Source organism: Bradyrhizobium sp. Leo114 (assembly GCF_055229415.2).
Genome location: NZ_JBUYEN020000006.1, coordinates 115344 through 173014, shown reverse-complemented (window position 1 = coordinate 173014; position 57671 = coordinate 115344). Strand labels below are relative to the sequence as shown.

The window sequence follows — 57671 nt, the reverse complement described above, 5'->3', positions numbered from 1 at the left end:
TCTGGACTCCGCGCGCAAGAGCGCGACGGGCTTCTATGTCATGCAGCAGAACTTTCGCCATTATGTTTCACTCCCACGTGGCTATCTATTTTTGTCTGGTCGGGCGGACTTGCTGACCGCTCCGGTTGTTGGCACCCGCAAGCACGAGGCGCGTCACCTCATGCAACCGCGGTGGAATGCTTCTCGGCTGGCCCGGCCGCCCGCACGGCACAGCCACTGCCGCAGCCTCCACACGGCGCCACATCGACGGCAGTCTGCCCCGCATCGCCGTCAGGCTCGCGATAGCGCGCCGCAAGAAGGCCCCTGCACAACGAGCTGTTAAACTCCATGTTGATCCGCACCCCCCGCAACCGCTGCAGATAAGAGGCAAGCTCGCGGCGCTTGATCGGATGTCCCTCGTAACTGACGAAGACCTGATCACTAGGCCGCCTGGCAAGGCGTTGTTCAACCAAAAGTTCGCGATAGCGCGGCTTCTGGCGCGCGGCCTGCTCCGAACCGAACGCGACTTCGTCATAGGTGCCTAGATTCATCTGACAAATCGCCTGGTCGTCATGACCAGCCTCTCGCAACGCCAGAATCATGACCTCCTGGCGTCGCTCGAACGCCTTGCGGCGGAACTTCTCACGCACCTCATCAAGCGAGCCTGCGGAAGCAAAGTCCCGGAGCGCGTCGCCGAACGATTTGCCCTCGCTGACGCCACGATTGATCTCTTCGGCGACCATGTGATCTCGAAGCTGCAGTCGCGTCTCGCTAACCCACGACAGCGAAGACACCGCCCGCTGCATGTCGTCGGCCATGAGGAAAGCGAAGTTCGCTGAGCACCAGTAGGTCGGCAAGCGGAAGACGATATCGACCCCGCCATCATCATCGACATTGACAAGCTCAACAAATCCAAGCTCGGTGACCGACTCGTCGAGCTCGGGATCGGTGACCAGCGCGAGGCGTTCCCATACCTCGCGGGTCCTTCGGTCATGATGCAGAAGGACAGCGTCCATCGTTGTCACTCCGCCGCGGTTGCGTGCGCGCTTCCCGCGAGCTTGCCCCTCTGCGCCTCGACATCCACCCCGTAGAGGCGCGCGGCGTTGAGACCGAGGATCTTCTTCTTTGCCTGCAGCGTCAGATCGACGCCGTGCTCCTGCTTCAGATCGTCGGGCAGCTCGAAGTTCCAGAATTTTTCGACGAGCCAGCGGGGCGTCCAGATGGCGTAATCGCTGCCGAAAAGAAGCTTGTCTTCGCCGACCCAGAACAGCAGTTCGCTGATCACTTCGGCGAAATAGCGTGGACGGCCATGGATGAACGGCAGCGCCACCGCGAGGCCGCCATAGACGTTGGTCTCCTGCACAGCGATCCAGCAGAAATCGTCCAGTCGCGGCAAGCCGCAATGCTCGATGATGAAATTAAGACCCTGGAAGTCGGTGGCTGCATGATCGACGTCGTGAACATCGAATGCATCCTTGTCCAATGGAATGATGGTCGGCCCCTTGTGGACGTGGATGTTCTTGATGCCGAGCTTTTCGCAGAGCTCGAGGCAACGATAGGCGTTTGGATCGGTCAACTTCCAGCCCCGTGACTCGCCCTTCCACTCCGCCGTATAGAGCTTCACGCCCTTTATGCCGAACGTCTCCTTCATATAATGAATGTATTCGAGCGCCCGCTCTCCATCCCGTGGATCAAAGGCGCCGTTGACAATGAAGCGATCCTTGTACCGCTTCGCCATTTCGGCGTTGCGGTCGATCGTATTGAACCCGTTCTTGTAGAATTCGGTAAGGTACGTCGACTGCACGATCGCCATATCGTCCGGGCCGTCGACGAACAGATCGTGGTACATCTGCTCGGCGCTGTACTTCTCGAACTGGTCCTTGGGCCAGAGCTTATCCGGCGGGCTGAGCGAGGTATGATAGGTGTAGAAGCAGTCAATGAACTGCTTGCCGTGAATGTTCCGCTGGTTCGCCGGACTGCCGTCCCAGAAATGGGTGTGCCCGTCGATGACGAAGACTTCCTCGCCGGTGGGGGTTATGAACATGATAATCTCCAAGGTTTTGCTAAGCGCTTTTCCATCAACGTCGGGACCGCCGACCGTGCGAGAAATTGGTGGGGCCGCAGTCACCAGGATACGACCCCACCCAGGCTCGGGAGTTGCAAGAGGTCACTCGCAAGAGGTCACTCGATGTATTCGAAGACCTCTTCCATGTTGCCGAACAGCGTCACCGTATTGTCGTCGATACGCACCATTCGGCCATAATGGGTCGAGGTGTTCACTTCGAAGATCTCGGCCGTCATGTCTTTGCCGAGAATTTCGCTGATCTCATCCATCTTGAAGACCAGCTTGCCCTCACCGTCGATGCGGATCAGGGCTGGCTGGTAGGTCACGGTCACGTTCGGCTTCTTCGCCATGAACTCGGCGATGGCACGCGCTTCCACGCTGTCATTCATCGTGACGCCGCACTGATGAGAAATCGTCTGGTCGAAGACGATGTCTCCCATCTTCTGGAAGATGTTCTGGTTGGTCGCAGTTCTGGAAGCAACGGACATTGCAATTTACTCCTTGGGAAGGACGAGACCGAGCTCGCCGAGGATCTTCTTGATGCGTTCGACCGACTGTGCGCGGGCGTCGGCGTACTGCACCGGCTTCGAATGCGGCTGCGACCAGATCGGCTGCAGGCCGGCGGCCGCCTTGTTGGCGAGCGCCACGTGCTTGTCCACCCAGCCCTGGAACAGGTTCTTGTTGTGGGCGGCATGCTGATTGTCGGTCACCAGAAGATGCAGAAGGTCGATCGTGTTCGCGAGATTGCGCTCATAGTCGGCCTCGGCCGCCGAAATGACGGACGGCGTGATGAAGTCGCCGTTCGACGAGGCCACCTGCATCAGGAAGCCGCTACGAAACAGCTCGCCGACGAGCGGCTCGAACACGATGTTGATGGCGAAGTATTGCTCGAGATAGTCGGACGAACCCATGATCGATTCGACCGCTTCCCTTGCGCCTTGCCAGCCCTTGTCTTCCAACCAGGTGCGCTTGCCCGCCGCGTCGTCGAAGCCCGGAATGTCCATTCCGATCTCGGCGAGATAGAGCGTGATGTCCTGCGCAAGGCGAAGCTTGTAGGACGAGTTGGTCAATGTCGCATTGTTGATCATCTGCGTATAGCCGTAGCGCTGAGCCTGCATCAGCGACGTGCCGAGGCCGAACTCGACATGTTTCCACGCGCCGAGGTGGTTTTGCAGAATCTTGACCCACGCTTTGTTGAAAGCCTTCGGCGCGCCGGACTTGCGGCCGTTGGCGATCACCGATTGAACCATCCCTTCGATCTTGGACTGACGCTGGTAGTGGGTGCGCTCCCACTCCTGGTCGGGCGCACGGAATGCATGCCAGTTCGAGCTCAGCGCCGCAGTGTTGTCCTTGGTGTAGGCGCCCTTCCCGTTGGGGAAGGAGATGATCCAGTCCTGCAGCAAGTAGCGTTCCGGATCCGGCTGCACATCAACGGTCACGTCCTCGTAGTGCGTCGCCCGCTTGCTGCGCGGCTCGAAATACCTGTACCTGCGGCTGTCCGAATCCGGAAACACCGCAGCGCCTGCTGCACCGGATCCCACTGAAACGCTTGGAACTGCAGTCATAGTCTCCTCCTCCCATTGGTGGCTTTGCACTTGATGGACCGGCACTCGGAAAGTCTCAGTTGGCGGCCGGCGTGAACTTGTCGAAGAAGATGCGGTCCGCTTCGACATCGTTCATCTGCAGCACCGGCGTCAGCGCCTCGATCATCGGCGATGGTCCGCAGGCATAGACATCGACGTCTTCCCCGTATCCCGAGCTGCGCAGGTGTGCCCCGACCGCTTCATGCACGAAGCCCTTTTCCCCGCGCCAGGCTGTGTCGTCGGCTGCGTGAGAGAGGACGGGCACGAACGTAAAATCCGGATGCTTTGCCGAGAGTTCTGCAAAGCGATCGAGATAGAAAAGGTCGTTCTGCGTCCGGGCTCCGTAGAAGAAGCGCACTGGACGCGCTTCCCCGGAGCTGATGTGATCGTGGAGGATTGACCAGAGCGGCGACATTCCCGATCCGCCCCCGACCAGGATCATGGCTCCGTTTCGGTTTTCTCGCCGGAAGCAGGTGCCGTAAGGTCCCCTGATCCCGACCCTGGTTCCGAGGGCAAGGTCCCCGTCGAGCCGGGAGGAGAAACGTCCGTTCGGGTACTTCTTGATGATGAATGCGAGTTTTTGGCCTTCGAGCGGCGAATTTGCCATGGAAAACGAGCGCGTAATCGTCTCTGCCCCCGCGAGCGTGATGTCGACATATTGACCCGCCCAGAACTTCAGAGGTTGCTCCAGCGAGATCTCAAGGTGCCTGATGTCGTGGGTCAGCGCGGAGACGCTCGTCACTGTGCCCGTGAAGTCCCTGACCGGTATCGATTTCGACAGCACCTCTTCGTCATAGTTGAGGAGCTCTACTTCAAGATCCGAGTAGGCCAACGTGCGGCACAACAAAATGTAATCCTGACCGCGCTCCATCTCGTTGAGCGCGAACGTCGAGTATTTCTTCAGCTCCACATCGCCCTCGGTAAGGACGCATTTGCACGCTGAACATTGTCCCTCCTTGCAACCATGCGGCAACGCGATGCCTTGGCGGAAGGCGGCATCAAGGACGGTCTCGTTCTCCTCGACCTCGAATTCTATGCCTACCGGATGCAGGCGAACGACATTAGCGGGCGCGCCCATGGGGCCTCCTCAAACCAAGGCTTGCAGAACTTTCAGGGATTGAGAGAAGGAGCCGACCGGAGCCGGCTCCTTCCGTTTGGGTCAGTTGCAGGGATTGATGGTGAATCCCTTGCGATACTCGGCGAGATGCGCCTCCCGGTCGGCCGGGCTCATTTCTCGCAGCGTCAGCAGCGGGCTCTTCAAGGTGTGGCCGCGGACATCGTCAAGCGTCCACATCTCCTTCTCGTCGAAGCGCAGGTGTGGCTGCGGCACCAGCGTCTTGCCGTCAGTGCGGACGAAGCCGAGGTCCTTGATCGCATCGGCGAGGTCCCAGCCATCGTAGCAGCTTTCCCATTCCCGCCGTCCGCTGAACCGGCCCATCGCGGGCGTCGGTCGTCCCTCGTATTCGCCGGCGAATGCCTGCACGGCAGTCCAGCGATCCAGCTCATGCGCGAAGGTATAGAGCTTGCCGTCAATCTCGTCCGTAACGATGTCCTCACGGATCAGGCAAGGCACCAGGCACGACCAGCAACGATGCGGATAGACGTAGCCAACATCGCTATTGAAGAGGATGTTGGTCTGGCCGGGATGCGACAGCTTCTCGTACCATTTCCAGAATTCGCCGAACTGGGCGTACCAGCCCGGATATTTATGCTCGAACCACTCGAAGTCCTTGTCGGTCTGAGCTTCGATCCGCCAGAAGTTCACCGACCAGCCAACCGCGAAGAATTGCGCGACCCTGTGCACGTAGTGCTTCTCGGTCAGGCGCTTCCAGGCTGTCTGGACGTCGTCATGATGGATCTTGATGCCGTATTTCTCGAGCGGCAGCATATAGGTGCGATAATAGTCCTCGAATATCCAGCGATGCCACATCTCCGCATAGGACTCCTTGGTCTTGTCGCGGTTCGTGGTTCCATACTCGATGAAGGTTCCGATCGCGGCATCGACGATCGCGTGGTTCTGCCAGAAGGCATAGCGCAGGTCCCGCTCGATCAGCAGATGGTTGTCGGGCTCCTTGAGCATGGACATCAGCATCGAATGGCCGTTGCCGATGTGCCGGCTTTCGTCCGACTGCACGGAAAGGAACACGGTCGGAAGCGCGTAGTCGCCGTTGCGAGCGGCTTCGGACGGCATCGCCACGAACAGCGTGTTCGTGAAGGCAGTCTCAGCCACGACGGTCAGATAGATGTTCGCCGAAGTGATTGCGTCACCGGTGATGAAGCCCTCACCAAACTGACGGCCGATCGTGGTGGCGTAGCACTTGCCGAACGCCTCTTCCGTGATATCGAACCCGGCCGGATCGATGTAGTTCTCCATGTACCACTTCTTGAGATTCATCTGGATCGTCGAGTGACGAAACTCGTCGACCATCTGCATCGTGAAGCCGGTGCGGAGATCCTCACCCGGAGCGAGACGGCCGACCATCGCCATCGAGCGCGCCGCCGATATCTCGGGGAACGGGATGATCGCCAGGAACAGCTTCATCCACTCGACCCATCGCGGCTCGACGTTGCGGAACATGTCGCCGCGCAGGGCCGCATCAAGCGCGCCATAGACGCGGTTGTCCTTTTCCTCCTGCATCGGGAAATAGGAGCGAAGGACCTGTTTCATCGGGTCCTTCGGCGCCTTCGTGATCTTGTAGTCCGTGGGGAAGGTCATCGCTTCCTGGACGTAGGAAGGATTCCAGCCGAGATCTGCAATCTTCTTTGCAGCGTCACCGACGGAAATGCCGCGCTGGGCGGTGATCCTGTTGAGCGTTAGCGTTCCAGACATCTAGTCTATCCTCCTGATCGAGTCAGAAACCACATCGATATTCCGCCTGCCCTGCGCCTCGACGGGCCGGGCAGTGCTTACCCGTGCGTTACGGGCCACCTCGCGGCCGTTCTCACGACCGGACGTTTGATATCGGCAAGGGTCTCAGGATGACTGTGGAGCGCTCTGCGGACGATCAGCAGCGATCATGGAACCAGCGGCCTCGATCGCAATTGCGTTGTCCCGCAGAAGATACGCCCTCAGCTCGACATCCCCTTCCCTCGTTCTTTTCGCGGCTCGCCCCAGACGATGGACCAGTCAGCGTTGTTGTGCTCAGGAGCTTTGCAATGGGCGTGCCAGCTCGTCCGAGCGCCTCGCCAGATGATTTCTGATGACGTGAGCATGAGATGAGTGACGGTCGCGCCCGCACGGCTCTCGGCTTGACGACTGATCGAGACGCAAATTGCGACAGGAATTGCAAAATGAGAATCGCTGCAACGCAGAGGCGTCAGTTTGCATCGCAATGTTTGCGCCGCAATAGCGGTCACTCGCTTGGACCAAGTCCGCCATGGCATATGACGGGCGGACGCCAAATCCATCGCGAGCAAACGGATGCCCGCGATGGATTAGAACTCTTTGTCAAGGAATCAAAACTGCGCGTCCATGGATCTTGCCGGCGTTGAGATCGTGCAGTGCCTTGTTGGCGTCCGCGAGGCGATATTCGGCGGTTGCGAGTTCGACCAAACCCCGATCCGCAAGCGCCATCAACTCCGTTAGCTCGGCCCATGTACCGACCAGGTTGCCGATAATGTTTTTCTCGGTGATCACCATATCCACGGTCGGAACGCGGATGTCTTCACCGTAGCCAACAACGTAGTAGCTGCCCATCGGGCGGGTCATCGCCAGCCCCTTGGACGTCGTGCCTTTCTCGCCAACAAAATCGATCACGGCTTCCGCGCCGTTTCCGGCAGTCAATGCCAGAACGGCTGCCACTTCGTTGCCGTCAGCTTTCACCAGATGGTCGGCGCCCGATTTTTCGGCCAGCTTCAGCGACGCTTCGGACTTGTCGACAACGATGATATCGGCCGCACACATCGCCTTGAGACACTGGATTCCGATGTGGCCCAACCCACCTGCACCGATTACGACACAGGATTCGCCCGGCAAAAGGTGACGAGAGGCCTTCTTGACCGCGCGATAGGCCGTGAGGCCCGCATCCGCATAAGGCGCCACATCCTTTGGTGCAAGAGTCCGTGGCAGCGGCACAATATTGCGTTCGGAGGTGCAAAGGAATTCTGCATAGCCGCCGTTGCAATCAAGCCCCGGAAACGTGCCGGGACCATGCATATCGAAGCCTCGGCGACAGGCGAGACAGGTGCCACCGGTGATCTTCGGGTGAACGATGACCGGGTCACCCTTCTTTACTCCCTCGACTTCCTTGCCAACCTCTTCGATCCAACCTGCATTTTCGTGTCCCATGATGATGGGTAGCAGTTTGTCGCCGGTCGGATCCATATGCGGCTTCCATACACCTTCGATGATATGAAGGTCGGTCCTGCATACGCCAGCACCACCGATGCGGACGATGACATCAGTCGATTTAGTCAACTTGGGATCAGGCGCTTTTTCTTCGCTGACCCACTGGTCGTTGGAAAGCTTCTCGTCGTACGCTCTCAATACTTGGGCTCTCATGTTGTCCTCCGTCTGCCCGGCGAGCTTTGCGCTCGCCATCGCGGAGGCGCCTCAGCATTTTTCGTGCCAGCGGAGCTGTACAGCACAAGCGCGCGCATCTAAGCACGTCAGGAACGGCGAGGTCTTTGCCGCTGGCGGCTAGCTGGTAAATAGGAGCTCGTACCCACCGGTCGCTTGTCGGGCCAAGGCTTTCGAGGGTTAGAGGTCTTTTTCGGCGAGTTTGCGAAACTCGTCGGGCACGGAACGAGAAATGCCAAGCGCTGCCGGGCCGTATCCGATCGCATCCCATCCGAAGCGATCGCGGATCTTGTCGACGGCGCAATCAGCCGCCCAACGGGCCATGCCTATCCTGGTGCCGGGGCGGCGCGCTTCATCTTGAAGTTCAAGCGGGAGTTCGAGCTCGAGATCCCAGTGCTCCTCAAGATGCGACGCGGAGATCGCCAATAGCGAGATGGTCTTCTGGTCCGGATGATCTGCAAGAATCGCTCGCACCAGTTCCTCGGCGATCTCAGCAAGAATCATGGTCGCGGAGATCGGCGCATCGAGCGTTACCGAGCGCGTCACCGAGCTCAGGTCGGCGAAGCGAACGCGGACCGTCACGGTTCGACCGGGCCTGGACTTCGCCCGGAGTCGCGTAGCGATGCGGTCCGCGAGGTGAAGCAGCGTGGGTCGAATAACCCGCTCTTCGGCCGGCTTCCTGCCAATCGCTGACTGCGCCCCTGCCGATCCGGCCCGGCAGTGAGACTTGATCTCCCGCGGATCGCGATTCCATGCCAGCGCCGCGAGTTTCTCGCCTGCAGCGGGACCGAGCAAGCGCTCGAGCGACCAACCCGGTGTCTTTGCCAGATGCCCGATGGTCAGCACGCCGATTTCGGCGAGCTGCGCCTTCGTGACGGGACCCACTCCCCACATCAGCTCGACGGGCAGGCGGTGAAGGAACTCCAGTTCGGTGTCGGGATCCACGACCACGAGCCCATCTGGCTTCGCCACTTGCGAGGCAATTTTCGCCAGATGCTTGGTGCGCGCCACACCGACCGAGATCCCAAGACCGATCTCCATCCGCACGCGTTGGCGGATTGTCTTTGCAATTTCGGCGGGCGTACCGAAGAGATGGGTGCAGCCGGCAACGTCGGCAAACGCCTCGTCGATGGAAATACGCTCCACCAGTGGCGTGAAATCGCCGATCACCTTGATGGCAGCATCACCCAGCCGTTGGTAGTCCTTGAAATGGCCGCCGACAAAAGTGAGTTGCGGACATAGCCGGCGTGCGTGCCGTCCCGGCATACCACCTCGAACCCCGAACGCCTTGGCTTCGTATGAGGCAGCAAGCACAACCCCGCCACCGACAGCGATAGGTCTGCCGCGCAGCGAAGGATCGAGCAGTTGCTCGACCGAGGCGTAAAAGGCATCAAGGTCTGCATGAAGGATGGTGGCCGCCGTTGCCATCCAGAGCGTTCACCGGTGAAATTTGACCGAAATTCATTGAGAACATAATGCGAACATGTTGGAACGCGTGTCAAGCCCCGTTTCACAAAGGCTGAGAAGCTATTGGCTGCTCAAGCCTGGGCCTGGTTGAGCGACCGTTCTCTCTTCAGCTCACGGGAACGCGATTGAGCGAAAGGCTCCTGTTGCACGGCCGTCATCAGGTCTCCGTACAGCATACCGATATCGAGACGAGACCATCATCCCCAGTGACGAGCGGACGGTACCTGATAAGGGCAGAGGTTGACATGCACCCTGCCGATAGTTGATCTTTTTGCTCGCGGAATTCAGCGGATCGAGATTGGACAGACCTAACAACCAAGGCTAGCAAACGACTACCCCGGTCACGGAAAGGGGAATCAGGCGCGGACATGCCGATCTCTGACAAGGAAATTCAAAGTACGTCCGACGCACCAAGGGACGGAGAGAAAAACACCCGCACCGCGACGCGCGCTCCTTCCATCATTGTCGGCATCGTTGCAGCTGCCGTCGTCGCGCTCTCTGTCTTCTATCTCTTGCGACCGGAACCACTGCTCGTCCAGGGCGAGGTCGATGCAACGCGGCTGGATATAGCCGCGCGTGTCGACGGGCGGGTCAAGGAAATTCCCGTCGAACGTGGCCAGAACGTTCCGGCTGGCGCTGTGCTCGTGCGGATCGACAATCCCGAAACTCTGGCCAAACACGAGCAAATGAAGGCAGCAAAGACTGTCGCCGAGGCTCAACTTGCCAACGTCCTCGTCGGAACACGGGTGGAAACCATTGCCGCACGGAAAGCGGCAATGGAGCGGGCGCAGGCTGCCCAGGTGCTTGCCCAGAAGACCTTTGACCGTACCTACACATTGACCCAGCAAGGCAATGCGCCGCAAGCCCGTCTCGACCAAGTGACCGACACGCTGCACGAAAGCGAGCGCGCAGTCGATCAGGCCAAATCGTCCTACGACCAGGCTGTCAATGGCTACACAAAGGAGGAGCGGGCGATCTCCAGGGCCAACGTCGAAAAGGCCACTGCCGATATCCAGAGCGTTCAATCGATCATCGATCAACTCGTGGTCTATGCCCCCGTCGCCTCGCAGATCTATCAGCGCAATATTGAGCCTGGCGAATACGTATCGCCGGGCGTGCCGCTGGTTACCTTGATCGATCTGGGCGACGTCTGGATTCACTTCGATCTTCGCGAGGATCTCGTCAAGGGCTTGAAGGTCGGCGATCGATTTGATGTCCGCATTCCGGCTCTCGATGACCGCCGCGTCACCGTCGAGGTCAAGCTTATTGCAACCAAGGGCGAATATGCGAGCTGGCGGGCCACGCGTGCTTCGGGCGATTTCGATTTGCGGACGTTTTCGATTCGTGCCTACCCGGTCCAGCCGGTGCCCGAGCTGCGACCGGGTATGAGTGCCTATCTCGACTGGCGGTCGCGGCAATGAGGCTGGCGTCAAGACCGGGATTTCTGCTGGTCGCACAGCGCGAGTGCCAATGGCTGTTTCACGATCGTGTGGCGCTACTTTTGATCTTTGGCGTGCCTCTCTTCGCGTTCGTGGTTCTCACAACGGTCTTCAGCCATCCGGTCATCCGGGGGCTCGGGGTGACGGTCGTCGACGAGGACAAGTCGGACGCTTCGCGTGCCCTGGTGGAATACGTCGCGGCATCTCCGAGCCTGAAAATCGTCGACCGCTCCGGTACGCTGTCCACGGCCGTGAAGGATATACGGTCCGGAAAGGCGATCTCGGCAATCTATATCCCACCGGATTTCGAGCGCGACCTGCAGGCTCAACGCCGTCCGCAGGTGGTTGGATTCTACAACCAGCAGTTCCTGACGGCGGCCGGCATTGCCTCCTCGGGGCTGAGCGATGCGCTTTCCGCCGCAGCCGCCGTGGCAGCCCCCGCGAAGCACGCAGCGCCCACACCAGCCTCGATCGGAACGATGGCCGGGGAAACCATCGCGCTTGTCAATCCGCAAAAGAACTATGCCCAGTTCCTGCTCCGTGCGCTGCTGCCGACGATCATCCATGTAGTGATCACGCTCGCGGCAGGCTATTCCGTCGGCTCCGAATTCCGCCGGCGCGACGCGCGGGCCTGGCTCGAAAGTGCCGGAGGCGATCCGGTCGTTGCGCTAGCCGGCAAGCTCGCGCCCCTCTTCGGCATCTTCCTCCTCATCATGCTTGCCGAGCCGCTCTTCCTGGAGGGCGTGCTGCAAGTCCCCTTCAGGGGAGACCTGCCGTTGATGGTGGCCGCCGGCTCGCTCCTGATTGTAGCCTACCTCTCGCTCGGTGCCCTGCTGCAGCTCCTGGTCGGCGATCTGGCGACGGGGCTGGGACTTGCGGGCCTCGTTGCCTCTCCTGCATTCGGCTACGCCGGCGTCGGCTTCCCCGCGATCGGCATGAATGCGTTTGCGCAAGTCTGGAGCGCGATACTGCCGCTGCGCTGGTACATGGCCGTGTTGTTGGGCCAAGCGGCACGCGGGTTGCCGGTGTCGGACTCCGCCATTCCGTTCGCGGCGCTCGCCGGCCTGACGATGCTCTATGCTGGCCTCGCCTTGCTGCGTATGGCGAGCCTCAAGCGCAGGGGCTGGTTTGAGACGGCGCGACCAGTCGAGCAATCAGAGATCGGCCGCGCGCCCCGCGGCGTCGGCGGCGCCTTCATAGCGGAGTGGCGGCGCGTGCTCGGCGCGCGGAGCGCCTTCACCCTCCTGTTCCTGGCTCCCTTGGTCTACGGCATTTATTATCCGCAACCCTATCTGAATCAGATCCTGCGCAAGCTTCCCATCGCGGTCGTCGACAACGATCTGAGCGATCTCAGCCGCCAGATCGTCGAGACGCTGGATGCGAGCGGAGCATTGAGCGTTGCGGTCCGCACCCGTACACTCGCCGAGGCACGCACCGCAATCGATCGTGGGAAGGCCTTTGCCGCCGTCGAAATCCCCCCAAACACTGAGCGCGACGTGCTCAAGGGCATCACCGCTCACATTCCGATCTACGCGGATGCCACCTATTTGTTCATATTCAGATCGACCGCCAGCGGGGTCGCCACCGCAATCGGGACATTGACGTCCGAGCTTGTTTCGCGAGGCGCACGCTCGGATGGAAGCCTTGTCAAGGCGAAGCTGGCGAGTTCGAGCCCGGCCGACATTCTGCTGCAGCCGATCTTCAACCCCGTGGGCGGCTATGCAAGCTACATCGTCCCAGCGGCGTTTGTGCTGATCCTGCAGCAAACCCTTCTGATCGGTGCGGCGATGTTGACCCGTACTGCGCTGGCAACCGGCGGCGGAGCGTTCGCCGGCGTGCTCGGCCGCGGCATCGCCCATCTGACGATTTACCTTCCAGCGCTCGCACTTTATCTCATCGTGCTGCCGCGCATCTATGGCTTTTCAACGCTCGGGCATCTTCCACAACTGCTCGCGCTTGCTGCCGTCTTCCTGCTTGCGACGAGCTTCATGGGGCAGGCCGTCGGCGCCTGGTTCACGCGGCCCGAAAATGCAACCATCCTGCTCCTTGCAACCAGCCTGCCCCAATTCTTCACCGCCGGCTTCGCATGGCCGCGCGAGGCGATCCCCGATGTGGCCATCGCCCTGGGCCGACTGTTCCCGGCCGACTTCGCGATTGACGGCCTCGTGCGCATCAACCAGCTCGGCGCCAGCATTTGGGAGGTCGCACACGATTGGCTTGGACTGTGGTGCTTGGCGCTCGCCTATTTCGTGCTCGCCGTGATCTCAGCGCTTGCCGTCAAGAGAGGGCAGACACGTGCGCAAAGCTAGGCGTGTCGCCATCGCCGCGATCGCACTCGCGCTCGTCGCGGGCGTTGTGATCTATTCCGTCCGTGGTTCCGGATCGCCGTCCGCAATCGTTGGCGTCGTGCGGGCGACCGAGGTCAGGGTGGAGCCGGAAGTAAACGGCCAACTCGTTTCGATTGCGGTCAAGAAGGGCGCGCAGGTACATGCCGGCGATGTCCTCGCGACGCTCTCGGCGGTGGAGTTGACCGCACAGGTGGACCAGGCGCGCGCCGCGCTCGCCTCAACAACCGCGAACCGCAACAACGTCTATGCCGGCGTCAGGCGTGAGCAGGTCGACTCTCTGAAAGCTGCAATCGCCAAGGCAAAGGCCCGCCTTGACTATGTGCAGGCCCAGCTCACAAGAACCACCACGCTGGCGCGTCAGAGCTTTGAGTCCCAGCAGGCGCTTGACCAGGCCGAAAACGACGCCGCGAGCGCACGTGCCGATGTGGCGGAGGCCCAGGCGAACTACGATGCGGCCGTGGCGGGTCCGACCCAGGAGGAACGCGCGATCGCCGATGCAGAGGTGCAGGCCGCAGCGGCTGCGGTCGCGGTGCTCGAGCGTCGCCTCGACAAGATGGTCTTGCGTGCTCCCGCCGACGGTGTGGTCAGCGTCATCGCCGCAGAAGTCGGCGAGAACGTTCGCGCGGGTCAACCGATCCTGATGGTCGAAGCGGCGGGCAAGCAGTGGCTTTCATTCAATGTGCGCGAAGACCATCTGAGCGGTCTCGCGGTCGGAGAAACAGTCGGCGTGGTGCGGAACGGCGACGACGGCGCGATCAAGAGCGCCATCACCGAACTGCGGCCGCTCGGCGTCTTTGCGACCTGGCAGGCCGAGCGCGTGATTGGCGATCACGACCGCAATACGCTACGCTTGCGCCTCGACCCACAGGGAGAGGCGGCCAGCCTCGAGCCAGGTATGACTGTTTGGATCAAGCAGTGACCACAACGCACTGCCTTCCCGTCCCGTAGCGGTCACCACCAACGACACGACATTCCCAGGCAGATCGCTCCATGCCAATTATGGAGAGTTTGGCGCGACGACCTGGCGGGTGAGCGCATCGCGCTCCAACGCCGTCAACTGCTTGGTGTCCTCCGCGGAAAATGTGCCGTTGCCAAGAACGCGGACCATGTTGTTCGGGTCATAATTGTTGCTTTGTCTGCCACGGTTCCGCTGTTGTTCGCTATTGGGGCGATCTTCCTCACTTCCTCCACCGAAGCCGAGGAACTCGACGATGATGATGGAGGGTTGCTCGCCGGCGCGCGCCTGCGGCACGGTGGCTTGCTGGGCTGCGGCGCCCGCCGTGTTCGAGGCTTCGGTCAGGCCGCCGATGTTGGGTGCCTGGACCTGCGGCACGCCGACGACGCCGCCTTGCGCCTGGATGTTGGCGGCGTTGACGATATGCAAGGCTGCGATGTTGACGAAGCTCGATGCGCGGATCCCCGCCTCGCCTGCATCGACGGTGCCGAGCGGCGCGACCAGATCGACCGTCCCGGGCGGCACCTCCGCGATCTGTCTCAGCGTCGCGATGCCGGCGCCGCTGGACGGCACGACCGGTGACACGGTGACATTGCCGTATCTGTCGTAGGCGCGTTTGGGCGGCGTGTAGATCACCGTGGTTTTGGCGCCGCGGCCGGCGTTGATGTCGCCTTCCGCCGACCAGACGATGATATTGCCGCCGAACGTGGTCATGATGCGCGACAGGCCAAGCAGCACGCTGCCCTTCGAATAGATCTGGATGTCGCCTGCCCCTTGCGTGATGAGGCCGGCATCGGCGCCCGGCGACAGCCCCTCGGTCCCGAGCGTGACCTCCCCGTTCGGCACCAGGAACTGGATGTCGCCGCCGAAATCGGTGTGCACATAACCGCTTTGAACGGTCGTCTTACCCGCGCCGGCCGCGACCGCCGCCGAGAACATCGTGATATCCCCACCATAGGCGGCATCGTTCGGCAACAACGTTGCAATCGCCTGGCGCCCGCGCAAATAAGAGCCGGCACGTGGGCCGCCATCTTCGTTGTATTCGCGCCCGCCTGCGGTCAGTTCGGCGTAATAGACCTGCCGCAGGAAGATGCGCTGCTGCGCTGCCGACAAGGTGAAGAAGTAACCGAGCGCATCGGCCTCGGCCCCGCTATAGCCGAAGCGTACCTTCAGCCAATCGTAGAGCTCGGCCTCATAGGTCTTGGCGACTTTGCCGCGCTGGTCGGCGAGTTTCCCCTCGCCCACGAGATTTTTTGGATCGAGATAGAGCTTCGCAAAGCCGGTCCAGTCGACTTGCCCAACACCAATCTCGCCCGCACCCACGCCGGCCTGCATGACGACACCGGCGCCGGGCCGGTTGTCGCCCGCGAGCAACGGCCCGATGCTTTCGACCGTCGCGATCGACCCTTGATAGATGTCCTTGGCGGCTGTGATTTCGAGCGTGCCGGGGCCGGCAATCGCCAAGCCTCCGCGCCACCCGTTGGTGGACGAGGGAGCGCCCGCATAGATGATGTTGCCGCCGGCCGCGATGGTGGACACGTCGTTCTGATCGGTGTGCAGGATCAGACCCATCGTATTGACGATATCTCCGCCTGCGAGCATCCGCAGCGGCCTTGCAGCCTGATAATAGGTGTTTGCAACGATGCTCTGATCGGGGGCGGTCCAGCTCTGGTCGACGATCCGGCCATATCTGATGCCCGTGATGTCGCCATTCACCGCATAGATGTGTGACGGCTTGCGTTGAGACGGATCGCCTTGGTCCAGCGGGGCTTTATCCTTCACCGTGCTTGAATCGAAGGCGAAGGGGTGCCCACCACTCGTGTAGGAATAGACGACAATTCCTCCACCGACTTGGTCAGCCGCATTCGCGTAATCGCCGAAATAGTTAGAGGCCGTGATGTTAAGCCCATCATTCAGGATCACCCAGGCCGGCTTGAACGGCGTCGCCAACGCCGTTGTCGGAGTCACCAAGGGACCCATCTCCTTACCGTCGCCGAAGATCGATCCTTGCGCCAGCACCTCAAGTTCGCCACTCGGTGACGGCAACATCAGCCCTCCGCCCGGGTTATAGATATTGCCGTTCGCGGCGATCGCCCGCACGATAGGGGGCAGGTATCGGGAATAGGTTGCGCCGCTGCCCGGCTGGAGCGAGCCCCCCGCGGCAAACATGTTCACGGCGGTTTGCCCCGTCCAGAGCGTGAACCAGCTCGCGCCGTCACCGTTCGTTTGACCGTTATTCGCGTCCGTCCAGGCCGTGAGGCCGACGCGGCCCGGATCGAGGATGGTTCCCACGGCCAGATCGCCGCGCGCGCGAAGATTGATCACGCTGTCGCCCGGCGCGAAATCTCCGCCATAGAGCGTGGTCATCGAATAAGGCGTCAGCGGATTGATCGGCCGCGGGTCCGTCCCGCTATCGTTACGAATGTTTGTCGCGGTGAGACTACCGAAATCTCCTGTCGCGACATCCATGGTCCCGCGCAGACTGACGAATTGATTGCCACCGGTGCCGATATCGCCCGCTTTCACCGACAGCGTGCCGCCGCCCGTCTGGACCAGGCTGCCATCGCCCATCACTCGGCCGCTGCCACCGACGGCGATGACCACGCCGCGACCTATGTCGCCGCCGAGCGTGCCGCCCGCTTGCAGCGTGACATTGCCGCCACCGAGCGTACCGAGGCCGGAGAAAGCGGACAGATTCAAAGCAGCGGCGTTATTGGTGTTGATCTGATCAAACGTATAGCTGCCGAAATTGATGCCCCATGCCGTGCGCTGGCCGATCTCCGAACCACCCTGGCGCCACAGCCAGCTTCCAACCTCGTCCGCGCGCGGCGTCAGCGTGCCCTTCACGTCACCTTGCGCGGCTAGCAGGAAATCCCCGCCATGCTCGGTGTAATACATCCGCTGCGAGCCAAGCGTCGCTTCATACGCGGCGTTTGTTGAGCCCAGCACCGTGCCATCGGACAATGTGCCCCGGCTGGCGTTGTAAGGATCGTTGGCCGCGGTCCCGGTCTCCTTGATCGCAGTGCCGGCGGTATAGACCCCGAACGGTGATTTTTGCTCGTAATTGCCGCCGGCGAGAAGCTCGAGATCCCCGGTGCCGGTGCGCACCACGCTGACGCCAGAGGTCGACGTGCTCCCAACGAGCGTGACCTGGAAGGGATCGTTCAACACCACATTGCCTGAACCAGCGAGACTGTCTGCCGTCTTCAGCCCCCGACTGTCGGCGCTTGCAAGATCAGCACCGCCCACAAGCCGCATCGACCAGGATTGCGTCCCCGGTGCGAGCATGGGTGCGATCGCCCACACCTTGCGATCGCCCGGCCCGGTCACCTTCACGTTCGTCATGCCGGCCGGCAGCACCGTGCCCTTGGGAAGCGGCGTATCGGCATCGAACGTGTAACCCCCGAACAGGGTAAGGCTGGACCCCGCCGGCAACGTCACAGGCTGAAGCACCAGATTGATGGCTGAGTTGATGAAGACCTGCCCGGTAAAATAGAGGCCTTTCTCGAACACGGTGCCGATCGGAAATACTGTGTTGACCAGAAGCGTATCACCCGGGTTGTAGGTCTTTTCCGGCGTGATGATGCGCCCGCCATTCAGCTTCCTGGTCTGAACATTGGGCCCTTTTATAGTGAAGGGCTCCGACAAGGTCATCGCGACGGGAAGTGGATTTGCGGCGTTCGGGCTCTGCACGATCCTTCCGTCGACGAGATTCAGTTCCAGGTTGATTGTGCCGTTGCTCGGAATGGTCGATCCGTTGCCGATTATGACGTCATCCATTGTGACCGTGTAATTTGATCCAAGCATGGTACCTGCCGGGATCAGCACCGTCAGCGCGTCGGGCGATTTCGGCGGCGGTGCGAAGCCGTCGTTGATGCTTCCGTTGATCTTGAAATCGCCGGCGGCACGGACGACGAGCACGCCCGGTTCGCCGGAGCCTGGCGCGGCCGGATCGACCTTTGGTCCATAGCGATAACCGGAGAAATCGAGATCGCCGTTGGTCGAGAGATCTCCATCTGACGTGATGGCAACGCCCGGCCGCAGATGGAAGGCGGAGCCATAGGCCGCAAGCCCGGCAAGGCGATTATGCAAGTCGCCATTCTGGAGTGCCGCGTTGATGAATGCCTCACTGTCGGCATGCAGACCATCGAGGTAGGCCTGATCGATGACGCTACCGCCCGGAAGTTGATAGGTGCGGAAGCCGTTCATCGCGATGCTGCTGGTTCCGCGGATATCGAGCGGGCCGCGCGCGTCGACGGCGATGTCATTGGCGCCGATACCGTCGTCATTGGTGTCACCGCGCCGCGGCGCATTGAGCTCCAGCTTACCGCGCGCTACGCTGTCCGGCGAGGACATATCGATGGTTGCGCCTGGCCTTAGCGTCATGCTGCCTTGCTTGCTCGTGACCTCGACATGCGCGGTGTTGTTGGCCTCGATCGGCGCACCATAGCTGTCGGTCTGCAGCACGGAGTGATGCACATCGAGCACGGCGTTCCGCGTCAAGGTCAGATCGTCACGCGCCGACAGGCGGATGGTGCCGGGCTTCGTCCCGCTCGCATCGATCCTGCCGTCGACCGTGAGGCTGCCTTGATCGACGGAGACCGTCACATAGCGCGCCTTGATGCCGTTGCCGATGACAAGACTGCCCTGACGCAAATCGAAGCTACGCGCGCTGAAGAAGCCGGCGTCATTGAGCTTCGCGTTCAATGCGGCGAAATCGCCAAAATCCTGCGCCGCCACCGTGAACTGGCCGCTCTCGAAATCACCCGTCGACGCCCCCCTGATCGTGCCGCCGAACGAGACGTGCCCATGTGCAGTGTCGATGGCCTTGGTCGTGATCGAGCCCGCGGCGTTGTTCACCGCCGAAACATCGATCACCGAGCCGGCGCCCTGGATGATATCGCCGCTCGTGCCATTCAGAACGAGATCGCCGCCCCAGCTATATTTCGTGACATCGAAGAAGGAAATAGCACGGCCTGACAGGTCGATCACCGCGTTTCCGCCGAGCACGACGTCATGCGCGGCGTTGAACGTCAGTTTGCCGGAGGGCAAGGCAAAAGCGGTATCGACAAAGACGCTGTCGCCGCCAAAGGAAACCGTCCCGCCGAGATCTGTCACGCCGCGTGTGTCCGCGGGCGCGGCCCCAGCCGGCGCGACCAGACGCAGAGCGCCGCCCGCGGTGACATCGAGCTTCGCGCCATTGCTCGCCGTGATCAGCGGGGCCGCGATGGTGAGATTCCCGCCCTGCAAGGCGCCCTGACTGTCCTGGCTCAAGCCCACTTTGAACGTGCCATCGCTGTTCGCGGTGACGCGCCTCAACGCCGTCAGCGTGACATCCGAGAAGCCGAGCGCGAGACGATTCAGCGTTGCGCCATCGGTCGGCTTGCTCTGCGAAGCGTCGTAGCCGAACAGAACCTCGTTCGCCGTGATGGCGAGATGCCCCAATCCCGTGCCGGGACCGCCGGGCATGACGCTGGCCGGCGCTTGGCTGCCATACGGAGCGGCGGTGCCGGTGCGGATGCCGTTCCAGATCAGCACATCGGCCTTGATGCTCGCCGTGTCGCTCGCGGAGCCAAGACCGTAGATAGCCGGCGTGTTGAGAACGAGCTTGAGCGGATCCTGCGCTCCCTCCTGCCGCGTGGTGTCGAGCGCGACGTTGCCGATCAGATTGAACGCGCCGTTTGCCGTGAGAATGAGTTGTTCGAGCGGGGGAACCCCGGCGGTCGTCGACGGCCGCAGGAGCTTGTCGAGCACGCTCTGGGCGAGATTCCAACCCGAAGGAAGCTGGCCCGCGGCCTGCGCCGCAGCAAGCGCGGCCTCCGTGCCGACATTGACCTGCTCCTGCGTGACGTTGAGATAACGTGCGCCGAAATTGACGTCACCCATGGTGAGCCCGCCCGGCCCGGCCAGCACCACACTGCCGTCAGTGAGCAGCGATGCACCGCTCGCGATGTCGATCTTGCCGGGGCCAACGGCGTTCAGGAATTGGAACCATCCATTGGCGACCGCGAGCACGGCCGGACTGAAATTGGGATCCGCGTACAGATACGGGCTTATGTTGGCATAGACATAACCGAGCGTGGAATCGACGGCGTTGCTGCGCAATCCGCGCGTATCGATGGTCGCGCCGCCCGCCATGTTGACGGCCTTGCCGACCAGGAAGACCTGGCCCGCGCGGATGATGGCGCCATCGAGCAGGTTGACGGCCGCAGTCGTGCCTCCGTCGAAATAAACGTTGGCGCCGGCCCCGGGGTTGTCTTCCTCGAAGTACAGGCTCGTGCCGCCCAGCAAGAGCGTCGATGCCTTGAAGGCGTTGATGTCGTCGCTCGAGATGGACGTATGCCCGGCTATGGGCACGGCCCCTGGCGCCGTGATGTCGAGCACGGCAGGCCCCAACGAGGTGGCCGACGGCATGACGATCAGCGTCCCGTCGATACCGCCCTTGGCGCCATCGAACAGCGCGGTGCCGGCGAAGGACAGCGACTTCGTATTATCCGACTGCGGCAGGAGACTGATCTCAAGCACCTTGCCGTCCTCTGGCAGACGATGCCGGAGACCGCCGAACTGGGCCGCCCGCGCGCGCTCGAAATCGGCATAGCTCGTCTCGTTATATTGCGAGTAGCGGCGCGTGCTCTGGCCGGAGCTGAAGATCACCCTGGTCGGCAACGCGTCCTTAACTCCAGTGTTGGCGACGCCGAGATAGCCCGATGTGATGACGGAGGCATTGCCGATGGTCACGGGCGCAAACGTGGTGGTTCCCGTCGAGCCAAGCTCGATGCGATAGCCGCCGGGCAGCAGCGCATAGCTGGAGGGCAGCAGCGTATAGGTGCCCGCCGGCAGTCCCGGCACGCCAGAGGGAAGAGTGATCTGCTGACCGATCGCCGGATCGCCGGCGCCGTTGGTCGCGATCGCCGGCGCATATTCAGCGGCGTAACCGGGCACGATCGCATAGACCTTGTTGCCGGCGGCGCTGTAGCTGTTGACCGGATTGGCATTGACGAGCGCTGTCTTCAACACATCGACCGAACCGCCTCGGCCGGAGATGAAGCCCGCGCCGGTGAGCGTGCCGCCGCCGCTGAGATCGAGCACGGCTCCAACCTCACCCACGACCGACGCGGCATCGATCGAAATACCGCTCGCGATCTTGTAGCCGTGATGGTCATCGTAAGATGCGCCCGCCAGATTGCGCAGTGTGCCGTCCGCGCCTTGATAGGTGATCCCGTCCGAGGTGCCGCCAAAAGGCATGATCAAGCCGGCTGCGCTTGCGGAGGTGATGCTACCGCTGCGGAACGTGATACGTGCGTCAGGCGGCACGTCATTGGCCGCGGTATCATCATAATTGTTGAACCAGATATGGCCCAACGGTGCGCGAAGAACGCCGCCCTGGTCGATATTGGCGGCGAAAAAGGCGACACCGCCGAACACCGAAGGCGGGACCGCCGGTGTCTGATCGTCATTGCGGCGGATGGTAAGACGGGTATCTGGGGCATAGCCGCCATTGTCCAATCCGGCCCGCTGGCCAGCCCTGATAATGGCGACCGCGCCGCTCAGAGGATAAATCTGGTCTGCGATCAGCGTGAGATTATAGGCATTGAGGCCGCCAACCTGTTCGTTTTGGTCAGCACGGATTGTGGCATCGCCGACCCGAAGATCACCGCGGCTTTGCAACGTCACCTGGTCAAAACCATAGGCGACGGCATCTCGGATCAGTCCTGAGCCATAACCTTGCTTGGCCGCCGCGCCGAAATGAATATCCCCGTAGAGATCGATGAGATCGGCGGAGATGGTAAAATGACTGTCCTTCGCGATCAATTGAGGAGCAGCAAGAAGGAAGCCGCTCGGCACATTGATGCCGGGATAATAGCCTCTGGCATTGTCACCCGCTGCGGGCTTTGTCCCACTGTAGTTGAACCCATCCAGGCGGACGTAAGGCGCCGCAAGGCGAATGCTGGCATTGGATTGATCGGAGGGCGCCGTTATCACACCGCCTGACAAGCGGATGCTGCGCGAAAGCTGAAGATCGATATTGCCGCCAAAAACAAAGAGATCGCGAGTCGAGAGCGATAGCGATCCAAACCCACCCTGCTCTATCTGGTCGACACCGATCACGGTGCGCCCGAATTGCAATGTCGGATCGTCCTCACCCGGCTTGAGATCGGCGCTGAGGCCACTGCGACCCGCATACTGCACGAGGGTGATATCGCGCGATCTCTGGAAGTCTTCCGTCAGTTCGCCGATAGCATAGGGCGCGTTCGCGCTGGGTTGCCCCAACGTATAACCTCGTTCAGCCATCGTCAGATTCAGCGTTCCGCCGGAGGCGCCGCTGCCGCCGCTAGCTGCTCGCAAGGTACCGTCGAGCGTGATGCCGAAGGCGGAATAGAGCGAGATCGTCCCGCCATTGCTGGCGGCAGGCGTCGAGACATAGCCGTTGCCGGTGGAGACATCGACCAGCGCGGAGGTGCCCGATGCATCGATCAAGGCGCCGGGACGAAGGATCACAAACGCATCACTGACGACGGGCACGCCCACGTTGTCGACCGCGCCCGTGCCGCCGATGCGGATCGTGCCGCCGTCCGGTACAGCCGTGTAAGCAATCCCGCGCTCATCGCGTCCCACCGCGCCGCGTGCGGAGACATCCAGCACCGCCTCGCTGCCGATCCAGATCGAGCGGGTCAGGGCGAATTCGCCATAGCCGGAATTGTACCTGGTGTCGCCGGGCGCGTCCTGCAGGCTCGTGATCAGGATATTGCCGGCGGGCGCCGTGATCGCGCCGTCGATGACGGTCTGGCGATTGGCGAAAACCGACACGGAGCGCCCGGCATCGACATTGATGGAGGCGCCTTTCGCCAGCGTGAAATCATGCAGGCTCGAGAGCGTCACATCGGCGCCGACCCGCTGCGTGACGCTATGCGCGACGGGATTGATGATGAAGCTCGGCGGCGTCCACAGCTCCGCGGCATCCGCGACAGGGCTTCCCGTCGCCGCGTCATAGCTCTTGTCCGTGAAGCGATAGACCGGCACCTCGACGTCAAGGCGCGTTCCCTCGCCGATCTCCATGCCAGTGTTGCTGGAGATCTTGTACGCGGAGAAGCCGGACCGGAACAGCTCGGGGTCGAGCACCAGCGCATCGGCCACGGCCTTGCCGATCGCGATCGCCTGGCCCGCATCCAATGTCAGCGTGCCGCTGCCGCCAAAACCATACGCGCGGATAACGCCCTCAAGGATGAGCGGATTGGTGAAGAACTGCGTCGAGGCCAGATGCGCATAATCATTGGCGACGAGGCTGACATTGCCGCCCTTGCCGCCTTTGGTTTTGCCATCCACCAGGATCGCGCCGCCTGACGACACGTCAATGAGCGAACCCTTCGAAAGCGTGATGCCGCCTGTGGTCGAGACGGTGAAATTTCCGCCATCAAGATGCGCGAGACGTGATGAATCGGTTTGCGTGTCGCGGAATTCGTTGGTCCACAATCCGCTGAGATCAATGGCAACCCTTTCGCCGATCGTGACCTGCGAATTGCCGTTCGCGTCGTTGAGCGCCCACCATTTCGCGTTCTGCCCCTGGCCGAGCACGGCATGCATGAGATTGGTCAGCGTAATACTGCCGCCATGAGCCGTGACGTTTGCGCCGATATCGACATGCGGCGCCGCGAAGGTCACCTCTGCGCCGGGCGCAAGCTCAAGCGGCGCCTCGACGACGATTTCCTTGCTGCTCGCAAAATTGAGACCGCCCAGCCTGGCGGCGTTGATCGCGTCCACATCAAACAACGCGGTGCCGATGCGGCTGTCGGGCAACGCCGATGTGTCGTTCAGCGCCTCAGTGACATCAGACACACGGCCAATGACGACGCGTGCGGCGGACGCATCGGTGAGGCCGATCCCCGAGTAGCTGCCGAGCGCGAGCCTGCCCTGGAGCGGCGCGACATCCTGGGGCAGCTTGTAGCCGTCGGCGGTGCCAGAAGGCCGGTTCCCGGTCTGGCGCTCACCCTTCACGATGTCGGCGAGGATGGTGGCTTCGAAGATCGACGTCGGCGTCGACAGGATAAGGGAGCCGGCGTCGCGGCCGACGGTGTAGCCATCCTCCCAGCGGGTCGAGACACTGCCCTTGCCGAACGGGGACGCCCAGATCTCGGTCAGCTTATCGTAAACCTTGCCCTCGACATAGTGCTTGCGCACATAGCCGCCGCCGAGCGCCGTGAACTGCATATCCGCGCGCGCATTGTTGATATTGTAGGTTCGGCCATCCGCCCCGAGGAAGTTGGTGGTCCTGATATAGCCGCCCTCGTAGCTGACCGAGCCGCCGGAGACGTCGAACACTGCCCCCTTCTGCGCGACCACCTCCGGCGCCGCCAGCGTGATGGTGCCGCCGAGCGCGGTCCATTCCCCGATGCGATGGGCGGTATTGGCGAGATAGCCCGAGACCTCGAGCAGACCGCCCGGCGTATAATAGCGGTCGGTCGCATAGCCGCCTGTGCCAGCCGGCACCAGCACCAGATTGCGCGCGTCGATCCAGACATCTGCGTTCTTCAGATAATCCTGATCGCGATTGACCGGTGAATCGCGCAGCTCATTGCCTTGCACGTTGACCATGATGTTGTTGGCCGACATCGGCAGCAGCACGCCGCGCACGCCCGAGACATCGATCACCGTGCCATTCTCGGCAAAAACGCGGCGACCGGCGCTGACGGCCACCTGGCCACCTTGCGCCTGCGTGATAGAGCCATCCTTGAAGACCACGTTGCCGCCACTGACGATCTCGACGCGGCCTTGGTCGAGCCGATCGGCGAGCAGCGAGAGATTGTTGAACTGGGCGTTGGCGGTCGGAACGTGGGTGAAGGCGTTGGAATCGGCGATCAACTGGTTGCGCTGGCTGTCGAGCGCGGTCTCGGCGCTGCCGAGCTCGGGCAGGATGGCGGTCAGGCTGCCGCTGCCGAGCGTGACGCTGCCGGCGGCGTCGGAGGCGGCGTTCAGGAGGTGGATGGTGCCGCGGGTGTTGACCGAGGTAGTGGCAACCAGCACGCCGTCCTGGCCGATGCTGCGACCCGCGAATGTGATGTCGCCTTGCTGCGCGAAGATCAGGCCGGAATTGCCAACGACCGCAAGCGCATCGCGGACGATCGGCGAAATCTCGTTGCCGCGCGTGGTCGAGGCCTGGTTGGCGTCGGTGCCGTAGCCTGGCCGCAGCAGGAAATCGTTGCCGGCCGCAAGCTGCACCTGACCGCGCGGCGCGCTGATCGCGCCGGCGTTGCTGACCTCGGTGCCCATCAATAGGACGAAGCCGCCGCCCTGCTTCGCCGACGACGGCGCGCGGGTCGAGATCAGCGCGCCGGCCTCGACCTTCACGGCCCCACCAGCATCGGTGAAGCTGGGCACGTATTGGCCACTTTCCTGCCGCGAGTAGATGCCGCTATTGAGGAACTGGGTATCGGTGATATTGGCGGTCGAGGCGATCAGCGACCCGACATTGATCTGGCTCGCACCGCCGAAGATGATGCCGTTCTGGTTGATCACATAGACCGCCCCGTCGGCCTTGATGTTGCCGAGGATCTGGCTCGGCGATGTGCTGCCGACCACGCGGTTGAGCGCCACCCAATTGGCATTGCCCTGCTGGTCGAAGGTGAGCGTGGTGCGCGCGCCGACGTTGAACGAATTCCAATTGAGGATCGCCTGCGCCCGGGTCTGCTGGATGCCGACCTGGGTCTGGCCGCTGGCATCGACGGCCTGCGTCGGCGCATTGGCGCCCTGCCATCCAGCCGCCGCCTGCAGGCCGCCCGGCGCCAGCCCATTCGGCACAGCGACCTGCGGCAGCGTCGCGGAGCGCTGCGCGGCCTGCGCCGCGCTGCGCGCCGCGTCCTGCACCGCCTGCATCGCCTGGATGGCGCGCGTGGCCCGCGCCAGCGCATCCTGGCTTTGCTTGGCGACCGTCGCCGCGTCCTGCGCCGCCGACTGCGATGCAGCCATCGCCGCCGCCGATGGTGTCGGTGCCTGTCCGCCTAATGGACGTGCCACCACTGCAGTATTGGCCAGGAACAGCGCCACCACGCTGACGCCGGTTCGCAGCGCCGCGTGACGGGCATGGCGGCGCATGGCACCGTTAGCGGTCGAGGGTGAACGGGCGGACATCGGGCGGCTCCTTCAGACGACGGTACGCCCCTGACGCTGCAGCCGGAAGTCGCCGCCGCCTCGGGGGTCAAGAGAGGTCTCACCGCTAAGACCGAATCCCGAGTGGCCGTTGACTACGCTTTCGGAAGATTTTTTTGAGAAATTTTTTACCCGTCCCGTCCGAATCAGCTCAGCAGCACGATTCCACCCGGCAACCGCTGCAGTTTTGCGCCGAACGCGCGCCCCAATCCCAGCAGCGCCTCATTCATCTGACCGATACGAAAGCGACCGCTGAGCTGTTTCTGGCCCAAGGCCGCGTTCATCAAGATGATGCGGCCGGGTCGATATCGATTGATTTCTTCCACGGCTTCGACGAGCGGCGTGCCGCGGAATTCGACGATGCCGCGCTGCCACTCCGAGGCTAGCTGCGGATCAACTGCGGCAATCTCGCTCAGTCCCGCAAGGTCATAGCGCACGCGCTGGCCAGGTCGCAGGGCCACAACGTCGGCTCCACGTTCGATCCGCACCGCGCCGTCGAAACAGGTCACGCTGACCGGGGACCGCTCGCCGCTTGCGGTGTAGCGGACATCGAACCGGCCGGATTCGGCGATCGTCCTGCCGTGCGCCGCCAGGACCACGAGCGATCGCGCCGGGCGCATCGATGTTGCAAACGATGCCTCGCCGGAGATCAACTCGATGCGATCTTCGATTCCTTCCGCAGGACGGACGGCCAGGCTCGTCTGCGTGTTCAGGCCGATCGCCACGTCGCCGGCGAATGTGACATGGCGTTGCTCGCCGGTGCCCGTGCGGTAATCCGAATTCAGTTCGGACAGTGACGGCCAAAATCCGAACGGCGGGTTGAACACGCCGTAGATCGATACCGCGGCAAGAGCCGCGACGCCGCCGCTCAATACCGCGCGACGGCTCATCCTGCGGCGCCGTCCCAGCGCATCGAGCCTGGCTAGGAAGCTTTCATCCGGACCCGACAGAGCATGGCCGGCGACACCAGCCGTACGCCATAGGCGCTTCGCCTCCAAAAAGGCGGCTTCATGCAGAGGACTGCGCGCGCGCCAGAGTTCCAGCGCCGCCACGTCCTTCGGAGTCATCTCTCCGGATGTGAGCTTCTGCAGCCAGTCGACCGCTTCCCGCTCCACCGGATCCAGACCTGGATGTACGTTACTCATCTCGATGCTGCACCTTTCGCGGATTCTACCGTGAGAATGCCGGCGACGATTGCAGGAATTCTTGCCTCTAAGACGATTCTCGGCGACCGAAAGTGCACGCTCAACCCTTCGATTCCTTATAGCGCGCCAGACAATGTTCGAGTGCCAACCGGAGTTCTTTCGCAACGAGCTGCCGGGAGATGCCGAGCCGGTCGGCGATTTCCTGGCGGGGAACATTGCCGAGCCGGGCCGCCAGAAAGATCACCCGGCGCCGCTCGGGGAGTTCGTTGACGATCGCCTCGAACGCCTCCAGGTCAGACCGCGCCAACATGGTTTGCTCAGGCGTCGGCGCATGATCGGGCAGCTCAAGCAGGCTTTCGATCTCGATCGCCGATATGCGTTGACGCCGCTCCATCCGGCGGCGATCCTCTGCCACGTTCAGCGCGATCCGGAAGAGATAGCTGCGCGGGCTTTGTACGGCGCCAATCGATTCCGCGCGCGACAGGCGCAACCATGTATCCTGCATCGCATCGCCGGCGAGATCGGCCGAGCCGAGGCGTTGAGTCAAACGCGCCTTGAGGTCGTCATAGCGATCGACAAACAGCCGGCGGATGATCGTCAAGGCGGTCTCGGTCATGGCCGGGTCCCAGCCGATCGGAGGTTGGAATCGGCCTTGCCGCACCCCTGCGCCACGCCGGGTCCTTGCGGCACAATCAAGATCAAGACCGGCTGCAGAAAGCCCGCCGGCGGTGGCTCGTCGAAGCGCACGCTGCGCAAGGTTGCATCAATCCGGTCATCAGCGTCAGGCTTGCCGGTGGACCCGATACGTTGGGATCTCTGGACGGTGCCGTCTGGCGCGATCCAGAACACAGTGGCGAAGCGATAGCTGCCGGGACGCGCGCCGCCCGATCGGCAAAGAGCATCCGCAATGCTCGCCTGAATCTGTCCATAGTAACGCCGATGTTCTGGCGATCGTGTTTGCTGCGCCGCCTGCTGAGTGGCGAGTGGCTCCGGCAACAGCACGAAAGTCGTCTCGGCCACGAACTCGGCAGCCAAACCGGTGCCAGACAACAGCTTTCGGAGCGCCTCGTCCGGTGCAAACACGCCCTGGACATCGCCGGAGAGGCGGCCGGCCGCAAGGCTCGTGTCGTAGAGGGCGTCGCGTCCGGTCGCATCGACATAGCGATTGAGCGCGGCGGCGAGTGGTTGCGAGGGGATATTGAATTCGATCGGCGCATTCGCTGGCCTGGTCTGAGCCGCGGCCACGTCGATACCCGCAGCCATGCCCGCGACGGCCAATGCGCATGCCCAAGCTGCCAGCCGCCTATTGGCCGACGTAACGACAACACGGTTGGCGCGATCCGGTCTGAGTTCGGCTAGGGCCGATCGAAGCATCACCACTGTCCCCGCCCACGCAGATCAGGACAGCCGTTCCAGCTTCCCAGCGCTACGACCTGCCCGCCGACGGTCCAAATTGCGCGTCAGCGCACATCCCAAGCCAACGCGCGGCGGACGCTAGTGACGTAATATTACGGTTTGACGACAGCCATAGCCCCTAATCCGCCTCGACGATCCAGCCCAGACACGCGGGTGCCCGCCTCAGTCGCTCACGCGAGATTCGCGAGTGGCAATTCGGTGGTCGACTTGATCTGCTCCATCGTGAACATCGATGAGACGTCGTGCAGGTCAATCTTTGCGATCAATCGCTGGTAGAGATCGTCATAGGCGCGAATGTCAGACACGACGGCTCGGATCAAATAATCGACGTCGCCGCTCAAGCGATAGAAATCCACGACCTCTGGAAAGCTCGTGACGATTTTCCGGAATTTCTGCGCCCATTCCGCATTGTGCTGGTTGGTCTTGACCGCGATGAAGACGCTGACGCCAAGGTTCAGCTTTTCCGCGTCCAACAGCGCCACCCGGCGTTTGATGTAGCCGGAGCTCTCAAGCTTCTGGATCCGCCGCCAGCAGGGCGTCGAACTCAACCCGACCCGCTCGGCAATCTCCTGCATTGAGAGGCTGCTATTCACCTGCAGCGTCGCCAAGATCTTGCGGTCGAAGTCGTCGAGCATGCAAACCTCCAAATCCAGGAGGGGAAAGAATATTTTGGTTGTCATGAACCTTGTTTGAAGAACGTTATTGTCATACACACGCCACGGCTAGCATGAACTTTCATCAAGCGCTGTACAATCTCGCGGCAGCGTGTAACCTCCCTGCCACGAGCCAGGCCCCTCATGGAAAATCTGCTGATGAAAAGCCCGCCAGGCGAGGCATCGGACGGCTAAAGCGGCCAATCCTTGCCTGTTCCGGCGGCAGTGCGGCTTACAGCCGCTGGCCGCCGCTGGCGTCGATCTGTTGGCCAGTGACCCAGCCAGAATCGTCGGACGCCAGGAACGCGACGACTTTGGCGATATCGGCCGGCTGGCCGACGCGCCCAAGCGCAATCGAATTGGCAACTTCGCGGCTGGCGACAGGGTCGCGCGCATTCGCGTTCATGTCGGTCGCAGTGGCGCCCGGCATCACGGAGTTCACCGTGATTTGCCGCCCCCCGAGATGAACAGCGAGCAGGCGGCTCAACGCCTCCAGGCCCGCTTTTGTCGGCGCATAGCCCGCCATGGCGGGATAAGCGGCGCGCGATCCCATCGACGAAATGTTGATGATGCGGCCACCATCGCGCAAGTGGGGCAGCAGAGCCTTGATCAGAAAGAACGGCGATTTGAGGTTGGTCTCCAACAGAAGCTCAAAGTCTTCTTCCGTGATCTCCTCGATCGTCGCACGCTTGCCGGCACCAGCATTGTTGACGAGGACATCGAACGCCGTCTTGCCGTATCGCTCGGTTAGTTCCGCGGTGAACTTTGCGGCAAGAGCTACAGCACCGCCACGCGCCGACAGATCGGCCTGCAGTGCAAACGCAGCTCCACCGGCAGCGACAATCTCGTCGACGGTAGCGAGCGCGGCACCCTCGGCAGAGTGATAATGAACTGCAACGATCGCACCGTCCCCGGCGAGCCTGAGTGCGATCGCCTGCCCGATGCCGCGGCTGGCGCCGGTGACCAATGCAATCTTGCCTGCCAGCGCGCTCACACCGACCAGCCTTTCGCCGCCTCGAGCTGGCGGGCGCGATCAATCAGCGATTTGCGGTCGATCTTGTTGGTGCCGGCCCATGGCAATTCATTGACGAATTCGATGCGGCGCGGATGTTGATAGGCCGGTCCATTGGCGATCGTGAATTTCCGGATATCGTCCACGGTCGGCTTGGCGTCGGCGCGGGTGACGATGAAGGCGACCGGGACCTGACTGCGCTCCTCGTCCGGCAGCGGCACCACCACCGCCTGCTGCACCTGCGGATGACGCTCCAGCAACTTCTCGACCTCGCCGGGATAGACGTTCTCGCCCGAGCAGACGAACATGTCGTCGGCACGGCCGACGAAATAGTAGAAGCCGTTCTCGTCGCGACGCATCACGTCGCCGCTGTAATACCAGCCGTCGGTGATCGCCTTCGCCGTCTGCTGCGGCAGGTTGTGATAATGATCCATCAGCGCAGGATTGCGCATCAACAGCACACCCTCATTCTCGGTACCATTGATGAGCTTGACTGCCTCGAGATCGATGGGATAGCCGAGCGCGAGCGGCGGCGTTGGAATGCCCTTCGGATGCGGTCCAAACACTGCCGGCCCGGCTTCGGTGGTGCCGTAGCCGATGGAGAGCGTGACGTTCGGCAGGACCTGCTTGATCTTGTCCCACAGACCCATCGTCATCGGCGCCGAGCCAAGCATCAATCGCCTGATCGATGTGATGTCGTTCTGAGCCAGCAACTCGCGCTCCTTGATCACCCGCGCCCACATGGTGGGGACGGCTGTCGCCGCCGTTGCCTTGTATTTGGCGATCGCCTCGATATAGCTCCTGGTCTCGAACGATGGCAGCAGCACCACGGATGCGTTGGTCGCAAAGATTGTCTTGGTCGCAAACAACCCATTCATGTGAAACAGCGGCTGCGCGATGATGTAGCGCTCGCTTTCGTTGAGCGCGCCGCTGGTTCGGGTGGAGAGCGCCCAGAGCTGACCGAGATGCGACAACGGTACGCCTTTCGGCCGGCCGGTCGAACCGGAGGTGTAGAGCATCTGGCCCACTTCGTCCGGTCCGGCCACGACACTGTCGAAGGACTCGAAGGGCTTTATGCTTGCGGCAAAACCGTTCGGGCCGGCGTCGTCGAAGTCAATCACCGGAATGCCCTCGCGCACCTGAGGGCGGTTCGCAGCGTCGACAAAGGCGAGCGCGATCTTGGCGTCATCAATCACATAGTCGATGGTGTCGCGCGCGACCTTGATATTGACGGGCACTGCGATACAGCCCGCCCGCATGATGCCGAAATAGGCCGCGACATATTCGGCGCGATTGAATGACAGGATGGCGATATGAGTGCCGCGGGAAAATCCGCGGTCTGTCAGGTACTTTGCGACGCCGTTGGCGAGCTGATCTATCTGCCGGTGGGTATAGATTCTCGGATCACCGGGCAAAGCGAGATCGATGATCGCTTCCTTGTCCAGATTGCCCCTGCGATCGATCAGATCGCCCAGATTGCGCCAACGCATCGGCAGAACTCCGTCCTTCGTATCAGCTAACTGGCCACACTCACCACCCGCGGCAGTTCGGCGGGCTGCTCAAGCAAGTCGTAATGGCAGGCCACCATTCGGCCGCCGGACACCTTCCGCAGCAGCGGCCGCTCTTTGCCGCAGCGCTCGCGCGCCATCGGGCAGCGCTCATGGAAGCTGCAGCCTTGGGGTGGATTGAGCGGGCTCGGCAATTCGCCCTGCAAGACCTGCTTGGCGCGGCCGCGCGCCAATCGTGGATCGGCGATCGGCGCCGCCGCCAGCAGGGCAAGAGTGTAAGGATGCGCCGGCTGCCGCCAAATCTCTTCACCGCTGCCGCTTTCGACGATGCGGCCGAGATACATCACGATCAGCCGATCGGAGATATGCTCGACTACGGAGAGATCATGGGAGATGAAGAGAAAGGACACGCCGGTCTGCTGCTGCAAGTCCTGCAGCAGATTGATCACCTGCGCACGGACGGAGACGTCCAGCGCCGATACCGGCTCGTCGCAGATGACGATTTTCGGCCGCAACGCGAGCGCACGCGCAATACCGACGCGCTGCCGCTGGCCGCCGGAGAACTCGTGCGGATAGCGGCGCTCGGCATCCGCCGGCAGGCCGACCTGCCTGATCAGCTCGGTAACACGATCGCGGATGTCACGGCGTGACCAGCCGGCGACGCTGAGTGGTTGGCCAATGATGGTCCCGACGTCGTGGCGCGGATTGAGCGAGCCATAGGGATCCTGAAAGATCATCTGCATGTTCTTGCGCACGGATTTGAGCTGCGCGTTCGGCATGCTCGTGATGTCCTGCCCATCAAGCACGACGCGGCCGTCGGAGCTCGGCACCAGCCGCATGATTGCCTTGCCAAGCGTCGACTTGCCGCAACCGGATTCGCCGACCAAGCCGACGGTTTCTCCGTCTTCGAGCTCAAAGCTGACGTCGTCGACTGCGCGCACAGTGCCCTGCGCGGTCTGGTACTGAACGCAAAGGCTAAGTACGCACAACGGCGGCATGTCGCGACAGCTCCTCTTCGGCGGCGAAACACGCGGCGGTGCGCCCCGGCAATAGCGGCATCAGGCCGGGCCTCTCCGCACCGCAACGATCGAATGCGTCGGGACAGCGGTTCTGGAAGGCGCAGCCGGCCGGCAGATCCGACAGCGGCGGCACGCTGCCCCCGATCTCCGCAAGCCGCGTGCCGCCCCGGCGCGTCGCCGAAGGCGTGGCGCCAAGCAAGCCGCGGGTGTAGCGATGCAGCGGCCGTTCGAATAGCGCCTCCACCGGCGCCTCCTCGACCTTGCGGCCGGCATACATCACCACAACGCGGTCGGCGGTCTCGGCCACGACGCCGAGGTCGTGCGTGATGATGATCAGCCCCATGCCCGAACTCGCTTGCAATTCCTTGAGCAAGGCAAGGATTTGCGCCTGGATCGTCACGTCGAGCGCCGTGGTCGGCTCATCGGCGATCAGAAGCTTCGGCCCGCAGGCGATCGCCATTGCGATCATGACGCGCTGGCTCATTCCGCCGGACATCTGATGCGGAAAATCGTTCAGCCGTCGCTCGGCATCGGGGATGCGCACCTGGCGCAGCAATTCGACGGCGCGGGTGTGCGCTTCGGCGCGCGAGACGTCATTGTGCCACCGGATCGCCTCGATCAACTGGTCGCCGACGGTGGTGACCGGATTGAGCGAGGTCATCGGATCCTGAAAGATCATCGAGATGTCCTTGCCGCGGACCCGCCGCATCTCGCGATCGGACAAGGACGTCAGCTCGCGGCCCATGAAACGGACGCTGCCGCCGACGATCTTTGCCGGTGGATATGGCAACAGCTGCATGACCGCGAGCGCCGTCAGCGATTTGCCGCAGCCAGATTCGCCGACGATCGCTACCGTCTCGCCCGCCGCGACCGTCAACGACAGCCCATCCACCGCCGGCAGCACGCCGCGGCGCGTGAACAACGACACGCTCAGCCGCTCGATCTCGAGAACCGGGCCGTTGCCAGCCGCCATGTCAACGATCCCTGAGTTTCGGATTAAGCGCATCGTTGAGACCATCGCCAACCAGGTTGAGCGCCAGCACCGTGATCATGATTGCAAGGCCCGGCACCGCGCAGATGTACCAGGAGGTGCGGATCAGGGTCCGGCCATCGCCGATCAGCCGCCCCCAGCTTGAGACGTTGGGATCGCCGAGCCCGAGGAACGACACTGCGGATTCGAACAACACGGCGCCGGCTATCACGAGCGAAGACAGCACGATCACCGGCGGCAGCGCATTCGGCAGGATCTCGCGAAGCATGATGCGCAAGTTTCCCATGCCCATGGCACGGCAGGCCTGAACGAACTCGCGATCGCGCAGCGCCAAAAATTCCGCCCGCGTCAGTCGCGCAATTGGAGTCCATGTGACGATGCCGACAGCGACCGTGACATATTCAATCTTCTGGCCGAGAATCGAGACGATGGTCAGCACGAAAATCAAATTCGGAATGGTCTGGAACAGCTCGGTGAAACGCATCAGCATTTCGTCGATCCAGCCGCCGAAATAGGCGGCGGTGGCGCCGACCGTGATGCCGATCAGTGTCGCCGTGAGGCTGGCGCACAGCCCGATCAACAGCGTCGTGCGCGCGCCGTAGGCGATCATCGCCGCGATGTCCCGGCCAAGCGAGTCGGTGCCCAACGGGTAGCGCGAATTGACAAAGGGCCAGATCTCGGGACGGCCGACGATGCGCAAGGGATTGCGCGGAAACAACCAGGGCGCCGCCAGGGCGACGCCGACCACGACAATGACCAGCAGAAGACCGATCAGCGCGGCGCGGTTGCGCGCGAAACGGCGGGCGAAATCGATCGCGAGATTAAGCATCCGCCTACCTCGCCCGGATGCGCGGGTCGAGCCGCAGATAGAGCAAGTCAACGGTTGCGTTGGCGACGGCCACGAGCAGCGAGCCAAGCACGAGTACGCCAAGCACCATCGGAAAATTCCGGCTCATCACGCTGTCGAACAGCAGGCTGCCGATGCCAGGCCAACTGAACACAGCCTCGATCACGACGGAGCCGCCCAGGATGGTGCCGAGCTGCAGGCCGAGCAGCGTCACGATCGGAAGCAACGCGTTGCGCATGACATGCGCGAGCACAACGCGTGCCGGCGAGAGCCCCTTGGCGCGCGCGGTGCGGACGAAGTCGAGCCGGAACACCTCCAGCATCGAGGCCCGCATCACCCGCGCATAGGTTGCGGCATAGAACAACCCGAGCGCCGTCGCCGGGAGCACTAGGTGGTGCATGACATCGAGCGCATCGGCGAACGCGCCGTTGCCGGCTCCGATCGTCCGCATGCCTCCGACCGGAAACCAGCCGAGTTTGACTGCGAACAGCACCGTCATCATGATGCCGAGCCAGAAGCTTGGCGCGGCGAAGAAGAACACTGCGGCAAGCGAGATCAAATTGTCCCAGATCGTGTTGACCTTGACGGACGCCAGCACGCCCGCCGTGACGCCCACCAGCAGTGCCACCGAAGTAGCCGCCAGCATCAGGATCACGGTGGCCGGCAGCTGGTCCATGATCACGTTGAGGACCGGCGCATTCTGCCGGTAGGAGAAGCCGAGATCGAGCCGCATCACCGACCAGATATACTTCGCGAGCTGTACCCAGGTCGGTTGGTCGACGCCGTAGGTGTGACGGAGCTGATCCAGCATCGCCGGATCGGAGATCTGCTGCTCGGCAGTCATGACGTCGAACAGGCTGCCCGGCGCGAGATGGATCAGCACAAAGTTGAGCACGATCACCGCCAGGACTAGCGGGATTACCTGAGCCAATCGGCGAAGCACGATGCGGTTCAAGTCGATGCTCCCTTATCTAGCGATCGAGCCAGAGTTCGGCCCAGCTTTCCCCCATGAAGTCGGCGGTAGCGGAATGATTGCGGACGTCCGATCGGACGATCGTCACCGGCTCCAGATCGACCATCGGAAGCAGCGGAGCTTCTATCGTGGCCAGGCGATCGAAATCCTTGGCCAGCGCGACGCGCTTCGGCTCATCGGTCTCGACCGTCATGTTGGAGACGATCTCATCGAGCTTCGGATTGGAATAGCCGGTCGCGTTGCGGAACGCGGCGCCCTTCACGATGCCGTCGGTGGTGTAATATTGCGTCGTGCTCGGGATCAGTTCGACGCTCCCGGAACTGTTGGAGATCGCGACGTCATAGTCGTAGTCGCTGTAGATTCGTTTGAGCGAGGTGGCGCGATCCGGCACCGCGAGATCCACGGTGATATCGAGGTCCTCGAACGCCTGCTTCACATACTGGCCGATCTTGATGTTCTCCTCGAACCAGCCGGCCGAGACCAGGCTGAGCTTGAAGCGCGAGCCGCCCTTCACCGGGAAACCTGCAGCATCCAGAATCATCCCTGCTTTCTTGACGTCGAACGGATAGTCCTGGACGTCCTTGGTGAAGAAGATGGAATTCGAGCTCGCCACCGCGCCGATCGAAGGACGGGCGCGGCCGAAGAACACCGTATCGGCGATGAACTGCCGGTCGATGGCCTGCATCAGGGCCTGCCGCACCTCCCGATTCTTGAATATCTCGCGGCGCTGGTTGAACTCGATCGTCGTCACCCAGGCCGAGTTCGAATAACCCTTGGTCTCGGCAATGAACTTGCCGCCGGAGGTGAGCCGCGCGATATCCGGCATCGGGATCGGATTGAAGGTGCCGATATCGAGTTGCCCCGCCTCGAAGGCAGCCGCCCGTGACGCCGGATCGCGCCACCAGCGGATGACCAGGCGGTCGAGATACGGCAGTCCCGGATTCCAGTATTTCTCGTTGCGCAAATACTCGACATGGCTGCCACGCACCCATTCCTTGACTTTGAACGGGCCGGTACCGATAGGCGCGTTGTTGCTCGGATTGGTGATGATGTTGCTGCCGGCATAGATATGCTTCGGGATCACCAAGCCGGATTTGCCGGCGAGCACGGATTTAAGGAAGAACTCCGGGACCGGCGTCTTGAACTTCAGCACCACCGTGAGCGGGTCGGTGGCCTCAGCGCCTTCGAGGGCGTCGAGCGAGACGCCGGCCGAGATCGGCTTCCAATACTGCATCGCGTTGAAAACGACATCCTCGGCAGTGAAGGGGTTGCCGTCATGCCAGGTGACGCCCTCGCGCAGCTTGATCGTATAGCTCTTGAAGTCGGCCGATGGCTTGATGTCGACGGCCAGCACCGGCTCGAACTTCAGATCGACCGTCAAGCGGATCAGACGCTCCAGCACCTTGGTCGAGGTGAAGTATGGACTTGAGCCGCCGCCCGGCGGCACGAACAGGGATTGCGGCTCAAAGCCGCCCCAGGTACCGATCAGTGTGCCGCCACGCTTTGGCGTTTCGAGCCCAGCCAGCGCAGGTCCGGCCATGCCTGATGCGAGCGCCGCACCCGCCGTGGTTATCAGAAAGTCGCGTCTCGAAAACCTGCTCATCGTGTAGCCCTCTATGATTGCGTCGAACGGGCTCTTATTGCAGCCGCCCGTTTGCCCCGTTCCCGCTGTTACTTTGCATCCAGCGTCGAATAGGTGCCCCTTCCGATCGCGAGCAGTGAGCCTTTCTCGTCGAACACGTCGACATCAGCGACGCCGACGCTCTTGCCGGCGCGGCGCACGCGTGACACTGCAACCAGCGCCGTATCGACCGCAGGCTTGAGATAGTCGACGCGGAAATTGACGGTCGGCAGGCCCCGTCCGACCATCATGCCAACGGCAAAATCGCCGATAGTGTCGATGACAGAAGCGATGACGCCGCCGTGCCACTGCTTCGAGCCGGGACGACGCTCGAATTCCGGACGCATCGCCGAGCGCATGGTGACTTCCTGCTTGACCGGATCGGCGTCAATGACGGTCAGGCCGAGGAACAGATTGAACGGCGAGACATCCAGCATCTTCTGGATGTCGGCGGCCGTAAGGGTCGTGACTTCTGTCTTGCTCACGGCGTCACCACGACTTTGCCGAACACCGCCCGATCTTCGATCACGCGTACGGCTTCCTTGGCCTGTTCGAGCGGATAGGACTTGTCGATCAGGACCTGCAGCTTGCCCGCCTGCACCAGATCGAACAGCTTTTCGATGTCCTCGCGCTCCCAGCCGTTGGAGCCGAGGACCTGCAGCTCGAAGGTCCATATGAAACGGATGTCCTCGGTCGGCGCATACCCGGCCGTGGCGCCACAGGTCAGCAGACGCCCCCCCAGCTTCAGGCAGCGAAGCGACTTCACCCAGGTGTCGCCCCCGGTAAAATTGACGACGACGTCGACGCCGCCGCCTTCGACGAAACGGCGGCGATGCGGCTTGCCGTGGCGCTCGAAGACTGCCTTCATGAAATCGGTCTGCGTGTAGAGAATGATTTCGTCGGCGCCGAGCTCCTTGAGCCGCCGCCCCTTCTCCTCGCTGCCAGCACAAGCGATTACATAGGCGCCCGCCAGTTTAGCGAGTTGCACGCAGCAGACGCCGACACCACCGCTCGCGCCGAGGATCAGTACTTTTTCGCCCGGCTTGATCTTGCCGATCGTGTTCATCATGCGGATCGCCGTGCCGTAAGCCACCGGCAGCGCCGCCGCCTGCTCGAAGCCGACATTGTCGGGAATCTTGACCAATTGGTGCGCCTTGGCGCGGCAATATTCCGCGAGGCCCCCGTCCTGTGTCTCGCCCATCAGGCCGCCCTCGACGCGGTTGACCGGATCAATCAGCACGCGATCGCCGACCTTCCAGCCGGTAACGCCCGCGCCGAGCTCCGTGATCTCACCGACCACGTCGAGGCCGATGATGACCGGCAGCGGCACCTTGATGCCGGGCATGCCGCGGCGGGTGAACACATCGTGGTAGTTAATCGAGGAAGCCTTGACCCGCACGACGACATCACCCTCCGCCGCCTTCGGCGTTGGATAATCCGGCACGAATTGAAGCTTGTCGTTGTCACCATGTTCGCGAAGGATTACGGCACGCATCTTGTCATCAGCTCCGTGTTAGGCCGCCGCGGCAAGCGACCAGGTCGCCAGTCCGTCGATCGCCTGTTGAGTTATCGAGATCGCTTGTTCGGTGGTCTGCTCGCGCCAATTGGCCGATACCGGCACGTAGCAGTCGTGAAGATCGGCTCTCAAAAGCCGCACCCGTTCGCTGTCGCGTTCGGCCTTGAACTTGAGCCAGAGATCGAGTTGCAGCGCGCGCCGGACATGGACGCCGCGGGTGCCGAACTCGACGACGGCGCCGACCATCGGCCGGCGGCCAAGGAATTTCGTCAGGCCGTGGAACACCAGCCCTTGATAGTTCGGCCGCGCCATGTTGTGCGGTCGCTGGCCGATGATCCGGTCCTTGCCCCACCAGCGCACGGCCTCGGCATGCAGCGGTCCGTTTTCGTCGTTGAAGCAGAGGAAGAACGATTCGCCCCAGCCCCCGATACCGGTATGCCAATCGATGAAGCCGACGCGCTCGGCCTGACCGAGGTGATCGGCGACGATCTTCTCCAGCGTAACATTCGACCACTCGCGCGCGGTGCCGCCGAAATTGTTGCCATTGGGGAAGTCATACTGCCCGCTCGCCAACACATTGAACAATGCGTCATCGCCATGGGCAGCACGAAAACGATCGAGCGCTGCGGCATAGGCTTGAAGGGCCGCGGGCGTCCAATCATCCGGGACCAGATCCGGATACAGCGTTGCGTAGCCGGGATTGGACGGATGCGGCGCCTCGTGATCGACAAAATTCCGATTGAGATCGACGTTATTCTCGGTCGTGCGGGTGCCCCACGCGAAACCATAGGGATTGATCGCATGCACCAGCAACACGGAGACACCAAGCGGCAGCGCGCGCGCCGGGGCATTCTTCATCCACGCAACCTGCGCCGCCGAGCCGCTGAGACCTTCAAGGCCGTGCGTGCCGCTGATCACGATCAGCTGCGACGGGGCGGCGGCATCGCCGAGCCGCGCGACGTCGACCACGAGATCCTGGCCGTCAGGCGTCCTCAGGGCCGGATGACGATATTCGGAAAGCACGCCGCCCAGTTCCGCCGCAGTCGCGCGGAATTTGGCGCAAGCGCCCGGATAGTCCAGGGCAAAGCTCTCGGTGAAATCGGTCATCATGGCACCGTGAATCCGAGTGCCACGTTGGCGGCATCCGCATGGCTGACGATGATCCCGTCGGCGTAGGGCCGGTAACCGATCCCCGACCTCTCGAACACCGTCCGCGGAGCCTCGAGCGAAGGCACCTTGAACATCAGTGCGACCATGCGATCCGAGCCGTTCTCGCTCACCAGCGCCGCGTCGGCATAGCGTTCGGCAACCGCCGATGGCTCCAGCACACGGATGGTGGCGGTCCCGGCGCGGAACAATACGCCGCCAGGCACCTCAGTGAGCAAAGGCACGCCGAACATTCGCTCATACAGTGCAGCGGTGCGCGACGGCGCTTTCGACGCGATGACGAATTCGACGATGTCGGTGGCACCGTTCGGGTGCGCACGCCATTCCGGTCGGTAGACCAGTTCCGGAGTATCGTGGTGGCAGAAGAAGGTGCGGCCGTTTTGCACCTCTTCGCCGCTGACGCGAACCACCCTGAAGCGCGCGTCCTGCGCACCACCCGCAAGCGACACCGGGCGCGAAAAGCTCATCGGCTCTTCCGCTGGAATGCCGCGCTGTTTCAAGGCGGCAAAGACAAGGTCGGGGTCGACCGATTTGAACACCAGCCCGGTCAACCCGGGCGGATGTGCCCACAGGTCGGCGCGCCTGGTCTCGTTCCCCGGCAGATATCCGAGCAGTTCCAGGTAGTTCTCGCCAAAGATCGCGAGGTTATTGCTCGAGCCGAGCGAATGATGACCACGTTCCGTCAGTTTGAAGCCGAGCCGGTCATATTGCGCGGCCGCCTCGTCGAGCTTCCCCATCACATTAATGACGGCGTGATCGAGAACGGGCTTCACTGCATCGATAGTCAGAGCCATTTCACTCACTTCCTTACCAAACCTACTCGCGGCTCGCTGATTTTCAGGCAAGATCGGTGCCACTTCAGGATTTCATTCCCTGCGCTGCACGCGGATGAGACGCTTGTTTCGTCATGGAGAAATCCACGGCAGCGTCGGCGTGCAGCATCGTCGAGTCGAACACTGGAAGATCAATGTGTTGCGGTCCGACCAACAGACAGATTTCGGTACAACCGAGGATCACGCTGTCGGCACCGTTTAACTTTCCGCGCGCGATAACATCGAGGTAGCGGCGGCGCGACCGCTCGCTGACGACGCCTTGGCATAGCTCATCGAAGATGATGTCATGGACGGCGATGCGATCTGTTTCGTCGGGAATGATCGGATCGAGCGCAAACTGCTCGCGCAGCCGCTGCACATAAAAGTCCTGTTCCATGGTGTAGCGTGTCGCGAGCAGCAACGGGCGCTTGCATCCGCCGGCCTTGATCGCGCTGGCGGTAACGTCGGCGATATGCAACAGCGGGATCGATACCGCCCGCTGCACCTCGTCCGCGAGCTTGTGCATGGTGTTGGTGCAGATCAGGAGGCAGCCGGCGCCGCCCTCCTCCAGCTCGCGGGCGATATTTGCAAGAATCCTGCACGCTTCGTCCCAGCGTCCCTGCTTCTGCAGATTGACGATGGCATCGAAATCGACCGACCTCATCAGGATTTCGGCGGAGTGAAGCCCGCCCAACCGGGTTCGGACCTGTTCATTGAGCCGTCGATAATAGACGGCGGTACTCTCCCAACTCATTCCGCCGATCAAGCCAATCGTTCGCATTTCCTGTTGCTCGCTCCACGCGACATTTCTGCCTTGTGGAAAGACTAGCAACGCCGTTGCGCAATTCGGTTGCGTATCGAGGACTTATAGGAGCTTCGAGCTGAAAATAGACTTCATAGTTCGAGCGAATTCTGGAATAGGATTTCACAATCTTGGGGCGTCCCGAGTTGGACATGCTGCGGGACTCATTATTCGCTATTCGTTGTCCTCAGCGCGACAACCTGTCTTCCGTACGGATTGATCGACGGTTCTTCCGTCTGCTCGTCGAGGCTTAGTCGTTGGCGACGGACCCGTGGTCGTTCAGGGCGAGCTCGGCACTAGCCCTTTGAATAATTGTCAAGAATGTCGTTAGCCGGGCGATCACCCTGCACCGAGAGCGTCTCAGCCATCAGTCCCGCGATCTGTCGGGCATCATCCTTGCCGGTCTCGATGAGCCCCGCGATGGCGCCGCGCTTGTCGGCGTCACTGTAGTGCCGCTTGATGTTGAATTTGGGTTCGAGCCGCGTCACTGCCATCGAGAACCCAACGATGTGCGGCATCAAGGCGGCGCGGCGCTGCGGGCTGTAGTCCGCGATCGACCACTGGGTGGGAAAGCGGCTTTCATTGACACGCACCAGGTCATCGACAACCTGATCGAGCCCAGCGCGGTCGAGCAGGCGGACGTCACCATGGGCATGGACCACCGCATACGACCAGCTCGGCGCCGCCGGACATTCCTTCGTGTACCACTGAGCCGACACGTACGCATTCGGGCCGTTGAAGACGAACACCGCCTTCGGCTGGCGCTCCAGAGATTTCCAATGCTCGTTGGCGCGCGCGACATGACCGCGGATGTGGGTTACCGCACCGTGTTTCACATCAACCAGCACCGGGATGTGGGAGAAATGCAACTCACCGTTTTCGGTCGAAACCAGAAGCGCGAAGCCGAGCTCCGACATAAGGTCGATAGCAGCAGCGTCGGTCGTCAGAGTGCGTTCGGGACGGTAGAACATGCGAGACCCTCCCGTCAGGCAACGTGCGCGGGCTTGAAAGCCTGAGGGTAATGTCTTATCGCAAACTCCGTGGTGATCAGCCCCTGCTCGAGGTCACGCTCAACGAGTTCGACCGGGCGCTTCGCAGGATCGCCCCAGCCGGCGCCGCCGCCGACGGTGAGCTGAACGATATCCCCTTTCTGCAGGGTCATGACCGCGGTGGTTGGCAAGTCGATGACGTCTTTGCCACGGATCACCTTCAACGATGCGAGGGCTCCATCGGCACCGCCCATCCTGCCGCGTGCCGGATAGAGGAAGTGCTCCGAGTAGTAGCTGAGGACGACGTTATCCTCCAGCACCTGGATGGCGCGCGTAAAGCCTAGACCACCGCGCCATTCCCCCGCGCCACCGGAATTCGGAACAAGGCCATAACGCAGCATGCGGATATGAGGGTGGATCTGCTCAATCGACTCGATCGGCGTATTGCGACTCGACGACAAGACGCCGGCGAGGGCGTGCGCGCCGTCGTAGTCCGGCGCACCGCCATAGCCGCCGCCAAGCACGTCCGCGTAGATGCGGGTGCCGCCGTTCGGCCGCTCCTGCACGAGGTAAAGGCCGGTGGTGGAATTGAAGCCCTGCGCGGGAACGCGATCCGGAATCGCCTTTCCGAGCGCCTCATGTATCGCATCAAGCACGCGATAGGACACGGCGATGCGGGCACGCACCGGTCGGCCGGGCGTCGGATTGACGATCGTGCCCTCGGGCAGTCCGATATCAATCAGACGATTGCAGGCATCGTTGGCCGGAATGTCCTTGTCAGCAAGCAGGCAGCGAACAGCCGAGATCGCCGCAGCGATCGACGAGGATTTCGAGCTGTTGAACATGCTGTGCACCTCCGGCGCCGTACCGGCGAAGTCCAGCACCATGGCACCGTCACCGACCGTAACGGTCGCAACGACCTTTAGCGGAGTATCGCCACGTACGTCCGCGTCGATCCAGGCCTCGCCGGTCCACGTTCCGTTCGGAATCGTCGCGATGGCCGCCCGCATGCGGCGCTCCGTATAATCGAGCGTCTCTGCCATCGCGCGGACCACCAGATCGTATCCGTGACGTTTGGCGAGTTGCTGGAGACGCTCTATGCCGGTCCGATTGGCGGCAATCTGAGCGTAGAAGTCGCCGCGGCCGACTTCTGGCGTCCGAACGTTGGCGAAGATCAGGCGGTCGATCGCGCCGCCCATCAGGTCCCTTTCGACATCGATCAGCAGCGGCGGAATGACAATGCCTTCCTGCAGCAATTCGGTCGCATCAATGTTGATTCCGGCGCCGCCGCCTCCGACGTCGAGATGATGCGCCGTATTGCCGACCCATCCGATCAGGACCTCATCGGCGAACACCGGCTGGAAGATGATGAAGTCGTTGAGATGCTGGCCGCCGGCATAGGGATCGTTGAGCAGGATCGCGGAGTTGGGCCCGATCCCGGAGATGTCGAGTTGCGCGACCGACGCCCTGAACGCTTCGCTCAACCCGCCATTGTGGATGGGGATCATTTCGGCCTGCGACACCACGTTGCCGCGCGCGTCAAGGATCGCGGTCGAGCAGTCGCGGGCTTCGCGAACGATGGTCGAGAACGCAGAGCGGACAAGAATCGCGCCCATCTCGTTCGCGATTGCACGGATCGCGTTGGCGAGAATCGCGAGCTTGGTCTGTTCGCCGAACATCACTTTTTCTCCAGCAGCAGATCGCCGCTCTCGCAGCAGCGCGCCATCCAGCCCGGTGGCACCAGTGTCGTGGTCGTTGGCTCTTCGACAATAACCGGGCCCGTGATTGTCTCGCCGAAATCAAGGTCAGAACGATCCATGAAGGTCGCGGTAATGGATTTGCCCTGTAGGACGATGTCGCACGTCTCGCGCGTACCGTTCCGACCAGGATCTCCCTTGGGAGTAACAACGTTGAGCTTGTTCTTGCGGGTAAGCCGCGCCCGCGCATTGACGATCTGAACCGGCAGGTTCGATCGCGTGTAGCCGTAGCGCGCGCGGTGCAGGCTCTCGAAAATGGCACGCAAATCCGACGGGCTTGCCCGTGCCACGTCCGTCCAGACCGTCAACTCGAATCCCTGGCCCACGTAGCGCAGATCGAGTCCCATTTGGACGTCGTAGCTGCCGGCGGCCAAGCCGAGGCCCGCGGCATAGCCGTCACATGTCGCGGCCAGATCGGCTACGCCGATCTCGGCGAGCGTTTCGGCGGTCAAGGGCTGCAATCTCGCCTTGATGAAGTCGACTTTGAGGTCGGCGATCAGCAGGCCGAAAGCGCTGGTGATGCCCGGCGACCACGGAACAAGAACGCGGTTCATGCCGACCTCGTCCGCCACTGTCGCGGCGTGCAGCGGGCCGCCACCGCCATAAGCCACGAGCGTGAAGTCACGCGGATCGATCCCCCGCGCGGTCGAGACAAGACGAACCGCCGCCGCCATGTTGCTGTTGACCATCTGCAACACGGCATCTGCCTTATGCCTGAGGTCGCCCGGCACCTTCAGCGACGCGAATGCATTTTTCGCGGCCCCGACATCGAGCTTCATCTTGCCTGCAAAGAAGTGCGATGGCCGGAGCAGTCCGGCGATCAACTGCGCGTCTGTCACGGTCGGCAGCTTGGCGCCGCGGCCGTAGCATGCCGGTCCTGGTTCGGCTCCTGCACTGGCCGGCCCGACATTGAGGAAGCCGCCGGAATCAAGCGCCGCGATGCTACCGCCGCCGGCGCCGACCGTGACCATGTCAAGCGCGGTCGTGCGGATCGGCAGGTCGTCGACCATAAGCTCTTGTACGACCCGCGGCTCCAACATCGGCGCGACCGCCACATCCGTGCTGGTACCCCCCATATCGATCGTGATGATGTCTTTGATGCCGTTGCGGCGTGCGAACCATGCGGCGGCCTGAACTCCTGCGGCCGGCCCCGACAGCAGCATGCGCACGGCGTTGTCGCCCGCCGCTTCCGCCGGCATGATGCCGCCATTCGACTGCATGATCTGCAAGCCGCTGCTGCAGCCGCGATCGGTCAAACCGCGATCCAGCCGATCGACGTAGTCAACGACCACCGGGGAGACGAAGGAATTGACCACCGTCGTCACGGTGCGCTCGTATTCACGGAATTCAGGCGATACGCGGCTCGAACAGCCGACGCGCGTTGTGGGGCTCATCGAGAGAATGAGTTCGCGCAAACGATCCTCGTGAACGCCATTGCGGTAGGCGTGCAACAGGCAGATCGCAATCGACGTCACGCCGCTGTCGAGGAGGAACTGGATTTCCTGTTGTGCCACCTCTTCATCGAGGGCCTCGACCACATTGCCGCGCCCGTCGATGCGTTCAGGGATCTCGCGGATGAAGCGCCGCTCTACCGGTGCGCGGGGTTTGTGATAGAAAGCCGTATAGATGTTGCCGACGCGATCGTGCAGGCCGATTTCGGTGATGTCGCGAAAGCCTTTGGTGGTAAGAAGCCCGGTGCGCGCGCCGCGCCGCGTGATCAGCGCGTTGGTGGCGATCGTCGAGCCGTGCGAGAAGCGCGTTACCTCCTTTAACCGCACGGCAGCCTGATCGACCGCGTTCTCAACTGCCTTGTGGACCTGGCTCGGTGTCGATGGAACCTTGCCGACGGAGACTACGCCTTTCTCGTCCACCCAGACGAGGTCCGTAAATGTCCCGCCAATTTCGACGCCAACCTGCATTCTTCACCCGTTGGATTTGAAGTCGCTCAAGACCGCAGAAGGCCGGCGCGGCGGATCTTCTCGCGTTCGATCTCGAAGTTCTTCCTGATCACCTCGCCAAAATCGGCGCCATCTCGATATTGGATCGACTGCCCGTACTTTTCCTGGATCGCGACATGTTGCGGATCAAAAAGCGCCAGTTTGAACGCGTCGTGCAGCCGCTGGACCACCTCCTGTGGCATTCCCTTTGGACCAATCAAGCCGTTCGGACTCGCTGCGGTGACATCGTAGCCGAGATCGTAGAGGGTCGGCGCGTCAGGCCAACGCTTCAACCGCTCGTCAGAGAAGACCGCGAGCCAGCGCGCCTGCCCGTTGTCGACCAGATCGCCGAGGATCGTGCCGCCCGCGTGGGCGTCGATGTGGGCGCCGAGCAAGGCGGCGATGCCCTCGGAGTCTCCTTTGAACGGCACATGGATCAGCTTGATCTTCTCGATGTCGGCGACCTGGACCATCGCGAGGTTCTGCGCGGTCGCCGGACCGTTCGTCCCATAGTTGACTTCCTCGGGCCGCTTGCGGGCCTCGGCGATAAAGTCGCCCCAGGTCTTGAACGGTGAATCCTGGCGAACGACCATGCCGACGTTGAAAGCGCCGATCTGGATGATCGGCGTGAAATCCTGCAACGCGTCATAGGGCGTCTTCTGCATGAGCTGGACGCGCAGAACCGCCGAATGAGTGACCGCGATACGGTAGCCATCGGGCGACGCCGACAGCATCGCAACCGCACCGAGCGTGGCACTGGCCCCTGGACGGTTTTCCACGACGATCGGCTGGCCGAGGTGCCCTGCCGCGGCAGTCGCCAGTACACGGAATGTGGTATCGGCCGTTCCGCCGGCCGGAAACGGAACGATCAGCGTGACAGGCCGTGACGGAAATTTATCGTTCGCCCACGATCTCCTGGGCCACGACGCGGCCAGGGACAGCGCACCCACACCGCCCAACCACGACCTGCGAGACAGTCCGACCATGGTGACCCCTGCTCCCTACGATTTGTGAAGGAAGCTTACTTGCGGGCCACAAATCTGATAAATCGAAAGATCATAATGATTGATCGATTCTATGAATATAACGAGCCAGGATCTCCATATCTTCCTCACCCTCGCTCAGGAAAAAAACTTCACCCGGGCGGCCGCGCGATGCGGGCTGTCGCAGTCGGCGTTCAGCACCCGCATTTCGTCGCTCGAACACGCGTTAGGAGCCAAACTGTTCGACCGGACCACACGCAGGGTCGAAATGACTCCCGATGGTGAGGTCTTCGAGCCTTTCGCTCATCAGTTGCACGCGGATTTGTCCGACGTTATTCAGATTTTCCGCGACCGGGCGGCGCGCCGCCGGGGCCGGGTGTCGATCGCGGCACTGCCATCGGTCTCTGCCGGTTGGATGCCGAAAATACTATCACGGTTTGCAACCCGGCATCCAAACGTTCAGTTGTCGCTGACCGATGCAATAGCGGAGACGTGCGTATCATTGGTGCGCAACGGCGACGTTGACTTTGCCCTGTCGACACTTGACGGTGCAGAGGACTTGGACGGGCAGGTCGTGGCAACCGATCACTTCTACCTCGTGTGCCGCAAAGACCATGAATTGCTGGCGAAAAAGAAGATCGCTGCCGCTGACATCGCGTCGTATCCGTTTATTCACCTGACACGCAACAGTAGTGTTCGCCGCGCTCTCGATGCCGCCTTTGATCGCGTGAAACTAAAAGCCCATCTCGAAGCGAATTACATGGCGACGCTTGCCGGCATGGTGGAGCGGGTCTGGGCATCACAATAGTTCCGTCGCTTAGCCTCCACCAGTTCGAGCGTCCGACACTTGGCGTCAGAGTTCTGCAAGCGCCACGGATCTCTCGTCCGATCTATCTGATCCGTCGGCGCGGTCGCACATTATCGGCAGCCGCTGAAGCACTCTTCAACGAGATCCGCCGGACAGACTTCGAAGAGCCTTCGATCACGCGCAAGCGCACCTAGGGCGAACGTAGTCTTAAACAATTGGTCCGGGCGCCACGTCGAGTTGCCTGGTCCGGCACATCCGTCTCCCTGCGACACGCTCCACATCGCAATTCGGCGCTCGGAACAAATGTACCTCATAAGTCACAAAAGTGTCGTCGACCTCCATTAGGAGTCGCCTCCTCTCAGGCGCAAACGATGGAACGACATGCAAAGTGGTGAACCGACGCCGATCCGGCTTGCTCAGGACGTAAACGGAAAACTCCGCGCGTGGCCCGAGCGGCCAAAGATGGCCAAACATCGGTTGAAAGCCGGTCGCACCAGCGACCCAGCACGGCTACTGCGCGAATGTCGCGCCTCTTTCGTGCCGCTCAACGACGTGGATGCATGAACGTGCGCCGCGCCATCCTCGTCATCCTCGACGGCTTGCGCCGGGACCTCATCAGTCCCGAGACTACGCCGCACGTAGCCGCCTTCGCCGCGCACGCCGAGCAATTCTCAGACTACAGCACGGTCTTTCCTTCATGCACGCGCGTGGTCTCCGCCAGCCTCGCCACCGGCTGCCTGCCGGCGCACCACGGGCTCCAGGGCAACACCATGGTCCTCGTTGAAGACGGCCGCCTTGTGCGTCACGATGCGGGGCGGCCGGATTTTCTCCAGCACAAAAGACGTGTCACCGGACGGTCCCTTGGCATTCCGACTCTTGCCGAGCGGCTGCGTGAGCACGGTGGTGCGGTGATCTTCAGCAACGTGTCGCCTGGTGCGGCCTATGCTCACGATCCCGACGGCCACGGACGCATCTATCATCGCGCCGGCTCGTTCGGGCGAGGCCGCATTCCCCTGCCCGAAGCTGAGCAGCTTCGCGTGAGCCTGGACGTGGCTGGCGATCGAGCCATGACCGAGCGTTTCATTGCGGAAACTGTGCTGGCCGCGGGTCCTCCAGCCCTCACTCTGATGTGGCTGGGCGAACCCGACTCGTCCCAGCACGCACTGCCGCTGGGCTCGCCCGAACATCTGGCGGTCCTGACGGAAGCCGATCGGAACGCGAAGCGCGTCATGGACGCTGTGGCGCAATTGCCCGACCGTGAGGATGTGCTCTTTCTCCTTGGATCCGATCACGGTCATCAAACCGTGAGCGGCGTCATCCACATCGAGGCCGAGCTGGTCGCCGCGGGCCTCAAGGGAAGTCTCGATTCCGACGAGGTGGTGGTCGCCTCCAACGGCACTTCGGCACTGATCTATCTTCACCCGGACGCCGCCGGGCGCGAGGCGGCGATCGCAAGCTTCCTGGCCGGCCAAGATTGGGCCGGCACCGTACTGACCGGGGCCGAGTTGCACCGTATTGGGCAGTCCACCGACAACGGACTCGCCTGTGCCGTCTCCATGCGCGAGACCGAGGCTCCCAACGCTTTCGGCATCGTCGGGACAAGCTTTGCCGCCAAGCGTTCCGAAGGCAAGGAAGATGTCATCGGCGCAGGTCAGCACGGTGGGCTTGGGGCTGCAGAGCAGTCCCCTTTCCTGATGATCTCAGGTCCGGGCTTCTTGGCCGGAGCGGTGCGCTCCAAAGCAGCCTCGGTTATCGACATCGCGCCGACCATTCTTGCTCATCTCGGTCTGCCCGGCTCCGGCACAGACGGCAACGCGCTGCAGCGAGGCGGCTGTGGCTGAGATCGAGCTGCGCGCCATCGAGAAGCGCTATGGCGAGGTGCCGGTCCTGAAGGGCGTCTCCCTGAAGATTCAGGACGGAGAATTCCTGACCCTGGTGGGACCGTCCGGCTGCGGCAAGTCCACCTTGCTGCGGATCATCGCCGGGCTCGAAGATCAAGACGCTGGCGAGGTGAGCGTGGGCGGCCGGACCGTGGATGGTGCCCGTCCAAAGGACCGCGACGTCGCCATGGTGTTTCAGTCCTACGCCCTCTATCCCCATCTCACCGTATTCGACAATATCGCGCTGCCATTGCGCACGCGGAGACTCTCCTTCGCACAGCGCCTGCCGCTGATCGGACGGCTGCTGCCGGGTCGCACCGGCATCGAAAAAACCATTCGCGTGGAGGTGGAGCAGGCCGCCGCCATGCTCGACGTGGCCCATTTGCTCCACCGCAAGCCCGGCCAGCTTTCCGGCGGCCAACGCCAGCGCGTCGCCCTCGGGCGCGCAATGGTGCGGCATCCCACCGTCTTTCTGATGGACGAGCCGCTATCCAATCTCGACGCCAAGCTCAGAGTGCAGATGCGCGCGGAAATCACCGCGCTGCACCGCCGCCTCGGCGTCACCTTCGTTTATGTTACGCACGACCAGTCGGAGGCCATGACGATGGCGGACCGCGTGGCCGTGGTGATCGGCGGCGAGCTGCTCCAGGTGGGCCCTCCAGACGAGCTCTATCGCGACCCGCAGGATCTGAGGGTGGCCGAGATGATCGGCAGCCCCAAGATCAACGTGGTCGCTCGCGGCCATTGGGCGGACGATCGACCGATTCTGTCGGCAGCCCTTGCACCGCAGACCAAGCACCTCGCATTTCGTCCTGAAGCAGCCGTCCTGACCACGCCAACCGCTGGCCTGCCCGGTGGCACCGTGACGGATCTTGAAAATCTTGGCTCGGATATCTTCGTGCATGTGGCGCTCCGCGACGGCTCGGAAACCGTCGTGATCCGCACCGCACCCGACGAACCACGCCTTTCGCTCGGCTGCGCGGTTGGGCTCAAGGTCGATGCCGCGCGACTGATGCAGTTCGATGAGGCTGGCAGACGCTGCGGCGATATCGAGCAGGTGGCAGCATGAGCGTGATGGCCTTGGCCCACCGCCGTGCTCGCCCGGCTGCCCGTCGTCGGCAGCATCAGGCTGCAGAGGCCACCGTCGGCTGGCTCGCCGTCTCGCCGGCCTTGATCCTGCTCATCTGCCTGCTCTTTGGCCCGGCCGCGGCGGTGATCCTGTTCTCTTTCACCGACTGGCAATTGGGCGCCAGCACCTTCCGTTTCGTCGGTACCGAGAATTTTGCTGCGTTGTGGGCGGACCCGCCCTTTTGGAAGGCCCTGATCAACACCTGCATCTATGTGGCTATCGTGGTGCCGGGGACGGTGGGGCTTGGCCTTGCCACAGCTCTGCTCATCGAAGCGAGCCCTGGCCTGCGCGGCTTCTATCGCGCGGTGCACTTTCTGCCAGTCATGTCCACCATGTCGGCCATGGCCGTGGTGTGGGGCACCATGCTTCATCCCAGCATCGGCCTGGTCAACCGGACGCTCGCCGTATTCGGCATGACCGGCATCAATTGGCTGCGGGACGAGCACACCGCGCTCCTCGCCGTCGCCCTTATTGGCATTTGGCAGGGTTTTGGCTTCGCCATGGTGCTCTTTGTCTCCGGCCTGAAGGCGGTGCCCCAGCAGCTCTACGATGCCGCTGCAGTCGATGGCGCGGACGGCCTCTTTGACCGGCTGCGCATCGTGACTCTCCCCATGTTGGGGCCGGTCACTATGTTCGTCATCGTCCTCACCGCAAGCCGCGCCTTTGAGGTGTTCGATAGCGTGCGCGTGCTCACCCAGGGCGGTCCGAATTACGCCTCCGAGGTTCTACTGAATCGGCTCTATTCCGAAAGCTTCGACTATCTGCGCACCGGATACGGCGCGGCCCTGACGGTGGTCTACCTTGCTATCGTGATCGCCCTCACGATTGCCCAGGCGCGGTTCATCGAACGCCGGGTGCACTATTCATGAGTGCACACCGCCCCCGACGCCGGCTCACAGGTCGCATCGCGCGCCACGTCTTGCTCGTCGCTTCCGCAGCATTCGCGTTGCTGCCTTTCGTATGGATGGTCAGCTTATCCCTGAAGCCACCGGACGAAATCTTTCAACCCGACTTCCATCTTTGGCCCCAAACCTTCCACGGCGTCGAGAACTATCGCGTTGCGCTGACCGCAGCGCCGATGCTCCGCTTCCTGCTCAATGGCGTCTTCGTCTGCGCGGTCATCTTCGCGCTGCAGCTCGTGATCTGCGTGCCATGCGCCTACGCCCTTGCCAAGCTGCGCTTCCGCGGACGTGACACTTTGTTTTCTGCAGTGCTGGTTGGGCTTCTCGTGCCGCCGCAGGCACTGGCTATTCCCCATTTTGTCCTCCTCTACGTCTTCGGGCTGCTCGACACCTACGCGGCTCTCATTCTTCCCTGGATCATCTCTGCCTTCGGTATCTTCCTGCTGCGCCAGTTCTTCCGATCCATCCCCGACGAGATCATCCACGCCGCCCGGCTCGATGGGCTCGGTGAGTTCGAGATCATCTGGCGCATTATGATGCCCATGAGTGCCCCCGCGCTCGCCGCCTTCGGCATCTTCTCGGTAGTGGCCCACTGGAATGACTTGTTCTGGCCACTCATCGCCGTGCGGAGCGAAGAAATCTCGACACCGGCGCTAGGCATTCTCCTGTTCCGCGATGACGAGGCCGGCCAATTCCTCGGCGCACTGATGGCCGGCGCCACGATCATCGTCGCCCCGCTGCTGCTCGCTTTCCTCTTCGCCCAGCGCCGCTTCATCGACGGGCTGGCGACCACCGCCATGAAGTAACTAAAGGACACCATCATGTTCGACAGACTGCTGCCGCGCCGCGTGTTGAGGGTCGTGGGTGCCACATTGCTGGCCGGCTTCGCGCTCACGCCCGCCCATGCCGAGGTAACGCTCGACGTGCTTTACACCACGCCGGGGACTTTCAACGCTCTTCACCAGGAGCTGGCCAAGCGCTTCACCGAGACACATCCCGAGATCAAGGTAAAATTCCGCAACCCGGCGGCCGGCTACGAGGAGGGGGCACAGCAGATCCTGCGCGACCAGATCACCGGACGTCTTCCGGATATCGCCTTCAACGGCATCAACCAGATCGGCTTGTTCGTGGACCGCGGCCTCGGCGCGCCCCTCGATGCCTTTGTGGCGGCGGATGGTGGTCCCGACAAACTCGGCTACTACTCAACGCTCGCAGCGCTTGGCCAATGGAAAGGCAAGCTCTACGGTCTGCCTTTTGCGGTCTCGACACCGGTGCTCTACCTGAACGCCGACCTCGTGAAGAAGGCCGGCCTCGATCCGACTACGCTGCCCAAGTCCTGGCCCGAGCTCGTCGCTGCAGGTCAGAAAATTCAGGCAAGTGCCGGAGCCGGTGTGACGGGATTCTACTACCAATGGGACCAGACCGGAAACTGGCTGCTGCAGTCGCTCGTCACCAGCCGCGCTGGACGCATGCTGAAGGCCGACGGCTGCACAATCGCCTTCGATGACGATGCCGGCATGTGGGCACTCAAGACCTTGGAGTCTTTTGGCAGGTCAGGAATGCCCAACTTCGGTATCAGCCAAGTGCGTCAGTCATTCGTCGCCGGCAGCGTCGCCATCCTCGTCGATTCCACGTCCTATGTCGCCGCAGCGGATCGCCAGATCGGCAACCGCTTTGATTTCAAGACCGTCGCGTTTCCGTTGTCGGCACCCGACGGCAAGCTGCCTGCCGGCGGAAATGTCGCTATGGTCTTCGCGAAGGATGCCGAGCGGCAGAAGGCGGCATGGGAGTATGTGAAGTTTGTCACCGGCCCGATCGGTCAGACGCTCATGGTGAACTATACCGGTTACATGCCCGGCAATGAGATTGCGGTGAAGTCACCCGAGCTCCTCGGGTCATTCTATGCCAAGAACCCCAACCACATGACCAGCATTCAGCAACTGCCGGTGCTGACGGATTGGGCGTCCTTTCCGGGTGGAAATTCGCTGAAGATCATCGAAGTGATCAAGAACCACACCGAAAGCCTGGTGACGGGCAAGCGTTCCGCCGCGGAAGTGATGCCCAGCCTGGTGCAGGATGTGAACGGCCTTATGCCCAAATGCGGCGGCTAGAGCATTTTCGGTTCTGATTGAATCAGAACCGAAGTTCTAGATTCTTGTATTGACGCGTTTCTGCGCAGATAAGTCTAAGCAATCTGCGTAAACTTGATTGCTACGCGAATCGATGTCCACCCTCGGATCAAGTCCGAGGGCATGCTTGGCTCGAAAACGCTCTAAAGCCAAGAATGTGTCAGGCAAGAATGAGAAGCTATCGCCCTCTTCCAACTCGGCCGTCCTTTTCGCTTTGAACCGGACCATGTTCGTTAATTTCAGCGTCGAGATCGGTACGATCAAGGCAGTCAAGAACCCCATCGCTTTGTTTCATTCCCGTGGGCAGCGACACCTGCGCACCGTCGGGACAGATGTGGAAATCGCTGACGTCTCCTTTGAACCTAAGCGATGCCCTCAACTGCATGAACCAGTTCCTCATGGAAGGCGCCCTCAACAAACCGGCGTGCACAAGTGGTGGCAAGCAATTACTATGCGAATTCGTATGCAGGCGATCTAGGCGCCCCAGACTTCGCGCAAGACCGACAGCCAGTTTTCTCCGATCACGCCCTCGATTTTGCTTGAATTCCAGCCGCGTTTCTCCATCGCGGCCGTGAGATTTGGCCAATCACCGATGGTACGCATGCCCTGCGGATTGATCACGCTCCCGAAGTCCGTGAGCTTGCGTCCGTATCCTTTGTCGTGCGTGATCCAATCGAAGAAGGGCTGCCCGTAGCCTTGAGTGAAGTCGGTCCCAATGCCGACGTTTCGCTCGCCGCAGATGTCGATGACGTATTCGATCGCCTCGACGTAATCGTCTACTGATGCTTCAGCCCCGCGTTGTTTAAGGAAGGGAGGAAACATCGTAACGCCGACGAACCCGCCGCGATCGGCGATGAACTTCAGTTGCTCATCGCTCTTGTTGCGCGGATGGGACTTAAGCCCGGCGGGCAGACAGTGCGAGTAGGTCACGGGCTTCTTGGAAGCAAGGATCACGTCTGTGCTCGTCTGAGGACCGACATGCGAGAGGTCGCACAGGATGCCAAGCCGGTTCATCTCGGCAACCACCTCGTGTCCAAAGTCGGACAGCCCACCGTCCTTGCTTTCATAACAGCCGGTGCCCACGAGGTTCTGGGTGTTGTAGGCCATCTGAATGATGCCAACGCCGAGCTCCTTGAAGAGGCTGAGATAGCCGATCTGATCCTCTATACCGGTGATATTCTGCCACCCCAGTATGATCCCGGTTCTGCCTTCCTTTTTCGCAGCCATGATGTCCTGGGTTGTATAGACCTGCTTGATCAGATCGCCATGTTCGCGGAACCAGTGTTTCCACTGCATCACGTTCCGCATCGTCTCGGTGAACCCCTCCCAAATGCAGCACGTGCAATTGGCGGCCGTAAGCCCTCCCTTTCGCATATCCTCGAATATATCCCGGCCAAAATTGGAGATGATCAGACCGTCAATGACGATCGAGCGCTCGTGCAGTTGCGACGACATATTCTTGTTCTCCTGACGCAAATCGATGTTCGAACGCCGGGCAGCGATGGCGACGCCGCCGGTACCAAGTGGTGATGGTCCGTTACGGCTCACCCTCCAGGGCCTTCGTGCCCGGGTCGGCATTGAAGAGAAAGCACCACTCCGGAGCAATCGTGAGCCTGACCGCCTGCCCTGGCTGGACCGCTTCCGGCACGTCCCGATTGGCCTGCTGAACCAGAAGCCGTTGCTCGCCGGGGACCTTAACCTGATACTCGGTGAAAGGTCCGAGATAACTGATTAGCTCGACCACCCCGTCGATCTCGTTCGCATCGTCGTGCACCGTTGCCGCCGATGCTGGGCCGACGACAATCTTGATTTTCTCGGGCCTCACCCCAAGCAGCGTCGCCCGCGCGATTTTCGGCGCAACCTTGAGGGAAATTCCCGCATCGGTCGTGAACCTGTCGCCCGCCAGTGTTCCCTTGAAGAAGTTTGTCTTACCGATGAAGTCGGCGACGAAAGGCGTAGCCGGCCGCTCGTAGAGATCGGCGGGGCTCCCGATCTGCTCGATGGCACCCCCATTCATCACCACGAGCCGATCGGCGAGGCTAAGCGCTTCCTCCTGGTCGTGGGTGACGAACACGGTCGTCAGCCCCAGCGATTGCTGCAATTGTCTTATCTGCAGCCGAACGTCGTGTCGCAGCTTCGCGTCGAGAGCCGACAGCGGCTCGTCCAGCAACAACACATGCGGATTGATGACCAGTGCGCGAGCCAACGCGACCCGCTGTTGCTGCCCTCCCGACAATTGTCGTGGCATGCGTTCTGAGAAACGGCCGAGCTGCACCAGGTCCAGAACCTTGGCCACGCGCTGTCGGATATCGCCTTTGGGAACGCGGCGCATCTCCAGTCCGTAGGCGATGTTCTGATGGACGTTCATATGGGGAAACAGGGCAAAGCCCTGAAACACCATTCCCGTATTGCGCTTGTTGGGCGGAAGATCGGTCACATCCTGATCGCCGAACAAGATCCGGCCCGCACTAGCCTCGATAAAGCCCGCGATCATCCGAAGCGTCGTGGTCTTTCCACATCCGCTGGGCCCGAGCAGCGCCAGGAATTCTCCGTTCGCGATATCGAGCGACATTTCCCTCACAGCGACGAAGGAGTCGTATTGCTTCACCACGTTCTGGAGAGTGACGTTGGACACTGTTAGCCCTTTTGTTCTTCAGAATGTTCGGCCGAGACGCACGTATCGGTCGGAAACAATGAGCGCAATCGCGATGATGAGAACCTGGATCGTCGCAACCGCCATGATCGTCGGATCGGTTCGGTATTCCAGATAGTTGAGCATAGCGATCGGCAGCGTGATACGACCAGGACCGACCAGCAGGAGCGACTTCTCAAGATCGCCGAACGAAGCGATGAATCCGAACAGAACGCCAGCCGTGATACCCGGGCGTATCAGCGGAAGGGTTATACGGAAGAAAGTCGTAAGCCGCGTGGCGCCGAGACTAAGTGATGCTTCCTCGATCGCAGGATCGAGCCCGGCCAAGGATGCGACGAGCAGCCGCAACACCCAAGGTATCGCGATCAGAGCATGGGCCAAAGTCAGGCCGTAAACCGTAGAGGCGAATTGAACGTCGCTCCAGATCTGGAGCTCAATGTAGAACAGATAGATCGCACTGCCGGCGACGATGGCCGGGATCATCAGCGGCGACATCAGCACAGTGTTGATGAGCTCCCGTCCCCGG

41 protein-coding genes and 1 pseudogene (2 of these 42 cut by a window edge) are annotated in these 57671 nt (G+C 61.9%); 9 read left to right on the top strand and 33 right to left on the bottom strand.

The genetic code is table 11. The features are described from left to right. The 9 genes from groEL to dinB all read right to left on the bottom strand — a co-directional run. A protein-coding gene (gene groEL / locus ACZIRK_RS09675; protein ID WP_130224123.1) for a molecular chaperone GroEL crosses the window boundary here: on the bottom strand, window positions 1-61 show its 5' portion. It extends 1571 nt beyond the left edge of the window; only the first 61 of its 1632 coding nucleotides appear in the window; it begins with the start codon at window positions 59-61; its stop codon lies off the left edge, out of view. A 97-nt stretch (window positions 62-158) separates the two neighbouring features. After that, entirely contained in the window at window positions 159-995 is an 837-nt protein-coding gene (locus tag ACZIRK_RS09670) for a metal-sulfur cluster assembly factor (RefSeq protein ID WP_463327260.1), read from the bottom strand. Window positions 996-1000: 5 nt separating this feature from the next. Next, a complete protein-coding gene (locus tag ACZIRK_RS09665) occupies window positions 1001-2023 on the bottom strand; it encodes an amidohydrolase family protein (protein WP_463327259.1) in 1023 nt (340 codons plus the stop codon). Between the two features lie 137 nt (window positions 2024-2160). Continuing rightward, on the bottom strand, window positions 2161-2532 hold the full coding sequence (locus tag ACZIRK_RS09660; protein ID WP_130224117.1) for an MmoB/DmpM family protein: 372 nt from the start codon (window positions 2530-2532) through the stop codon (window positions 2161-2163). Window positions 2533-2538: 6 nt separating this feature from the next. Then, a complete protein-coding gene (locus ACZIRK_RS09655; RefSeq protein WP_028162007.1) occupies window positions 2539-3609 on the bottom strand; it encodes an aromatic/alkene monooxygenase hydroxylase subunit beta in 1071 nt (356 codons plus the stop codon). Window positions 3610-3664: 55 nt separating this feature from the next. Further along, window positions 3665-4705, bottom strand: coding sequence for a 2Fe-2S iron-sulfur cluster-binding protein (locus ACZIRK_RS09650; protein ID WP_456641162.1), 1041 nt, complete (start codon window positions 4703-4705; stop codon window positions 3665-3667). Between the two features lie 81 nt (window positions 4706-4786). After that, window positions 4787-6457 carry an aromatic/alkene/methane monooxygenase hydroxylase/oxygenase subunit alpha gene (locus ACZIRK_RS09645; protein WP_463327258.1) on the bottom strand — a complete coding sequence of 557 codons (1671 nt, stop codon included), beginning with the start codon at window positions 6455-6457 and terminating at the stop codon, window positions 4787-4789. Between the two features lie 618 nt (window positions 6458-7075). Continuing rightward, complete coding sequence (locus tag ACZIRK_RS09640; RefSeq protein WP_456641320.1) at window positions 7076-8128, bottom strand: NAD(P)-dependent alcohol dehydrogenase; 1053 nt, start codon at window positions 8126-8128, stop codon at window positions 7076-7078. Window positions 8129-8326: 198 nt separating this feature from the next. After that, window positions 8327-9574, bottom strand: a complete 1248-nt coding sequence (gene dinB, locus ACZIRK_RS09635) for a DNA polymerase IV (protein WP_463327257.1) — start codon at window positions 9572-9574, stop codon at window positions 8327-8329. Between the two features lie 407 nt (window positions 9575-9981). Between dinB and ACZIRK_RS09630 the strand changes: the two genes are divergently transcribed. Genes ACZIRK_RS09630 through ACZIRK_RS09620 form a run of 3 tightly spaced genes read left to right on the top strand, consistent with a single transcriptional unit; the run spans window position 9982 to window position 14319 of the window. Further along, complete coding sequence (locus ACZIRK_RS09630; RefSeq protein WP_130229208.1) at window positions 9982-11034, top strand: HlyD family secretion protein; 1053 nt, start codon at window positions 9982-9984, stop codon at window positions 11032-11034. Then, the gene (locus ACZIRK_RS09625; RefSeq protein ID WP_463327256.1) at window positions 11031-13361 is read left to right on the top strand and encodes an ABC transporter permease; all 2331 of its coding nucleotides are present in this window, start codon (window positions 11031-11033) and stop codon (window positions 13359-13361) included. Before ACZIRK_RS09630 ends, ACZIRK_RS09625 begins: the two co-directional genes overlap by 4 nt. After that, complete coding sequence (locus ACZIRK_RS09620) at window positions 13348-14319, top strand: HlyD family secretion protein (protein ID WP_463327255.1); 972 nt, start codon at window positions 13348-13350, stop codon at window positions 14317-14319. Before ACZIRK_RS09625 ends, ACZIRK_RS09620 begins: the two co-directional genes overlap by 14 nt. A 78-nt stretch (window positions 14320-14397) precedes the next feature. Here the strand turns inward: ACZIRK_RS09620 and ACZIRK_RS09615 are convergent, their stop codons facing one another. From ACZIRK_RS09615 to ACZIRK_RS09515, 21 genes are all read right to left on the bottom strand, one after another. Next, on the bottom strand, window positions 14398-26478 hold the full coding sequence (locus ACZIRK_RS09615; RefSeq protein ID WP_463327254.1) for a filamentous haemagglutinin family protein: 12081 nt from the start codon (window positions 26476-26478) through the stop codon (window positions 14398-14400). 164 nt (window positions 26479-26642) lie between these two features. Then, window positions 26643-27641: a FecR family protein gene (locus tag ACZIRK_RS09610; protein WP_463327253.1), complete on the bottom strand. Its 999-nt coding sequence runs from the start codon at window positions 27639-27641 to the stop codon at window positions 26643-26645. A gap of 100 nt (window positions 27642-27741) precedes the next feature. Continuing rightward, window positions 27742-28257, bottom strand: coding sequence for an RNA polymerase sigma factor (locus tag ACZIRK_RS09605; protein WP_474417747.1), 516 nt, complete (start codon window positions 28255-28257; stop codon window positions 27742-27744). Further along, on the bottom strand, window positions 28254-28904 hold the full coding sequence (locus ACZIRK_RS09600; RefSeq protein WP_051396486.1) for an STN domain-containing protein: 651 nt from the start codon (window positions 28902-28904) through the stop codon (window positions 28254-28256). The genes ACZIRK_RS09605 and ACZIRK_RS09600 overlap by 4 nt, the downstream gene beginning before the upstream one ends. Before the next feature lie 323 nt (window positions 28905-29227). Further along, entirely contained in the window at window positions 29228-29692 is a 465-nt protein-coding gene (locus tag ACZIRK_RS09595) for an Lrp/AsnC family transcriptional regulator (protein ID WP_130222800.1), read from the bottom strand. Between the two features lie 250 nt (window positions 29693-29942). Continuing rightward, on the bottom strand, window positions 29943-30704 hold the full coding sequence (locus tag ACZIRK_RS09590; protein WP_463327251.1) for an SDR family NAD(P)-dependent oxidoreductase: 762 nt from the start codon (window positions 30702-30704) through the stop codon (window positions 29943-29945). Further along, window positions 30701-32212, bottom strand: a complete 1512-nt coding sequence (locus tag ACZIRK_RS09585) for a class I adenylate-forming enzyme family protein (protein WP_463327250.1) — start codon at window positions 32210-32212, stop codon at window positions 30701-30703. Before ACZIRK_RS09585 ends, ACZIRK_RS09590 begins: the two co-directional genes overlap by 4 nt. 26 nt (window positions 32213-32238) lie before the next feature. Further along, on the bottom strand, window positions 32239-33228 hold the full coding sequence (locus tag ACZIRK_RS09580; protein WP_463327249.1) for an ABC transporter ATP-binding protein: 990 nt from the start codon (window positions 33226-33228) through the stop codon (window positions 32239-32241). Then, entirely contained in the window at window positions 33206-34222 is a 1017-nt protein-coding gene (locus ACZIRK_RS09575; RefSeq protein WP_130222792.1) for an ABC transporter ATP-binding protein, read from the bottom strand. The genes ACZIRK_RS09580 and ACZIRK_RS09575 overlap by 23 nt, the downstream gene beginning before the upstream one ends. A gap of 1 nt (window position 34223) precedes the next feature. After that, entirely contained in the window at window positions 34224-35069 is an 846-nt protein-coding gene (locus ACZIRK_RS09570) for an ABC transporter permease (RefSeq protein ID WP_463327248.1), read from the bottom strand. A gap of 4 nt (window positions 35070-35073) precedes the next feature. After that, window positions 35074-36042, bottom strand: coding sequence for an ABC transporter permease (locus ACZIRK_RS09565; RefSeq protein WP_456641177.1), 969 nt, complete (start codon window positions 36040-36042; stop codon window positions 35074-35076). Window positions 36043-36058: 16 nt separating this feature from the next. Then, window positions 36059-37663 (bottom strand): ABC transporter substrate-binding protein, encoded by a 1605-nt coding sequence (locus ACZIRK_RS09560; protein ID WP_463327247.1) that lies wholly within the window; start codon window positions 37661-37663, stop codon window positions 36059-36061. A gap of 68 nt (window positions 37664-37731) precedes the next feature. Further along, on the bottom strand, window positions 37732-38166 hold the full coding sequence (locus ACZIRK_RS09555; protein ID WP_463327246.1) for a PaaI family thioesterase: 435 nt from the start codon (window positions 38164-38166) through the stop codon (window positions 37732-37734). Next, window positions 38163-39176: a quinone oxidoreductase family protein gene (locus ACZIRK_RS09550; protein ID WP_463327245.1), complete on the bottom strand. Its 1014-nt coding sequence runs from the start codon at window positions 39174-39176 to the stop codon at window positions 38163-38165. The genes ACZIRK_RS09555 and ACZIRK_RS09550 overlap by 4 nt, the downstream gene beginning before the upstream one ends. A gap of 18 nt (window positions 39177-39194) precedes the next feature. Then, window positions 39195-40307, bottom strand: coding sequence for a M14 family metallopeptidase (locus ACZIRK_RS09545; protein WP_463327244.1), 1113 nt, complete (start codon window positions 40305-40307; stop codon window positions 39195-39197). Continuing rightward, window positions 40304-41158 carry a VOC family protein gene (locus tag ACZIRK_RS09540; protein WP_463327243.1) on the bottom strand — a complete coding sequence of 285 codons (855 nt, stop codon included), beginning with the start codon at window positions 41156-41158 and terminating at the stop codon, window positions 40304-40306. Before ACZIRK_RS09540 ends, ACZIRK_RS09545 begins: the two co-directional genes overlap by 4 nt. Window positions 41159-41222: 64 nt before the next feature. Then, entirely contained in the window at window positions 41223-41957 is a 735-nt protein-coding gene (locus tag ACZIRK_RS09535; RefSeq protein ID WP_028161985.1) for an aspartate/glutamate racemase family protein, read from the bottom strand. A gap of 317 nt (window positions 41958-42274) precedes the next feature. Then, window positions 42275-42949 carry an FMN-binding negative transcriptional regulator gene (locus ACZIRK_RS09530; protein ID WP_130222778.1) on the bottom strand — a complete coding sequence of 225 codons (675 nt, stop codon included), beginning with the start codon at window positions 42947-42949 and terminating at the stop codon, window positions 42275-42277. A gap of 14 nt (window positions 42950-42963) precedes the next feature. Further along, window positions 42964-44646, bottom strand: coding sequence for a hydantoinase B/oxoprolinase family protein (locus ACZIRK_RS09525; RefSeq protein WP_463327242.1), 1683 nt, complete (start codon window positions 44644-44646; stop codon window positions 42964-42966). Then, window positions 44646-46643 (bottom strand): hydantoinase/oxoprolinase family protein, encoded by a 1998-nt coding sequence (locus ACZIRK_RS09520; protein ID WP_463327241.1) that lies wholly within the window; start codon window positions 46641-46643, stop codon window positions 44646-44648. The genes ACZIRK_RS09525 and ACZIRK_RS09520 overlap by 1 nt, the downstream gene beginning before the upstream one ends. Window positions 46644-46669: 26 nt before the next feature. Further along, complete coding sequence (locus tag ACZIRK_RS09515) at window positions 46670-47647, bottom strand: Bug family tripartite tricarboxylate transporter substrate binding protein (protein WP_456641185.1); 978 nt, start codon at window positions 47645-47647, stop codon at window positions 46670-46672. A gap of 91 nt (window positions 47648-47738) precedes the next feature. Between ACZIRK_RS09515 and ACZIRK_RS09510 the strand changes: the two are divergent. The 6 genes and pseudogenes from ACZIRK_RS09510 (at window position 47739) to ACZIRK_RS09485 (ending at window position 54474) form a co-directional block, all read left to right on the top strand. Continuing rightward, window positions 47739-48646 (top strand): annotated as a pseudogene (locus ACZIRK_RS09510) (LysR family transcriptional regulator). Window positions 48647-49012: 366 nt separating this feature from the next. After that, window positions 49013-50293: an alkaline phosphatase family protein gene (locus ACZIRK_RS09505; protein ID WP_463327240.1), complete on the top strand. Its 1281-nt coding sequence runs from the start codon at window positions 49013-49015 to the stop codon at window positions 50291-50293. Next, complete coding sequence (locus ACZIRK_RS09500; protein WP_463327239.1) at window positions 50286-51401, top strand: ABC transporter ATP-binding protein; 1116 nt, start codon at window positions 50286-50288, stop codon at window positions 51399-51401. The genes ACZIRK_RS09505 and ACZIRK_RS09500 overlap by 8 nt, the downstream gene beginning before the upstream one ends. Further along, complete coding sequence (locus tag ACZIRK_RS09495; RefSeq protein ID WP_456641189.1) at window positions 51398-52330, top strand: carbohydrate ABC transporter permease; 933 nt, start codon at window positions 51398-51400, stop codon at window positions 52328-52330. Before ACZIRK_RS09500 ends, ACZIRK_RS09495 begins: the two co-directional genes overlap by 4 nt. Next, window positions 52327-53169 (top strand): carbohydrate ABC transporter permease, encoded by an 843-nt coding sequence (locus ACZIRK_RS09490; RefSeq protein ID WP_463327238.1) that lies wholly within the window; start codon window positions 52327-52329, stop codon window positions 53167-53169. The genes ACZIRK_RS09495 and ACZIRK_RS09490 overlap by 4 nt, the downstream gene beginning before the upstream one ends. Window positions 53170-53184: 15 nt before the next feature. Then, window positions 53185-54474 (top strand): ABC transporter substrate-binding protein, encoded by a 1290-nt coding sequence (locus tag ACZIRK_RS09485; RefSeq protein WP_463327237.1) that lies wholly within the window; start codon window positions 53185-53187, stop codon window positions 54472-54474. 492 nt (window positions 54475-54966) lie between these two features. Here ACZIRK_RS09485 and ACZIRK_RS09480 read toward each other — a convergent pair whose 3' ends face one another. The 3 genes from ACZIRK_RS09480 to ACZIRK_RS09470 form a co-directional block, all read right to left on the bottom strand. Beyond that, window positions 54967-56040 (bottom strand): dipeptidase, encoded by a 1074-nt coding sequence (locus ACZIRK_RS09480; protein ID WP_463327236.1) that lies wholly within the window; start codon window positions 56038-56040, stop codon window positions 54967-54969. Beyond that, window positions 56030-57064, bottom strand: coding sequence for an ABC transporter ATP-binding protein (locus ACZIRK_RS09475; protein WP_463327235.1), 1035 nt, complete (start codon window positions 57062-57064; stop codon window positions 56030-56032). Before ACZIRK_RS09475 ends, ACZIRK_RS09480 begins: the two co-directional genes overlap by 11 nt. A gap of 81 nt (window positions 57065-57145) precedes the next feature. Beyond that, window positions 57146-57671: the 3' portion of an ABC transporter permease gene (locus tag ACZIRK_RS09470; RefSeq protein WP_463327234.1), read on the bottom strand. 293 nt of this gene lie beyond the right edge of the window; 526 of the gene's 819 nt are visible here — the last part of the coding sequence; the start codon falls outside the window, past its right edge — the gene reads right to left on this strand; it ends in the stop codon at window positions 57146-57148.

Bases quoted from the DNA above. Each gene is read 5' to 3' on its own strand.
- ACZIRK_RS09645 (WP_463327258.1), bottom strand. From the start codon at position 6,457: ATGTCTGGAACGCTAACGCTCAACAGGATCACCGCCCAGCGCGGCATT.
- ACZIRK_RS09655 (WP_028162007.1), bottom strand. From the start codon at position 3,609: ATGACTGCAGTTCCAAGCGTTTCAGTGGGATCCGGTGCAGCAGGCGCT.
- ACZIRK_RS09490 (WP_463327238.1), top strand. From the start codon at position 52,327: ATGAGTGCACACCGCCCCCGACGCCGGCTCACAGGTCGCATCGCGCGC.
- ACZIRK_RS09540 (WP_463327243.1), bottom strand. From the start codon at position 41,158: ATGGCTCTGACTATCGATGCAGTGAAGCCCGTTCTCGATCACGCCGTC.
- ACZIRK_RS09670 (WP_463327260.1), bottom strand. From the start codon at position 995: ATGGACGCTGTCCTTCTGCATCATGACCGAAGGACCCGCGAGGTATGG.
- ACZIRK_RS09530 (WP_130222778.1), bottom strand. From the start codon at position 42,949: ATGTTCTACCGTCCCGAACGCACTCTGACGACCGACGCTGCTGCTATC.
- ACZIRK_RS09660 (WP_130224117.1), bottom strand. From the start codon at position 2,532: ATGTCCGTTGCTTCCAGAACTGCGACCAACCAGAACATCTTCCAGAAG.
- dinB (WP_463327257.1), bottom strand. From the start codon at position 9,574: ATGGCAACGGCGGCCACCATCCTTCATGCAGACCTTGATGCCTTTTAC.
- ACZIRK_RS09600 (WP_051396486.1), bottom strand. From the start codon at position 28,904: ATGGCTGCGGGTATCGACGTGGCCGCGGCTCAGACCAGGCCAGCGAAT.
- ACZIRK_RS09535 (WP_028161985.1), bottom strand. From the start codon at position 41,957: ATGCGAACGATTGGCTTGATCGGCGGAATGAGTTGGGAGAGTACCGCC.
- ACZIRK_RS09575 (WP_130222792.1), bottom strand. From the start codon at position 34,222: ATGGCGGCTGGCAACGGCCCGGTTCTCGAGATCGAGCGGCTGAGCGTG.
- ACZIRK_RS09520 (WP_463327241.1), bottom strand. From the start codon at position 46,643: ATGCAGGTTGGCGTCGAAATTGGCGGGACATTTACGGACCTCGTCTGG.
- ACZIRK_RS09545 (WP_463327244.1), bottom strand. From the start codon at position 40,307: ATGATGACCGATTTCACCGAGAGCTTTGCCCTGGACTATCCGGGCGCT.
- ACZIRK_RS09615 (WP_463327254.1), bottom strand. From the start codon at position 26,478: ATGTCCGCCCGTTCACCCTCGACCGCTAACGGTGCCATGCGCCGCCAT.
- ACZIRK_RS09585 (WP_463327250.1), bottom strand. From the start codon at position 32,212: ATGCGTTGGCGCAATCTGGGCGATCTGATCGATCGCAGGGGCAATCTG.
- ACZIRK_RS09580 (WP_463327249.1), bottom strand. From the start codon at position 33,228: ATGCCGCCGTTGTGCGTACTTAGCCTTTGCGTTCAGTACCAGACCGCG.
- ACZIRK_RS09630 (WP_130229208.1), top strand. From the start codon at position 9,982: ATGCCGATCTCTGACAAGGAAATTCAAAGTACGTCCGACGCACCAAGG.
- ACZIRK_RS09525 (WP_463327242.1), bottom strand. From the start codon at position 44,646: ATGTTCGGCGAACAGACCAAGCTCGCGATTCTCGCCAACGCGATCCGT.
- ACZIRK_RS09475 (WP_463327235.1), bottom strand. From the start codon at position 57,064: ATGTCGCTCGATATCGCGAACGGAGAATTCCTGGCGCTGCTCGGGCCC.
- ACZIRK_RS09625 (WP_463327256.1), top strand. From the start codon at position 11,031: ATGAGGCTGGCGTCAAGACCGGGATTTCTGCTGGTCGCACAGCGCGAG.
- ACZIRK_RS09595 (WP_130222800.1), bottom strand. From the start codon at position 29,692: ATGCTCGACGACTTCGACCGCAAGATCTTGGCGACGCTGCAGGTGAAT.
- ACZIRK_RS09550 (WP_463327245.1), bottom strand. From the start codon at position 39,176: ATGCGTGCCGTAATCCTTCGCGAACATGGTGACAACGACAAGCTTCAA.
- ACZIRK_RS09515 (WP_456641185.1), bottom strand. From the start codon at position 47,647: ATGGTCGGACTGTCTCGCAGGTCGTGGTTGGGCGGTGTGGGTGCGCTG.
- ACZIRK_RS09560 (WP_463327247.1), bottom strand. From the start codon at position 37,663: ATGAGCAGGTTTTCGAGACGCGACTTTCTGATAACCACGGCGGGTGCG.
- ACZIRK_RS09650 (WP_456641162.1), bottom strand. From the start codon at position 4,705: ATGGGCGCGCCCGCTAATGTCGTTCGCCTGCATCCGGTAGGCATAGAA.
- ACZIRK_RS09505 (WP_463327240.1), top strand. From the start codon at position 49,013: ATGAACGTGCGCCGCGCCATCCTCGTCATCCTCGACGGCTTGCGCCGG.
- ACZIRK_RS09485 (WP_463327237.1), top strand. From the start codon at position 53,185: ATGTTCGACAGACTGCTGCCGCGCCGCGTGTTGAGGGTCGTGGGTGCC.
- ACZIRK_RS09495 (WP_456641189.1), top strand. From the start codon at position 51,398: ATGAGCGTGATGGCCTTGGCCCACCGCCGTGCTCGCCCGGCTGCCCGT.
- ACZIRK_RS09665 (WP_463327259.1), bottom strand. From the start codon at position 2,023: ATGTTCATAACCCCCACCGGCGAGGAAGTCTTCGTCATCGACGGGCAC.
- ACZIRK_RS09610 (WP_463327253.1), bottom strand. From the start codon at position 27,641: ATGAGTAACGTACATCCAGGTCTGGATCCGGTGGAGCGGGAAGCGGTC.
- ACZIRK_RS09605 (WP_474417747.1), bottom strand. From the start codon at position 28,257: ATGACCGAGACCGCCTTGACGATCATCCGCCGGCTGTTTGTCGATCGC.
- ACZIRK_RS09570 (WP_463327248.1), bottom strand. From the start codon at position 35,069: ATGCTTAATCTCGCGATCGATTTCGCCCGCCGTTTCGCGCGCAACCGC.
- ACZIRK_RS09640 (WP_456641320.1), bottom strand. From the start codon at position 8,128: ATGAGAGCCCAAGTATTGAGAGCGTACGACGAGAAGCTTTCCAACGAC.